Origin of the sequence: Paenibacillus sp. 276b (assembly GCF_900107875.1) — a bacterium.
GTDB lineage: Bacteria > Bacillota > Bacilli > Paenibacillales > Paenibacillaceae > Paenibacillus > Paenibacillus marchantiae.
In genome coordinates this window covers 230686-287623 of sequence record NZ_FNRR01000007.1, presented here as the reverse complement: position 1 = coordinate 287623, position 56938 = coordinate 230686, and the positions used below count along the sequence as shown (strand labels likewise).

The 56938-nt window shown below is 45.9% G+C and carries 60 protein-coding genes and 1 tRNA gene (2 of these 61 running past the window's edge); 44 read left to right on the top strand and 17 right to left on the bottom strand.

The genetic code is table 11. The features are described from left to right. Positions 1–1076, top strand: the end of a protein-coding gene (locus BLV50_RS26880; protein WP_090810800.1) for an insulinase family protein. 1846 nt of this gene lie to the left of the window's left edge; 1076 of the gene's 2922 nt are visible here — the last part of the coding sequence; the start codon falls outside the window, past its left edge; the stop codon is at positions 1074–1076. Between the two features lie 157 nt (positions 1077–1233). Here the strand turns inward: BLV50_RS26880 and BLV50_RS26875 are convergent, their stop codons facing one another. Continuing rightward, positions 1234–1941 carry a helix-turn-helix domain-containing protein gene (locus BLV50_RS26875; RefSeq protein WP_072735384.1) on the bottom strand — a complete coding sequence of 236 codons (708 nt, stop codon included), beginning with the start codon at positions 1939–1941 and terminating at the stop codon, positions 1234–1236. Positions 1942–2188: 247 nt separating this feature from the next. Here BLV50_RS26875 and BLV50_RS26870 point away from each other — a divergent pair, with 247 nt between their 5' ends. From BLV50_RS26870 to BLV50_RS33200, 5 genes are all read left to right on the top strand, one after another. Further along, a complete protein-coding gene (locus BLV50_RS26870; RefSeq protein WP_090810798.1) occupies positions 2189–3409 on the top strand; it encodes a MalY/PatB family protein in 1221 nt (406 codons plus the stop codon). Positions 3410–3683: 274 nt separating this feature from the next. Continuing rightward, positions 3684–4352: a uracil-DNA glycosylase gene (ung, locus tag BLV50_RS26865; RefSeq protein WP_063565748.1), complete on the top strand. Its 669-nt coding sequence runs from the start codon at positions 3684–3686 to the stop codon at positions 4350–4352. A gap of 14 nt (positions 4353–4366) precedes the next feature. After that, complete coding sequence (locus BLV50_RS26860; RefSeq protein ID WP_125477324.1) at positions 4367–4792, top strand: hypothetical protein; 426 nt, start codon at positions 4367–4369, stop codon at positions 4790–4792. Positions 4793–5025: 233 nt separating this feature from the next. Further along, the gene (locus BLV50_RS26855; RefSeq protein WP_072735382.1) at positions 5026–5610 is read left to right on the top strand and encodes an LOG family protein; all 585 of its coding nucleotides are present in this window, start codon (positions 5026–5028) and stop codon (positions 5608–5610) included. Between the two features lie 98 nt (positions 5611–5708). Beyond that, positions 5709–5840 carry a YjcZ family sporulation protein gene (locus BLV50_RS33200; protein ID WP_211754062.1) on the top strand — a complete coding sequence of 44 codons (132 nt, stop codon included), beginning with the start codon at positions 5709–5711 and terminating at the stop codon, positions 5838–5840. Between the two features lie 173 nt (positions 5841–6013). On the opposite strand, the gene BLV50_RS33195 is transcribed toward BLV50_RS33200, so the two are convergent. Then, positions 6014–6208: a hypothetical protein gene (locus BLV50_RS33195; protein ID WP_072735381.1), complete on the bottom strand. Its 195-nt coding sequence runs from the start codon at positions 6206–6208 to the stop codon at positions 6014–6016. Positions 6209–6566: 358 nt separating this feature from the next. Between BLV50_RS33195 and BLV50_RS26845 the strand changes: the two genes are divergently transcribed. The 4 genes from BLV50_RS26845 (at position 6567) to BLV50_RS26830 (ending at position 11387) form a co-directional block, all read left to right on the top strand. Further along, positions 6567–7304 carry a glycerophosphodiester phosphodiesterase gene (locus BLV50_RS26845; protein ID WP_063565537.1) on the top strand — a complete coding sequence of 246 codons (738 nt, stop codon included), beginning with the start codon at positions 6567–6569 and terminating at the stop codon, positions 7302–7304. 233 nt (positions 7305–7537) lie between these two features. Then, positions 7538–8593 carry a FecCD family ABC transporter permease gene (locus BLV50_RS26840; protein WP_063565538.1) on the top strand — a complete coding sequence of 352 codons (1056 nt, stop codon included), beginning with the start codon at positions 7538–7540 and terminating at the stop codon, positions 8591–8593. 2 nt (positions 8594–8595) lie between these two features. Continuing rightward, positions 8596–9627: a FecCD family ABC transporter permease gene (locus BLV50_RS26835; protein WP_024631187.1), complete on the top strand. Its 1032-nt coding sequence runs from the start codon at positions 8596–8598 to the stop codon at positions 9625–9627. A 44-nt stretch (positions 9628–9671) separates the two neighbouring features. Further along, the gene (locus BLV50_RS26830) at positions 9672–11387 is read left to right on the top strand and encodes an ABC transporter ATP-binding protein (protein WP_063565539.1); all 1716 of its coding nucleotides are present in this window, start codon (positions 9672–9674) and stop codon (positions 11385–11387) included. A 156-nt stretch (positions 11388–11543) separates the two neighbouring features. Here BLV50_RS26830 and BLV50_RS26825 read toward each other — a convergent pair whose 3' ends face one another. Both BLV50_RS26825 and BLV50_RS26820 read right to left on the bottom strand, forming a co-directional pair. After that, complete coding sequence (locus BLV50_RS26825; RefSeq protein ID WP_090810794.1) at positions 11544–13346, bottom strand: AraC family transcriptional regulator; 1803 nt, start codon at positions 13344–13346, stop codon at positions 11544–11546. Positions 13347–13562: 216 nt separating this feature from the next. Next, on the bottom strand, positions 13563–14558 hold the full coding sequence (locus BLV50_RS26820; RefSeq protein WP_072735378.1) for an ABC transporter substrate-binding protein: 996 nt from the start codon (positions 14556–14558) through the stop codon (positions 13563–13565). 166 nt (positions 14559–14724) lie between these two features. On the opposite strand from BLV50_RS26820, the gene BLV50_RS26815 reads away from it, so the two are divergent. The 4 genes from BLV50_RS26815 to BLV50_RS26800 all read left to right on the top strand — a co-directional run bounded on the left by BLV50_RS26815 (position 14725) and on the right by BLV50_RS26800 (position 17334). Next, positions 14725–15048 (top strand): hypothetical protein, encoded by a 324-nt coding sequence (locus BLV50_RS26815; protein ID WP_256338056.1) that lies wholly within the window; start codon positions 14725–14727, stop codon positions 15046–15048. A 104-nt stretch (positions 15049–15152) separates the two neighbouring features. Then, positions 15153–15731 (top strand): DUF3221 domain-containing protein, encoded by a 579-nt coding sequence (locus tag BLV50_RS26810; RefSeq protein WP_064636518.1) that lies wholly within the window; start codon positions 15153–15155, stop codon positions 15729–15731. A 35-nt stretch (positions 15732–15766) separates the two neighbouring features. Continuing rightward, a complete protein-coding gene (locus tag BLV50_RS26805) occupies positions 15767–16159 on the top strand; it encodes a DUF5071 domain-containing protein (protein WP_090810792.1) in 393 nt (130 codons plus the stop codon). A gap of 155 nt (positions 16160–16314) precedes the next feature. Further along, a complete protein-coding gene (locus tag BLV50_RS26800) occupies positions 16315–17334 on the top strand; it encodes a VanZ family protein (protein WP_256338055.1) in 1020 nt (339 codons plus the stop codon). Positions 17335–17445: 111 nt separating this feature from the next. Here the strand turns inward: BLV50_RS26800 and BLV50_RS26795 are convergent, their stop codons facing one another. Continuing rightward, positions 17446–18348, bottom strand: coding sequence for a manganese catalase family protein (locus tag BLV50_RS26795; RefSeq protein WP_090810790.1), 903 nt, complete (start codon positions 18346–18348; stop codon positions 17446–17448). A 211-nt stretch (positions 18349–18559) separates the two neighbouring features. On the opposite strand from BLV50_RS26795, the gene BLV50_RS26790 reads away from it, so the two are divergent. From BLV50_RS26790 to BLV50_RS26775, 4 genes are all read left to right on the top strand, one after another. After that, positions 18560–18874, top strand: a complete 315-nt coding sequence (locus BLV50_RS26790; protein WP_218135430.1) for a hypothetical protein — start codon at positions 18560–18562, stop codon at positions 18872–18874. Between the two features lie 54 nt (positions 18875–18928). Continuing rightward, entirely contained in the window at positions 18929–19249 is a 321-nt protein-coding gene (locus BLV50_RS26785) for a DUF3889 domain-containing protein (protein ID WP_064636525.1), read from the top strand. A gap of 169 nt (positions 19250–19418) precedes the next feature. Further along, positions 19419–19631 (top strand): hypothetical protein, encoded by a 213-nt coding sequence (locus BLV50_RS26780; protein WP_064636528.1) that lies wholly within the window; start codon positions 19419–19421, stop codon positions 19629–19631. Next, a complete protein-coding gene (locus BLV50_RS26775) occupies positions 19625–19906 on the top strand; it encodes a hypothetical protein (protein ID WP_063565552.1) in 282 nt (93 codons plus the stop codon). The genes BLV50_RS26780 and BLV50_RS26775 overlap by 7 nt, the downstream gene beginning before the upstream one ends. 60 nt (positions 19907–19966) lie before the next feature. Here the strand turns inward: BLV50_RS26775 and BLV50_RS26770 are convergent, their stop codons facing one another. The 3 genes from BLV50_RS26770 to BLV50_RS26760 form a co-directional block, all read right to left on the bottom strand. Further along, positions 19967–20203: a DUF3892 domain-containing protein gene (locus tag BLV50_RS26770; RefSeq protein WP_063565553.1), complete on the bottom strand. Its 237-nt coding sequence runs from the start codon at positions 20201–20203 to the stop codon at positions 19967–19969. 110 nt (positions 20204–20313) lie between these two features. Continuing rightward, positions 20314–20757 carry a GNAT family N-acetyltransferase gene (locus BLV50_RS26765; RefSeq protein ID WP_063565750.1) on the bottom strand — a complete coding sequence of 148 codons (444 nt, stop codon included), beginning with the start codon at positions 20755–20757 and terminating at the stop codon, positions 20314–20316. 236 nt (positions 20758–20993) lie between these two features. Beyond that, on the bottom strand, positions 20994–21248 hold the full coding sequence (locus BLV50_RS26760) for a hypothetical protein (RefSeq protein WP_063565554.1): 255 nt from the start codon (positions 21246–21248) through the stop codon (positions 20994–20996). A 144-nt stretch (positions 21249–21392) separates the two neighbouring features. On the opposite strand from BLV50_RS26760, the gene BLV50_RS26755 reads away from it, so the two are divergent. Beyond that, positions 21393–21465, top strand: a tRNA-Val gene (locus tag BLV50_RS26755). A gap of 136 nt (positions 21466–21601) precedes the next feature. Here BLV50_RS26755 and BLV50_RS26750 read toward each other — a convergent pair. Next, positions 21602–21937 carry a winged helix-turn-helix transcriptional regulator gene (locus BLV50_RS26750; RefSeq protein ID WP_063565556.1) on the bottom strand — a complete coding sequence of 112 codons (336 nt, stop codon included), beginning with the start codon at positions 21935–21937 and terminating at the stop codon, positions 21602–21604. A gap of 127 nt (positions 21938–22064) precedes the next feature. Here BLV50_RS26750 and BLV50_RS26745 point away from each other — a divergent pair, with 127 nt between their 5' ends. The 3 genes from BLV50_RS26745 (at position 22065) to BLV50_RS26735 (ending at position 24702) form a co-directional block, all read left to right on the top strand. Continuing rightward, positions 22065–23261 (top strand): NADH-dependent flavin oxidoreductase, encoded by a 1197-nt coding sequence (locus BLV50_RS26745; protein ID WP_072735373.1) that lies wholly within the window; start codon positions 22065–22067, stop codon positions 23259–23261. Between the two features lie 221 nt (positions 23262–23482). Next, a complete protein-coding gene (locus BLV50_RS26740) occupies positions 23483–23902 on the top strand; it encodes an organic hydroperoxide resistance protein (protein ID WP_064636540.1) in 420 nt (139 codons plus the stop codon). A 239-nt stretch (positions 23903–24141) separates the two neighbouring features. Then, positions 24142–24702 carry a YdhK family protein gene (locus tag BLV50_RS26735; protein ID WP_090810786.1) on the top strand — a complete coding sequence of 187 codons (561 nt, stop codon included), beginning with the start codon at positions 24142–24144 and terminating at the stop codon, positions 24700–24702. A 178-nt stretch (positions 24703–24880) separates the two neighbouring features. Here the strand turns inward: BLV50_RS26735 and BLV50_RS33605 are convergent, their stop codons facing one another. Together BLV50_RS33605 and BLV50_RS26730 are read right to left on the bottom strand one after the other, a co-directional pair. Next, entirely contained in the window at positions 24881–25117 is a 237-nt protein-coding gene (locus BLV50_RS33605; RefSeq protein WP_256338057.1) for a dehydrogenase, read from the bottom strand. Beyond that, positions 25117–25560, bottom strand: coding sequence for an SDR family NAD(P)-dependent oxidoreductase (locus BLV50_RS26730; protein ID WP_256338054.1), 444 nt, complete (start codon positions 25558–25560; stop codon positions 25117–25119). Before BLV50_RS26730 ends, BLV50_RS33605 begins: the two co-directional genes overlap by 1 nt. Positions 25561–25755: 195 nt before the next feature. Here BLV50_RS26730 and BLV50_RS26725 point away from each other — a divergent pair, with 195 nt between their 5' ends. The 7 genes from BLV50_RS26725 to BLV50_RS26695 all read left to right on the top strand — a co-directional run bounded on the left by BLV50_RS26725 (position 25756) and on the right by BLV50_RS26695 (position 29637). Beyond that, a complete protein-coding gene (locus BLV50_RS26725) occupies positions 25756–26343 on the top strand; it encodes a TetR/AcrR family transcriptional regulator (RefSeq protein ID WP_090810783.1) in 588 nt (195 codons plus the stop codon). Positions 26344–26414: 71 nt separating this feature from the next. After that, positions 26415–26591 (top strand): hypothetical protein, encoded by a 177-nt coding sequence (locus BLV50_RS26720; protein WP_175383128.1) that lies wholly within the window; start codon positions 26415–26417, stop codon positions 26589–26591. A gap of 187 nt (positions 26592–26778) precedes the next feature. Beyond that, on the top strand, positions 26779–27393 hold the full coding sequence (locus BLV50_RS26715; protein WP_090810781.1) for a TetR/AcrR family transcriptional regulator: 615 nt from the start codon (positions 26779–26781) through the stop codon (positions 27391–27393). 6 nt (positions 27394–27399) lie between these two features. After that, the gene (locus tag BLV50_RS26710; protein ID WP_090810779.1) at positions 27400–28140 is read left to right on the top strand and encodes an SDR family oxidoreductase; all 741 of its coding nucleotides are present in this window, start codon (positions 27400–27402) and stop codon (positions 28138–28140) included. Positions 28141–28241: 101 nt separating this feature from the next. Further along, the gene (locus BLV50_RS26705) at positions 28242–28439 is read left to right on the top strand and encodes a hypothetical protein (RefSeq protein ID WP_072735367.1); all 198 of its coding nucleotides are present in this window, start codon (positions 28242–28244) and stop codon (positions 28437–28439) included. Between the two features lie 228 nt (positions 28440–28667). Beyond that, on the top strand, positions 28668–29222 hold the full coding sequence (locus BLV50_RS26700) for a hypothetical protein (protein WP_063565565.1): 555 nt from the start codon (positions 28668–28670) through the stop codon (positions 29220–29222). Between the two features lie 97 nt (positions 29223–29319). Then, positions 29320–29637: a DUF1292 domain-containing protein gene (locus tag BLV50_RS26695; protein ID WP_063565566.1), complete on the top strand. Its 318-nt coding sequence runs from the start codon at positions 29320–29322 to the stop codon at positions 29635–29637. A 240-nt stretch (positions 29638–29877) separates the two neighbouring features. Here BLV50_RS26695 and BLV50_RS26690 read toward each other — a convergent pair whose 3' ends face one another. Beyond that, positions 29878–31353 (bottom strand): aminotransferase class I/II-fold pyridoxal phosphate-dependent enzyme, encoded by a 1476-nt coding sequence (locus tag BLV50_RS26690; RefSeq protein WP_063565751.1) that lies wholly within the window; start codon positions 31351–31353, stop codon positions 29878–29880. A gap of 294 nt (positions 31354–31647) precedes the next feature. On the opposite strand from BLV50_RS26690, the gene BLV50_RS26685 reads away from it, so the two are divergent. The 4 genes from BLV50_RS26685 (at position 31648) to BLV50_RS26665 (ending at position 36669) form a co-directional block, all read left to right on the top strand. After that, positions 31648–32940, top strand: a complete 1293-nt coding sequence (locus BLV50_RS26685; protein ID WP_063565567.1) for an MFS transporter — start codon at positions 31648–31650, stop codon at positions 32938–32940. 520 nt (positions 32941–33460) lie between these two features. Then, positions 33461–34060 (top strand): hypothetical protein, encoded by a 600-nt coding sequence (locus BLV50_RS26675; protein WP_063565568.1) that lies wholly within the window; start codon positions 33461–33463, stop codon positions 34058–34060. A gap of 171 nt (positions 34061–34231) precedes the next feature. Next, positions 34232–35641 carry an NADP-dependent phosphogluconate dehydrogenase gene (gene gndA / locus BLV50_RS26670; RefSeq protein WP_064636561.1) on the top strand — a complete coding sequence of 470 codons (1410 nt, stop codon included), beginning with the start codon at positions 34232–34234 and terminating at the stop codon, positions 35639–35641. Positions 35642–36159: 518 nt separating this feature from the next. Continuing rightward, positions 36160–36669 carry a shikimate kinase gene (locus BLV50_RS26665; RefSeq protein ID WP_256338053.1) on the top strand — a complete coding sequence of 170 codons (510 nt, stop codon included), beginning with the start codon at positions 36160–36162 and terminating at the stop codon, positions 36667–36669. A gap of 273 nt (positions 36670–36942) precedes the next feature. Here BLV50_RS26665 and BLV50_RS26660 read toward each other — a convergent pair whose 3' ends face one another. Then, positions 36943–37248, bottom strand: a complete 306-nt coding sequence (locus BLV50_RS26660; RefSeq protein WP_063565569.1) for a rhodanese-like domain-containing protein — start codon at positions 37246–37248, stop codon at positions 36943–36945. A gap of 164 nt (positions 37249–37412) precedes the next feature. Here BLV50_RS26660 and aroA point away from each other — a divergent pair, with 164 nt between their 5' ends. The 4 genes from aroA (at position 37413) to ptsP (ending at position 43154) form a co-directional block, all read left to right on the top strand. Continuing rightward, entirely contained in the window at positions 37413–38708 is a 1296-nt protein-coding gene (aroA, locus tag BLV50_RS26655; protein ID WP_063565570.1) for a 3-phosphoshikimate 1-carboxyvinyltransferase, read from the top strand. A 220-nt stretch (positions 38709–38928) separates the two neighbouring features. Beyond that, positions 38929–39363: a CoA-binding protein gene (locus BLV50_RS26650; RefSeq protein ID WP_053784277.1), complete on the top strand. Its 435-nt coding sequence runs from the start codon at positions 38929–38931 to the stop codon at positions 39361–39363. 153 nt (positions 39364–39516) lie between these two features. After that, positions 39517–41397 carry a glucose PTS transporter subunit IIA gene (locus tag BLV50_RS26645; RefSeq protein ID WP_063565571.1) on the top strand — a complete coding sequence of 627 codons (1881 nt, stop codon included), beginning with the start codon at positions 39517–39519 and terminating at the stop codon, positions 41395–41397. Further along, a complete protein-coding gene (gene ptsP / locus BLV50_RS26640; RefSeq protein ID WP_063565572.1) occupies positions 41394–43154 on the top strand; it encodes a phosphoenolpyruvate--protein phosphotransferase in 1761 nt (586 codons plus the stop codon). The genes BLV50_RS26645 and ptsP overlap by 4 nt, the downstream gene beginning before the upstream one ends. 114 nt (positions 43155–43268) lie before the next feature. Here the strand turns inward: ptsP and BLV50_RS26635 are convergent, their stop codons facing one another. Then, positions 43269–43796, bottom strand: coding sequence for a type 1 glutamine amidotransferase domain-containing protein (locus tag BLV50_RS26635; RefSeq protein WP_063565573.1), 528 nt, complete (start codon positions 43794–43796; stop codon positions 43269–43271). A gap of 271 nt (positions 43797–44067) precedes the next feature. Here BLV50_RS26635 and BLV50_RS26630 point away from each other — a divergent pair, with 271 nt between their 5' ends. From BLV50_RS26630 to BLV50_RS26615, 4 genes are all read left to right on the top strand, one after another. After that, on the top strand, positions 44068–44481 hold the full coding sequence (locus tag BLV50_RS26630; RefSeq protein WP_090810777.1) for a hypothetical protein: 414 nt from the start codon (positions 44068–44070) through the stop codon (positions 44479–44481). Positions 44482–44603: 122 nt separating this feature from the next. Continuing rightward, a complete protein-coding gene (gene ytxJ, locus BLV50_RS26625; protein WP_064636572.1) occupies positions 44604–44951 on the top strand; it encodes a bacillithiol system redox-active protein YtxJ in 348 nt (115 codons plus the stop codon). Between the two features lie 92 nt (positions 44952–45043). Beyond that, positions 45044–46057, top strand: a complete 1014-nt coding sequence (gene ccpA, locus BLV50_RS26620) for a catabolite control protein A (protein WP_024631149.1) — start codon at positions 45044–45046, stop codon at positions 46055–46057. Between the two features lie 223 nt (positions 46058–46280). Then, positions 46281–46976 carry a 5'-methylthioadenosine/adenosylhomocysteine nucleosidase gene (locus tag BLV50_RS26615; RefSeq protein WP_063565576.1) on the top strand — a complete coding sequence of 232 codons (696 nt, stop codon included), beginning with the start codon at positions 46281–46283 and terminating at the stop codon, positions 46974–46976. 144 nt (positions 46977–47120) lie between these two features. Here BLV50_RS26615 and BLV50_RS26610 read toward each other — a convergent pair whose 3' ends face one another. Then, positions 47121–47753 (bottom strand): GNAT family N-acetyltransferase, encoded by a 633-nt coding sequence (locus BLV50_RS26610; RefSeq protein WP_063565577.1) that lies wholly within the window; start codon positions 47751–47753, stop codon positions 47121–47123. A gap of 271 nt (positions 47754–48024) precedes the next feature. On the opposite strand from BLV50_RS26610, the gene acsA reads away from it, so the two are divergent. Further along, entirely contained in the window at positions 48025–49749 is a 1725-nt protein-coding gene (gene acsA / locus BLV50_RS26605; protein ID WP_090810775.1) for an acetate--CoA ligase, read from the top strand. A 169-nt stretch (positions 49750–49918) separates the two neighbouring features. Here the strand turns inward: acsA and BLV50_RS26600 are convergent, their stop codons facing one another. Together BLV50_RS26600 and rpsD are read right to left on the bottom strand one after the other, a co-directional pair. Beyond that, positions 49919–53041, bottom strand: a complete 3123-nt coding sequence (locus BLV50_RS26600; RefSeq protein ID WP_090810773.1) for a transglycosylase domain-containing protein — start codon at positions 53039–53041, stop codon at positions 49919–49921. A gap of 356 nt (positions 53042–53397) precedes the next feature. Then, on the bottom strand, positions 53398–53997 hold the full coding sequence (gene rpsD, locus BLV50_RS26595) for a 30S ribosomal protein S4 (protein ID WP_063565580.1): 600 nt from the start codon (positions 53995–53997) through the stop codon (positions 53398–53400). A gap of 463 nt (positions 53998–54460) precedes the next feature. Between rpsD and BLV50_RS26590 the strand changes: the two genes are divergently transcribed. Further along, a complete protein-coding gene (locus BLV50_RS26590) occupies positions 54461–56440 on the top strand; it encodes a sensor domain-containing diguanylate cyclase (RefSeq protein WP_090810771.1) in 1980 nt (659 codons plus the stop codon). A 132-nt stretch (positions 56441–56572) separates the two neighbouring features. Continuing rightward, positions 56573–56938: the 5' portion of a hypothetical protein gene (locus tag BLV50_RS26585; RefSeq protein ID WP_090810769.1), read on the top strand. It continues 501 nt past the right edge of the window; only the first 366 of its 867 coding nucleotides appear in the window; its start codon is at positions 56573–56575; the stop codon falls past the right edge of the window.

Here is a 56938-nt window from a genome sequence, read left to right as displayed (position 1 = left end):
ATGAGCACCGTGATTTCAAGGCTACGTATGAATTCAACGCCAAAGTACTCTATGACAAACTTGGATTTGCTTTTGACATGATCAAGGAAATTGTGTTTACGTCCAAATTTGATGATTCGAAGCGTTTATACGAAATTATTGCCCAGTTGAAAGGCAACTTGCAGCGCAATCTGATCAGCGGAGGGCATTCAGCGGGAATTGGCCGTTCGACCTCTAAACACTCGGCTGTCGCAGACTTCAGGGAAGCGGTTAGTGGCATCGCCTTTTACCAGTGGCTTGAGGAGCTTCAGGCGAACTTTGAGGCTAGAAAAGAAGAACTGTCGACCAGCCTTCAATCGTTGACTAGCTTTATTTTCAGACCGGAAAACTTGCTGGTGAGTTACACTGCGGATGATCAGGGATATGCAGGCTTGGAGAAACAGGTATCCGATTTGAAAGCGAAGCTGTTCACCCAAGATGTTGCCAAAGAAAAAGAGGCATTTACACCTGTACATCATAAAGAAGGATTCAGATCTCCATCTGAAGTCCAATATGTCGTTCAAACAGGTAATTTTATCGATAAAGGGTATTCGTATACCGGCTCGCTGCGTGTCTTGCAGGGGATTCTTTCTCTGGATTATTTGTGGAACAATATCAGGGCCAAAGGCGGAGCATACGGCTGCATGTCAGGCTTCAGACGTAATGGAGATAGCTATGTAGCATCGTACCGCGACCCGAATCTCGAAAAAACATACAAAGTTTATGAAGAGATGCCGCAATACCTGAAGGATTTCAAAGCAGATAAACGGGAAATGACAAGATATATCATTGGCGCCATCCAGGACCTCGATACACCAAGGACCCCTTATGGCGAAGGATCATTCTCTCTGGAATGTTATCTGTCTAATGTCACCGAAGCCGATCTTCAGAAAGAACGGGATGAAGTGCTAAGCACAACAGAAAGTGACATTATAGGTTTTGCCGAAGTGGTATCCGCTATATTGGAACAGCAGCAACGCTGTGTTATCGGTAATGAAAACAAGATTGAAGACCAGAAGCAATTATTTGACGAAACCCTTGATTTGATCAAGAATTAATCGAATAATATATCAAAGTCGAAGTGTGAAGTAATAAACATCTGATCCCAAAGGGCGCTTTTATGAGCTGTAATAGCTTATAACTGCCGCCCTTTTCTTGTTATATAGGGGTTATTTCCCAATCAATCAATCTGATCCATCAGCATCTGTTGAAAATTTAGGTGACGGCGAGCATATTATAGATCTTTAACGTACGCAGATCTTCTTTAGACATTTTTAGCTCGTTATATAACTCCTGATTCTCAGGCAAGGGTGTTCGAGAGAATAGCATTTTTAAAGCGATGGGCATAAAGGGACGGAAGGATACACCTGCCATCAAACCCCACTTTTTCTCGGATTCCTGAAAAGATGCCAAAATGTTAATATACAGATTCTCCAGCGGTGTAGCCTGATTTTTCAGAATCAGCGTGGTGAGTGTGTCGTAATGCTCGGTGTGGCCCCAATACATATTTTCGCATTCCTGATAATTCTCAAAATTCTTGACGTTCATATACATCACGGTTCGATAACGATTCGCGTCCGACTGTGCCATCATGTCAATGACACAACGAATGAGGCTGTTGTTGCGCCCGTCATAAAAATACGAATAAAACCGCGTGGAATTTTTGAAAAAGCTGGACGGTACCGTATTCATAAGAGGAGAGGCTTGCTTGGGTTCAATATACAGCAGCTGCTCCACCTGAATGTTCAATGAATCAGCAATTTGATGCAGCGTAACCACATCAAGTGTAATATCACCGCTCTCATATTTGGACAGAGTAGCTTTACTTTTGTGAATCTGATCCGCCAGCTGCTGGACCGTTAACCCTTTCCATTTGCGAAAATTACGGATTTTCTTGCCCACTTCTTTGTTGATGGTGTTCATATCGGATCTCCTTCTGTTAAGTTTCTTAAGAATATGAGAAAAGGTGAAACCCCTTGGTAAAATCAATCTATACGAAAAATATAACACTTTTTTCATGAAAATACCTATTATGACGAAACATTAAGATGGATTTGTTTCTTCTGAATAGATTCTATTGCGTTTGATGTAACTTCTAAGCCATGAAATAATGTGTCTAACAGAACCTCATCCCAGGATGGAGAACAGAGAGAAAGAGGCGCAGAAGGCTATGAAGTATGATTTCGATGAGATTATTGATCGCACAGGAACCAATGCCATGAATACGGATGGTTTCCGTCAATATATTTTTAATGCAACAGAAGATATGAAATTTCCATTTAAGGATGAAGAATTTATTCGCATGTGGATTGCAGATATGGAGTTTGCCACACCTCCCGAAATACGGGAAGCAGTTAAGGAGCGTTTGGACCGGAAAATTATGGGGTACTCCCAGGTGTTCGATCCGGCATACTACGAAGCTGTCTCCAACTGGATGAACAGATACTATGACTGGTCCTTTCCCAAGGAGCATCTGGAGACATCACATGGGATCATTCCTGCTCTATATGAATTAGTTGAATATATTTGCAAACCGAATGAGAAGGTGCTGATTGTGACGCCCTCCTATGGTTATTTTAAATCGGCTGCGGAGCATAATCATATTGAACTAGTTTGCTCAGATTTGATCAACGAGCAGGGACATTATTCAATAGACTTTACAGATTTTGAAGCCAAAGCCAGTAATGAACAAGTTACGTTATGTATTTTTTGCAATCCGCATAATCCGTCTGGACGCGTATGGACAACAGAAGAGTTACAACGTGTGGGTGAGATCTGTCTGAGCCATAACGTGTGGGTAATCTCGGATGAAATTCACTGTGACTTGCTGCGTACAGGTAAGAAGCATACGCCTCTTGCCAAGCTGTTCCCGGATACGGATCGAATCATTACCTGTATGTCTCCAAGCAAAACGTTCAATATGGCGGGCCTAATGTTCTCCAATGTGATTATTGCAAATGAAGGACTCCGAACGATCTGGCAGAAACGGCATTATGGGTTCAAAAATCCGCTGAGCATTGCAGCGACTCAAGCGGCTTACGAACATGGCGACGAATGGCTGAAACAGTTGAAAACGTATCTTGATGACAATTTTGCCTTTGTGGATCAATATGTGAAGCGTTATCTGCCACAGGCGGTATTTCATATTCCGGAAGCTACGTATCTGGCATGGATTGATATTACGGCATACGTCCCTGCAAATGTAAACCTGCCTTTATTTTTCGCTGAACAAGCGGGGGTATTACTTGAAGATGGACATATGTTTGTAGCTAATGGAGGCGGGTGTATCCGTCTAAACTTGGCATGTCCGCGTTCGGTTCTTGAAGAGGGACTCAGAAGAATAAGCACTCTATTGGTCAATAAAGATGAGGGCGTACCCGTTCAAGTCTGATTAAGTTATCTATAAACAAGGTACTGGATTGCTTTAACTCTGTTGTACAGATTCAGAGCGCATCAATTTACAACGATAGATATTCCATGCTCGGTCTGAAGTAACGTTAGTTATAGAGGCAACCCTATCCCCTGATGTACACTTCTGGTCTGCTGTCCCCGGTTATGTTAAAATGGTGGATAGTCTATGAGTCGTAGGATACGGCTCACGCAGGTGGCAGTTCGTTATGTGGACTGCACGGATATGTATTCATCAGGGAAAGGAGCCTTTACATATGTTTGGAAATGATTGGGACTCTGTACTTCAGGAAGAGACTGAAGCCGAGTATTTCAACAACATTCGTTATGCACTCGCCGCCGAGTATAAAACACAGACCATCTTTCCACCCAAGGAAGATTTGTTCTCGGCTCTTAAACTGACCCCGTATCATAAGGTCAAAGCCGTTATTATCGGTCAGGACCCTTATCACGGAGCGGGTCAGGCTCAGGGATTAAGTTTCTCAGTCAGACCGGGGGTGCGCGTTCCTCCTTCTTTGAAAAATATATATAAGGAGCTTCACGCGGATCTGGGTCTGCCGATTCCGAATCACGGATCGCTGGTTCATTGGGCAGAGCAGGGCGTGCTGCTGCTTAATGCGGTTCTGACGGTACGGGAAGGGCAGCCGAACTCCCATCAGGGACTGGGATGGCAGACGTTTACAGACGCTGTCATCCGGGCATTGAATGAACGTTCAGAACCGATGGTATTTATGCTTTGGGGCAGTCATGCCCAGAAGAAAGGGGCATTCATTAACCGGGATAAACATCTGGTGTTGGAGTCTACGCATCCAAGTCCGCTTGCAGCACATCGTGGCTTCCTGGGCAGTCGTCCTTTTTCCAAAGCCAATGAATTTTTGACCTCCAAAGGTATTGAACCGATTGATTGGACGATACCGGAAAACTAGACAAACGGGGGGCGATGGCATTGCGACATTGGGTAGGACGGAAAGTAGCCGTATATCGTGCAACCGGCATACGAGAGCCACTGAAAGGAACACTGGTCGAGTGGGATGAAGAAGCGGATTGTGTACGAATCGGACCCAAGCGGATCAAGGTATCGTTCGACAATATCGCAATGATCCGGCCTCTGCCTGAAGAGAGCCTTCCCTTGAAAAAAGCGCGATCCGAGGTGCATAAGGTTGGATATGTGATGAAAAAGGCCGTACAATTTGAAAATGCCATCTATTTCAAATCACAGGTTATGATTTGGCGTCGGGCCAAAATTGTAGCATTATCCACAACGATTATACGTCATGATGATGATCAGGTTGAGCTTGCAGACGGCCGGATTCTTCGTAAGGACAAGCATATGTTTGTGGTGCGCTCACGGCGTGGAATACGATAAGTCGGTTGATATTTAATATTCATTTCATGCAAAGATCATATGGATTTAATGTTTGGCCTTTATAGTAAACAGTAACAACCCCTTCTAAATGATGTGTACTAATTATGGGAACCCGACCGGCTGCAAACGGTCGGGTGTTTTTTTATTCACTTGAGTATGATGAGTGATGTAACATAGTATTTACATTCATGTTATACACTAATGAAATAGATCATGAGAAGGAGTGAAACCCATTGAAACGTATATGTGTTTTTGCAGGCTCCAACCCGGGAAATCACCCCGATTACACACAGCAGGCTATTAAATTGGGTAAACAGATCGCCGATAGCGGGTACGCACTCGTCTATGGGGGGTCATGTATGGGATTAATGGGTGCAGTCGCGGATGCTGCTCTGGAGCAGGGTGGAGAAGTAATTGGTGTCATGCCGACTGGCTTGTTCCGGGGAGAGGTCGTACATGGAGGTCTTACGCAGCTGATTGAAGTGGGAACGATGCATGAACGCAAGGCAACGATGGCCGAGCTGTCCGACGGATTTGTGGCTCTCCCTGGTGGTATGGGTACATTTGAAGAACTATTTGAGGTTCTTTGCTGGGCACAAATTGGCATTCATCGTAAACCCGTTGGTTTGTTAAATGTAAACGGATATTACGAGCCGTTGATGAAAATGGTTGAGCATAGCGTGCATGAAGGATTTTCCAATACATCACATCTCAGTCTATGGAGTCTGGAATCTGATCCGGCTGAACTATTGAATCGGATGTCATCCTATATTCCGGCACAGTTGACCCAGAAGTGGTCACAGCTTCAGGATAAATAACTACCCGCTCCAGCGGAAAACTTTCCGATGTGCCCAAGCAAGTTCCCTCCCCAAACATAGTCTATAGTGTACTTTCTTAAAAGAGGGGAGTGTCACTCATGAGCGAAATCAAAGGCACAGGATACGGTTACGGATACGGCGGCTTTGGTGGTGGAGCATGGACATCAACAGGCGCGATTCTGGTGTTGTTCATCCTACTCGTTATCATCTCTCGTACATTCGTTCTGTAATTCGAGCAGCCATTCCGGGACGGTGACATAATCGCCGGGGCAACGCCCGATGAAGAAATGGCCTTTCCAAAGAGACGCCGTACGGTCGGCGTCTCAGGGGAACGGTTTTTTTCTGTCTGCAAAAAAAAGAACTCCGCCTCTATAGAAAAGAGAGACAGAGTGGGCAAGGGGAGTTAGACCGTTACCTCAGTATCACCCGGCAAACTGAGTGTTCTCCATGCAATGTATAGTCCAATTGCGGCTGCAATAAGAGCAAGGATGGCAGCGATAAAAGCCAACTTATCCAGTTGACTCTGTTCATCCAGAACGGATGATTGATTACTTGTTTTGTCGGGAACAGACAGCCCTCGAACGGATGCCTTTTTCATGTATTGGCGTGGTCTGGGGGGCGTTCTAGTTTTACTGCTGGGTTTGCCGGATCTGCTTTTGGCAGAAATTCTGGGCAAGGGAGCTTTTTTGGAGGAAGATTTGGGAGATACAGTTCTGTTCTTCGTTAGGGGTTTCAATGGGCGACCTCCTTACAGCGGAGTGCAGTTGTCTATGACTGATACTATATTATGTCTGCTTTACAGATTGAGTTCACAAAATGAGTGAATCCCCAGCCCTCCAAGATGTTGCCCTATACGCGGACGGAGCATACAATTAAACGCTCTGTTAATACAGGTATGACAAACTGCGTTTATAGTGAGAATCATAGAGTTAATGTTGAACTCAGGAGGCGCTGGAATGAAAAGAATTGAAAATATCGCCCATAGGGGAGCATCTGCCGTATGCCCCGAGAATACGATGGTGGCGTTTGAACGCAGCTTGCAGCTTGGAGCGACAGGCATTGAAACGGATGTCCAGCTTTCCAGTGATGGTAGCCTGGTATTGATACATGATGAGACGTTAAGTCGTACTGCCGGAGCAGAAGGCTGGGTCAAGGATAAATCAGTTGAAGAATTACGTACTCTTGACGCAGGTGCTTGGTTCCATGCCGATTTTGCTGGAGAACGTATTCCATCTTTGGATGAATTATTTGATTTGGTTCGGGGGAAAGACATTCTACTTAACCTGGAATTGAAAAATGGTGTTATTAGTTATAAGGGAATGGAAGAAAAGTTGATACAAGCGATTCGGAATTGGGGCATGGAACAACAGGTCATTCTATCCAGCTTCAATCATGCCTCGTTAGTGAGGTGCAAACGTCTTGCCCCGGAAATTCGCACAGCAATTTTATATATGGAAAAGCTGTACCGCCCATATGATTATGCTGCCAAACTGGAAGCTTCTGCTCTGCATCCCTACAAGGTTGCTGTAACACGAGAAGAAGTTGCTGCTGCGTTGGCTCAGGGAATTGCAACACACCCGTTCACGGTGAATGATCCTGCCGAAATGCAGGAATTGATCGATATGGGTGTGAAGGGACTTATTACAGATGTGCCGGATGTGCTGGCAGCATTGACTGCTGTGCATAGTCGTTAAATCATATGTAAAACCAAGGTGCTGCATTGGAGTTCTTATACTCCATGCAGCTTTTTTTAGTACAAAAATTCATTTATGCAATAAACTTGTCCCATTTGTCCATTGCCAGAGACAGCTAGTTGACATACAATGATCTATGGGAATGAGAATCAATATCAGTTATGTATTAATAGAGAGGTGATTGTTATGTACATAGGATCTGTCTACATCACTCATAACAAGGGTGGGGACATATGAGTTCGAAAGTTTCACCGGCAAGTCAACCTACGGAATCACCGACAGCCAAAATACACACTCGTCCCTGGGCTGCCACATTGATCCTGACAGGGGGGATTCTGCTGCTCGCGCTGGGTATGGCGCTGTCCATTTCGTTTGGGGCTGCAGATATCAAGCTGGGCGTTGTATGGGAGGCAATCTTTAACTTTAATCCTGAACTGACTCCGCATCAGATTATATGGGAGATTCGGTTACCGCGTATTCTTGGCGGAGCAATGGTGGGTGCCTGCTTCGCAGTAGCCGGTGCCATTATGCAGGGGATGACCCGTAACCCGCTGGCAGATTCCGGTTTGCTCGGATTGAATGCTGGCGCAGGATTTGCGCTCGCTGTCTGCTTTGCCTTTTTCCCAGGCATGCCATATATGTATATCATTCTGTACTCCTTCGTTGGTGCAGGACTTGGGGTTCTGTTGGTCTATGGTTTCGGTGCAGCGTCCAAATCTGGACTTACACCTCTCCGGCTGGTTCTGGCGGGGGCGGCAGTGTCTGCGATGCTTTCAGCACTCAGTGAAGGGATTGCACTGTATTTCAAAATTGGACAAGACCTTGCTTTCTGGACAGCTGGCGGTGTCGCCGGGACGAAGTGGTCCCAGTTGGAAGTCATGTTCCCTTGGGTTTTAGCTGCGCTTATTGCAGGGATTATTATCTCCCGTTCCATTACGCTGCTTAGCTTGGGAGAAGATATCGCCGTTGGGTTGGGTCAACGTACTGGCCTGATCAAGCTGGTTGGTCTGATTGTTGTACTAATCCTCGCAGGTACGGCCGTATCCGTGGTGGGTGCTGTTGGTTTTGTAGGGCTCATCATTCCCCATCTCACACGTAAATTAGTTGGGGTCGATTATCGCTGGATTATTCCATGTTCCGCAGTGATGGGCAGTCTGCTGCTCGTATTCGCGGATCTGGCTGCACGTATGATTAACCCGCCATATGAGACGCCAATTGGCGCCTTGGTTGCCCTAATTGGGGTACCTTTCTTCCTCTATCTGGCGCGTAAAGAAAGGAGGACTCTGTAACGATGGAATCCTCAACTTTGGTTGGAGCAGAACGCAAAAAGAGAACAAAAAGCACCATTGTCATGATTGTGCTTGGTGCGTTGATTATTACAGCTTTTATTATCAGTATGAATACAGGGTTCACTCGGCTTTCTCCACTTGAGGTGATGCGGACCCTGTTTGGCGGTGGGACAGCTAAGCAGGAACTGATCTTGTTTGAATTCCGTTTGCCGCGTATCGTCATTTCGGTTCTGGTCGGTGCGGGACTTGCGCTATCCGGTTGTATTCTGCAGGGGGTATCCCGAAATCCTCTGGCTGATCCAGGGATTCTCGGTATCAATGCTGGTGCCGGATTGGTTGTTATGTTGTTTGTTTCCTTCTTCCCGACAACAACGGCGGCTCCGGTATTTTTGCTGCCAATCCTGGCCCTGATCGGTGCAACTTTTGCTGCATTTCTGATTTATGTGCTCTCTTACAAAAAGGGAGAAGGTCTCATGCCTACGCGCATGTTGCTTACAGGGATAGGTGTAGCGGCAGGAATCAGCTCAGCCATGATTGTACTAACACTTCGGCTTAGCCCGGAGAAGTATCAATTTGTGGCCACCTGGATGGCAGGTAGCATCTGGGGTTCCAACTGGAAATTCGTAACAGCGTTGCTGCCGTTTCTCATTGTCCTTGTGCCGCTTGTTCTGTATAAAGCCCGTGTGCTCAATGTACTGAACCTTGGCGACCAAACAGCAAGTGGTCTCGGCGCTCCGGTGGAACGCGAAAGACTGATCCTGCTGGCTGCAGCCGTGGGACTGGCCGGATCATGCGTATCCGTCAGTGGCGGCATTGGTTTTGTGGGTCTGATTGGTCCACATTTGGCACGTCGTCTCGTGGGACCAAAACATCAGTTCCTTTTGCCTGCATCCGCACTGGTCGGATCATTGCTTGTGCTTGTTGCAGATACGCTGGGACGCGTAATCTTGCAGCCTTCAGAGATTCCGGCAGGTATTCTGGTTGCCATCATTGGTGCCCCGTACTTCCTGTATCTCTTGAGCAAAACGAAATAGAAAGCAATCATGTTGTATGGTTGCTATAAGGAGGACTTCAGTCCATGCTTCGCCGTTTCTTTGCCTATTACAGGCCTTACAAAAAGCTGTTCATTCTGGACTTTAGCTGCGCGATTTTCGTAGCTCTGCTAGAACTGGCCTTCCCGCTGGCAGTCAATAGAGTCGTGGATGACCTTTTGCCAGGGGGACGCTGGGACTGGATATTATGGGCATGTCTTGCGCTGCTCGCGATCTATCTATTAAACTCGTTCCTCAACTTTGTTGTTACATACTGGGGACATAAGCTTGGTATTAATATCGAGACCGATATGCGTAAGGCACTTTTCAATCATGTACAGAAGTTATCATTCCGTTTCTTTGACAATACCAAAACCGGACACCTGGTCTCTCGTATGACCAATGACCTGATGGATATCGGCGAGATTGCCCATCATGGTCCGGAGGATGTATTTATCGCAGTAATGACGTTGATCGGTGCATTCAGCATCATGATGAGCATTAACGGAAATCTGGCCGTGTTAACATTTATTATCGTGCCGCTCATTATTTATCTTTCCTTGTATTTTGGCAGCAAGATGTCCAAGGCATTTAGCCGAATGTTCGGGGATATAGCGGATTTCAACGCACGTGTAGAAAACAATGTAAGTGGTATTCGCGTGGTTCAGGCTTTTGCGAATGAAGAGCATGAAAAAGCACAATTCGCTGTAAACAACAGCCGTTTCCGTCAGACCAAACTGATCGCGTACAGAATCATGGCCTGGAACTCTTCCATCAGTTACATGCTGATGAAGCTGGTATCCCTCTTTGTACTGGTATGCGGCACATGGTTTGTCATTCAAGGCAGTATGAGCTATGGTCAATTTATTGCATTTATTATGCTGTCCAATGTGTTTCTTACACCCATTCAGAAGATCAACTCCGTTATTGAGACGTATCCAAAAGGGATTGCGGGTTTCAAACGTTATACGGAATTGCTCGATATGGAGCCGGACGTTGAAGATCGACCGGGTGCCACTACGGTATCTCATCTGCGTGGAGATATCCGATATGAGCAGGTGACCTTTGGCTATTCGGATCAGGAGCCTGTTCTTAAAGGGATTGATCTGAATATTCACGCTGGTGAAACAGTGGCCCTTGTTGGACCATCGGGTGCAGGGAAAACAACGCTGTGCAGTCTGCTGCCTCGTTTCTATGATGTGCTGGAAGGTCGCATCACGATCGATGGTCAGGAGATTCAAGACATGACGCTGGATTCATTGCGCAGTCAGATCGGAATTGTTCAGCAGGACGTGTTCCTGTTCGATGGAACCGTTCGTGAGAATATTGCGTATGGCAAGCTGGATGCAACAGAAGAAGAAATCTGGATGGCAGCTCGTCGTGCACAGATGGAAACACTGATCACTTCCATGCCGGAAGGAATGGACACGTTAATTGGTGAACGCGGTGTGAAGCTGTCCGGCGGACAGAAACAGCGTTTGTCCATTGCACGTATGTTCCTGAAGAATCCTCCGATTCTAATTTTGGACGAAGCTACATCTGCATTGGATACTGAGACAGAAGCAGCGATCCAGCAATCCCTTGCGGAATTGTCCGAAGGACGGACTACCCTGGTTATTGCCCACAGATTGGCTACGATCAAAAATGCGGATCGCATTATTGTTGTTGCCGAGCAAGGAATTACTGAGCAGGGCAGACACGAAGAATTGCTTGAAGCAGGTGGAGTATACAGTCGTCTGCATTATGCACAGTTCGGTGCCTGAACGTAACAGAGAGTTTGTGAACGTATTATAAGAGAGCTGTATAAGGAGTAAAAAAATAACGCCTTCGTCTACTCATGATCCTGAGTAAGCGAAGGCGTCTTTTCTACTTTTTAATATCACGTTGTGCCAGATGGCAAGAGAAGTGAATCACGCAAACTAAGTCAGCGGATGGTTTAAAATACGTGGCATGACTTTGAGCAAACGATCTCTTGTGATCGGGTCATCGAAGTTCCATTTGGCATTAGTGGTATACGTGTGTGCACGAACAGAGGCGGGTAGCTCGTCCCAGCTGGTCTGATTGAGAAGTTGTCGCAGATGGGCGTCATGACGACGGTTGCTGGAGGTTAATACGAACAGGCGGTCACCTGCATAGTCGGCCACTTCATGCTTCTGAATTTTGAGAAAACGAACATCGTTCTTCATCAGGGAAGCCACGGTATCGGGAGGGCTGAACCCAAGGGGATGATAGAGTGTCAGTGGGAACCCCTGAACCCCCATCACATACCACTCTCCATCCAGCTCAAGCAGCACGCTTGCTGTTTCTCCCGTGCCTGTACTTCCGCCCAGGCGTCTCCACATATGTTCGTGTTTTTCTTCATAGTGGGCAATCCACTGTTCCGCTTTCTGTTCTTCACCCACATGTTTGGCAATACTGCGCAGTTGCTCGGCGGTATTGCTTGCCGGATTGATGGTCAGTGTGGGCGCCACCTGCTCAAGCAATTCTCTCATCGCGTCCGAACGGTGCTCATAGACAATAAGGTCAGGTGCCAGACCTGCGATAGCGGAAGTATTGTTGATTACACCCACATCTTCAATGTGCTGCAGTTGGTTCCTGTATACGACTTGATGACGGATAATGGTGAGTTCTGCGCCAACGGGCCGAATTCCCAGTGTCAGCATGTGTCCGACCATACTGCCCATCGTGACAATTTTGGGAGAGTGTGTTGTCGGTTTAGACTGCACAGGGTTAACAGCAACGGGTAGAATTGATGGAAAGGATGAAACAAGTGCATTAGTTGCATTAGGTGCATTCTCTGAGTCGGATGGTGCCAGTGAGGGGGAAGCGGACGATATGTTTTCCGAGTCAGAGTCAGGTGAAGTTCGGGATACGTTCCAAGTGGATAAGAAATTCCTGTCGCTTCGATGCTGACGAACATATTGTTTGGGTGAAAACCCCGTCATCTGGCTGAATCGCCGATTGAAATAGTACTCATCGCTGAACCCTACGCTGCGAGCGATCTCACGTAAAGGATCATCTGTGCGCATCAGCAGGGTCTTGGCCTGTTCGATTCGTAACCGGGTAATATAGTCCAGCGGCTTATACCCCGTTATGCTCTGGAATCGTGAACTATATTGTGAGCGTCCCATACTGGCCTGAGTTGCAAGCTGTTCAACTGTAATTGATTCTGTGTAATGCCGCCCAATGTATTGAATGGTGGCGCGCACCGATTCGTCTGGATGAGTACTTTTGCGAACAGTTTGAGCATTTTCCAGCAGAAGCACGATCATTTCCTGTAAAATAATCTGTTGTCTGAACTGTTGCATCTCATCTGATGCGTTTTCCCCAAATCCAACATGTTGTTCAAGCAAATGAACATATTGAGAGAACGGACGAATAGGTATAGGCTGTCCGTAAGGAAAAAGACGGTCCAAGGCAGATGCCGGTTCCTTGCTACCTCTGGCAAACACGTCAAAAGAGATATAGATTCCGTCTAACTGTCCATCACCGGTTAATTGAATCTGACTCTGGGGATGCAGGAGCATGGTGGTTCCTTTTTTGACGGGTACAGGGATGTCCTGTACATATAAAGTTCCTTTTCCCGAAGTAAACGAGAGCAGGGAATGCTTTTCAAGAACGGAGGAGATGCTCGGTGTCAGCAGTTTGCTGAGCAAATGGGATCGCGAGTTGGCATAGGATAGGGACAGAAGATCCGGAGTATTCTGGGTAGGTCGTCTCAACACGGAATCCTCTTTTCATAGCATATTTATTGAGAATAGTTATCAATTATAGTTGATTGTATATAAAGGAGCACTTTTTTTCAATGGCAAATAACCGGAGGCTCCTGTGTGTCAGGAACTGCACCGGTCATGAGTGGAGGGCAGTAGCCCTACAGATAATGCTTCTCTAGCAAAATGGTTTATCCTGAAGATCCTAACGCTTCGTGAATTGATGTGTTATTTTCCTAGTATGGAAGGCAGTTCGTCCATCAGTCGTTCTTTGGTAATCGGATCATCAAAGTTCCACTTGGTATTAAGATAGTAGACTTTATTGTTTTTAACAGCCGGGATGGACTTCCAGATGTCGGTCGTCATGATGGAGTCACTGTTATTTCGCTCTTCCTCTGATAGATCCGTGAGGACAAACAAGTATTCACCTGCATATTCCGGCAGCAGCTCGCTGGAGATGTTGGCAAAACGTTCATTTTTATCAATCAAGGATTCTTTAACTTTGGGAGCAGGGGTGAATTGCAATGTATCATACACAGTTTCGGCAAGTGCGCTGTTGCCCATCACGTACATATCTTTGCCAAGCTGGAGAAAGACGGATGCGGTTACACCTGTGGGCAAATCAAGCTGATTTCGTACTTGCTCGGATTGCTCTGCATAGGTTTTAATCCATTCCTCGGCTGCTTGCTCTTTCCCTAGAATGTCACCGAAGACTTTCACACGTTCATTGGTTGATAGACGGTCATAGGTTACTGTCGGAGCAATCTTCGATAACAAAGTATATTGGTTCTCTTCATAATAACTGCCGCCAGCATCCAGCAGGATCAGATCAGGACTTAATGAAGTGATTTTCTCCAGATCGCCTTGCAAGTCGCCTACATCTTCAATCCCATCCAGCAATTCGGGATAAGCGATCTGATCACCAATGATGCCTAGGGCTGCACCTACTGGTTTAACATCCAGGGCAAGCAAATCTCCCAGATCACTGCCTGTGAAAATAATACGTTTCGCGTTGACCGGAATCTCTACCGTGTGGCCCAGGGAGTCGGTGTAACTCTTGGTTTCACTTTGTTCGGACTGCGCTCGAGTTGAGGTGGTCGATTCACCTGATTCTGCTTCAGCGGTCGTAGTGGGTGGTTCTGCTTTGCTGCCACAGGCAGATAGCAGTGCACCAATCAGGGTAATCATGAGTATAAGGGTACCGAGCTTACGTGTTGCGTTCATCGTTATGGTTCCTCCCGCATAGGTTACTTATTGGATAATGATAATCATTATCAATTTTGTTCGATTGTGATCAGTTTATCGAAAGCGGGTTGGCAGTACAATGGACAAACAGGCGGAAATCCTTTGTACAAAAATAAAACGATTCTAAGTGGAGGAGGCGAACGTTATGAACATTATGCTGGAAATTCTCATGACTTGGCTGATATTGATTTTGATTCTAACCATCTTGGTGCAAGGTATTAGAAAGAATTCGAAGGAAGGAGCCAAGTCCGTCTTCAGACGTTGGGGAGGATTATTGATCGGATTATTTGTTGTGGGGACTGTACCTTTGGGCTTTGCGATGTATACAGAGTGGGGTGTAGAGCGGCTGGATGCCAACATTGGATTGGGACTGGCTTTGTTTTTTACCTGGGCATACTGTGCTCTCTTGTTATGTGTGGAATTAATTGTATGGGGGAGGTACTGGTATAAGCAATACGGGAAGAAGTGATTTTGTTGCCCGCATGATTATGATAAACGTATGTTTGCATGCAACAATCAGCATATATTGAACGTTGAAGGTAGAAATAGGTGTTAATAAAGGGGGATTTACATATGTCCCATCTTCGTCGAGTTCTGATATCGCTCTCAATCCTGATCGTATGCCTTACTGGATGTTCAGGACATATCGATTGTAATTCTGTGCAAACTCAAGCGAATCCCCCAAGTGATAATGGATTCACTGGTTATGTGGTTGACCGCGAAGGCAATTCCATTCTAGTGGTTGATCCTGCATATGAAGACTTCGGTGCGAACGAAGGAGAAAGTCGGTATTATCCGGCAAAATGGTTCTCCAATGCGCCTGATCCACAGATCGGCTCCTATGTTGAGATCTGGACGGATGGCAGCCCGGAAAATCAGCCCTATCCCGGTCAGGCCAGAGCGGAAACGATTGCTGTATCCTGTCCGGCCACTCCAGACGGTGCTCACCTAAGTGAGGCAGATGCGATTCGGGGTGGACTGTACTCATCAGACGGAGAGCAAGTACGTATTCCTGTAATTGAGAATGTTGATTTCGATAAGGATATAGGAATATGGACCATTCGTATGCGAGATGCAATATCAACGACGGATATTCAGGATCCAATAGAAGTAAAAGTAGAAGACATTGAGCCAGTAGGGGAGCAGGAGTAAGGATGTAGGATTTCAATGTTGGATGAAAAGAGGAGATAGGTCTGAATGTTAGAGAATGGGTTCCCCGCGACAAGTCTGATTTTGAAGCGGTGCGTAAGTTAAGTGAACTAAGTAATGAAGAGTTGAGAGATATTATTCCTGAGCTTATGGAGTGGTTGCAAGATGGGAATTGGCCCATTGCCAGATCCGTAGAAGATTTACTTTTAAGATTTGGAGAAGAACTTATTCCTCACATTCAAAATGTATTTAAAACAAAAGATCCACAGTGGGAATATTTTATGCTCAGTGGTTTAATCAGTAGATTGCCTTCACGATATCTAATAGTATTGAAGGTTGATTTGGAAAGAATTTTGAAAAATCCTACAAAAAGTGAGATGCTTGAGGAATTGGATGAGATTATAGTACCCCTATTGAATAAAATACAATAACAAGCAATTTAATTTTGTGATTCAGAAAAGTTCATACGAAGCAGCAGTGCAAACAACCTTGAACGGCACAACCTTTCAGGGTTACCAAGAAATCAAGGAGCAACGTGAGTCCTGCAGATTGTAGTGTAGGAATGATTTGATGATGTAGAAGTTTATTGAAAAAAGAAGGTGTGATTTTGATTTTGTATCAAGGAAAGTCAAGAAAATTCATCATTGTATTGTTATCGTTGTATACTTGTTTAACATTGTATTTCTTATTCCTGGGCTTCGATAGAAGCTCGGCCAGTCCTGATCAGGGCTGGCGATACAGCTTCACCCCTGAAGGAATTCCTTTACATTTTCCAATGGGGAGAGATTTTAAGATATGGTTTTTTGAAATGGGGAACTTTGTAGCATTCATCCCCTTCGGGATGGTCATTCCGCTCCTCTTTCGCTGTGGGTTTATTCGCTTTATCAGCATATTCATTCTCTGCATTACGATGTTAGAGACATTGCAAATGATTTCCCGTTTAGGTGCGTTTGATATAGACGATATCCTGATTAATACTTTAGGGGCTGCCGTTGGATATGGAGCACAGCGGATAGTAAAGCATCATCGGAATACATTAAAAGGACTTATTCGAATCTTCCTGACAGCGATTATTTTTTCAATAGGTACGATCACTGTTGTTGGCGGCCTCAATCATTATTTAGATAACGTTGACGGAAAAAGTGTTGCACTGAATGAACTTGTTTCGAGCGATGGGGCTGTAGTATGGGATGAAGAACTCTCCAGTTTTACAGTAGGCCAAACAAATGTCGAGCCTCAAATCAATCTGTACAGTAGAGAAAAACAAAAAACGAATGAGTTTTCATATCTCTTAAATAAAAAATACAAAAATATGAAAGGTTATTTCGCTATACCGGACGATGTTGTCCGAAGAACAAGCCATGAGCTTATTACAATAAGCTTTATCGCCGATGGCACAGAAATTTATTCCTTGGTTGTATCAGCAAACAGCGGGGAGAACCATCCTGACTCTTTTCAAACTCCGTTAAAGGGAGTTAATGAACTGACTATAAAAGTAATAACCGATGGTTCAAATCCGGTGACCAATATAGTGATGTGGGACATTGCATTGACAGAGCCAAACACAGGGCAAAAGTTCATCAACAGCATTAAATCCATGTTTTAATATATCAATAATAGCCCTCGATCCTGCCACTGAAGCAGCAAGATCCGAGGGCTTAATCCATTTTCATGCCATATCAACAACAACTAATACATCCACTACAACAAAGCTTTCTTAATCCGCAATATTTCCCGCCATCTTCAGACGACGTGCAATTTCCTGGAAGTCTTCCTGCGAAATACCTGGTGCGAATTCTTCTTCCACCGCAGGAGCTTCAGGAATCGGATACCCTTCAGGTACGCCTTGAATGACTTCCAGCGGTTGTCCATCTTCGGGGTGTGTTCCTTTCCAGATCTGACTGATTGCAGTAAAGTCTTTATCACTATAGGTATACAGCTTAGTGTGTAGGCCCTTTTCTTCGTATTTCCAAGCCTCGTTAAAGGATTTGTTGCTCAAGGATGGAATCGGCACCAATTTGGTTACATTCACTCCGGTTGCGATTTCAAGCGCTTTAGCATAAGCGACCACATGCACGCCACCGCGTACCAGCAAATAGCCAACAACTGCCCGGGCTGCGGGGTGATCGGTCATTTCATAAACTTTCATTTTATGTGTACGTGCTCCGCATTCAAGAAAAAAGTTATGCAGCAGATCTTCGACCAGATTTCCACTGTTAAAAACATGGGCGCCTGTCCATGGATTGCCCATGGAGTCGAAAGGCATTGCTCCCTGTGCGCCAGCCAGGAAATGATAGGACAGACGCGCATCCTTCACGGAACCAAGTGGTATATCGTCAGGCTCTTTGTACTCAGTGGAACCTCTGAGGCATTTGTTAATGCCATGGGACACAAGCTCTACATGACCCAATTCTTCGGCGGTGATACTCATCACCAGATCGTAGAAGGGTTTCAATTTTTCTTTAGAGCGAAAATTAAAGGATTGATAGAGGTAATTGTTCAACGTTGACATCTCTCCGAATTTACCACCCAGCAATTCTTGTATCGCTGCCGCTGCATTCGGGTCCGGTCTCTCGACATTGGGGATTTCAATTGCGATTTCATCCATACGTTTGAACATTCGGTGTAACCTCCTCGAAATGATTGCTCAGAATAATGAAGTGATGTTGTCATGGCCTATTACACGTTTATCGAATACGCTAAACCCATAATTTTGCAATTGAGGCTTAAGGCGTATGTAGTTAAGTCTACATTTGTTATTTCCAATCCCGTATTATTTATGTACAATCAGGACAAATGAAGTTAAGTATGGTTGTCATTATCTGATTTAAATGAAGGAGAAACTGAGAGTGCGCAAAAGTTGGATTATGGTAGGATGGGGTGTCCTGCTGCTTGTCGTTTTTGGATGTAGCGATGTTACGGCAGCATACGCAGATTATCCAAGTGAGCTGGATCAACAAACACGAGATGCGCTTATAGAAAAGTACGGTTTGGAAAAGCCGGAAGATCCACCACCGCGTAATCTTTTATTGGAGGGTGACTGGGGGATAAGCTTCAAATCACCAATCGAACGGTATAAGATGGCGATCAGTACGATTCAATCGCTCCAGCAACCGATTACGTTTATCCTTCGTCTACTGGTGTAAAATAAACTTCTACAGGGCAGGCTAACGTAAACATTGTCCCGAGGAGTGAATGATATGAGAATGCTCATCGTAGCCCTGATGACGGTGATACTAAGTTTAAGTGGACTAGCAACAAGTTCAGCAACTGCAATTCCGGATTATGCGAAGTGGGGAATCATTGCAGTGAAAGAAACACAAACCAAGTACAACGTGGATATTTTGGATTACAAACACATCGGTCGCACCTCACTAACAGCAGACCAATCCCGTGAACAGTTCAAGTTATGGGTACGTAACAAAGACGGTAAACAATTTGCTGTATTTGTGAATGTTGATTTTAATCCGTCTACCCAGCAGCTGAAAAAAGTACAATTCACGGAATCGGATCGACGTTGAACTGAACATGCACTGCATAGCAAGGCAGGATAGGAACCAGACTTCCCTATGAGAGGGAGTGAGTCTGGTTTTTTTATTTCAAAAAAATCCTTTTTTTAGTTGTTGAATAAAGAACTTATGTTCGCATATAATAATAAAACAAACACATGTTCTTATTGGAGGGATGATTATGCTAGGGAAATATATTGGTCAGATGGTGGAGCTCGTCTACATGGATCGTGCAGGGCATATTACACAGCGGCAGATTCGAATCAACAGTGTACGGGAAGGTAAGATTAGAGCATCCGCAGGGAAAGAAGGGGCACCCCGAACATTTCTTGAACAAGGTATTCTTGCATGGCGTCCCGTACTCCATAAGGAAGGGAAGGAAGAAATATGCTGAATGATTTTGAACGCAAAATTTTGCGTATTATTGTTAATTATGCGGGGCAGCGTCGTCGAGTACCACGAATGGATGAGCTGGAGAATAAGACGGGCAGAACCAAGGCGTTCATTCATGAGTCACTGCTGGAGCTTGAGCGCAGGCAGCATATTGTGTGGGAGAACAAGTCTACGCTGGAAGGCATACTAATTCTGCAAGCATGGGAGCAGGAATCACAGCCCATTCGCAAAAGCCAGCCTGCTGGCGATGCCGTGAAATATTTTACCGAATATTAAAACGTAAAAAACGCCAACCCGGAATGCCGGATTGGCGCCATGTTAATCAGCATACATCTATTAGAAGATAGGAAGTTGATCAAGGTTATTGGTTGGGTCGCCGTCTGCGTCACCGCGAATGTACATTTCGCCGTCTTTGCCTTTAAAGACATTCACACCTGCAATTGATCCTGCTTTTACTTCTGCCAGTGCTTGTTGGTAATCCAGCACACGTCCGGATGAAGTTTGAAACGCCGTCAGATCGCCGTCACCATTTTTTTGTACTGCTGTGAAGCTTTCGCGTGTCGTTTGATCCATGATGTCACACTCTCCTTATCTGACCAAATAGGAATCTGGTTACCTCTTTAGCCTGTCCGGATCAAAAAAAAGTATGCACAACATAGCTTCATATCGCACGCTGAGGTTATTTACAGGCTCTTTTGCATACGAACGTGCAGAATATCTGCATCATAAAAAGGCTCTTCCGAGATCACTTCATATCCGAGCTTCTCATAGAACTTCTGCGCCTGGCATTGTGCGTCCAAAACAGAGTAGGCCAATCCCAATTCGCGTGCTCGTTCTTCCATGGCTAACAGAAGCACACGTCCGTAACCGAACGAACGATGAGATTTGAGTACAGCGATACGCTGCATTTTGGCGGTATCCTTGGTGTAATAGATCAGACGCCCTGTGGCTACAGCCTGTCCATCTTTACTCAACAATACGTGATGCACATCAGGACTGATGATATCATATTGATCGATCTCAATGTCAGCAGGCACCTGCTGCTCGATGACAAAAACATGATTGCGAATATCCAATGCTTCCTGGAGTTGTTCTTCAGTCGTTACATAACTAATCTCAGCTGCCAATTCCATACCTTCTTTCTGCTCTACGCTATCAGACTGAATTATACAAAAAAATGCTTTTCCTGTATAGTTAAGACTGGAACATACTGGGAGAGGAGGGGCGCACCGTGGGTATGGCAGGAGTGATGGCAATCACCCTTTTGATGGCGGCAGGAATGATTGCTTTGTTGTATTATGTGACTAAGAAGGCGTACTCCAAAAAGTGGGACGAAGACGAGTGAAATGCAATTTGATGTTCCTCAGGGTAAGACTTCAACATTGCCTTGTGGGGAGTAAACGTCATGCACAACAGACTTGGAATACACATCCAGCCAAACGGGCAGATCATCATTCACCTCATGGGGCTCTTTTAACTGTTGGAATTGTACTGTATGTTCATCTCGTTCCAAACTACAACCGACAGAAACGTATATTAATGCAACAAGCGCAATCAAACAGGCTAAGTTTTTGGCTATGATAAATAAACGCAGCTTACGTTCTTTCATGTTCCTCATATGGAAGTCACCTCGTCATCAAAATGGTAATCATTCCTTTATTGTGCACCAATTCGAATAAAATATTACCAATATAACAATTGACAATGAACACGGTTACTTGGTATGATACTGTTACTTGATTGGAAAACAATCAGATATCATGATCTGTTAGCTCAGCTGGGAGAGCACTATCTTGACAGGGTAGGGGTCAGTGGTTCGAGCCCACTACAGATCATAACAAAAAGTCCTTGCGCAGCAAGGGCTTTTTTCTTTTGTCTAGTTTTAGAACAAGTCATGATGAAGTCTTGGGGGGACAATTGGGGGATGAAAATTAAAAGAAAAAGCTATATCCTTCGCTGCGCTACGTTTGACTAATTCTTCTGCAAATCAGCAAGATTCTGTCTACCCCAATCGCAGAGAATCTCCAGCACAGGCATCAGCGTTAATCCTTCACGAGACAAAGAGTATTCTACTTTTGGTGGTAATTGTGGGTACTCTGTACGGATAATTAATTGGTCGGCTTCTAGTTCCTTCAGTTGAGAGCTTAGCATTTTATGCGTAATTCCATCCAAAGCTCTTTTCAGTTCTCCATATCGCAATGTTTCTTTTTTCCATAACCAAAATAAGATATGCATTTTCCATTTTCCACCGATCAACGACATGGCATGTGAAAATGGTTTAACGTTTACTTCCTCAGCAATTTCCATATTCCACTCTCCTTTTAGTTAGTATCTACCTTTTAAGTGCATACTATACTCTTTTTTCACCCTACTATACAATAACTCATGAAACAGAGACAAGGGTGGACACGCCTAATAAAAGGAGAGAATATATATGGAAAATAGTAATCGTAATTTCTTGCAGCCTTATACATTTGCGAATGGTTTTACGTTGAAAAATAGAGTGGTCATGGCGCCAATGACAACAATGTCCAGTTTCTTCGATGGTTCCATCACCAATGATGAAGTCGATTATTATGCCGAACGGGCTGGAGGCCCTGGAATGATCATTACAGGTGTTGCGTACGTAACCGATGGGGGAAAAGGCTTCGAAGGTGAGCTCTCCATCGCAAGTGATTCTACAATCAAAGGACTGTCCAAAATTGCAAGAGCCATTCAGAAAGACGGAACGAAAGCCATTGTGCAAATCTTTCATGCAGGGCGCAAAACGAACTCCAAAACGCTAAGAGGTGTACAACCCACCAGTGCGAGTGCAATCGCTGCCGCTCATCCAATCGGCTCGGAGACGCCGCGTGAATTGACTCCTGAGGAAATCGAAAACATTATTAAGGACTTCGGCAGAGCAACCTTACGAGCCATTCAAGCTGGTTTTGACGGGGTAGAGCTTCACGGGGCCAACACATATCTGTTGCAGCAATTTTTCTCCGTCAATTCCAATCAACGGTCCGATCAGTGGGGTGGCAGTTTTGAAAATCGTATGCGATTTCCGCTGGCAGTCATTCAGGAGGTTGCATCGGTGATCGATGCTCATGCGGATAAACCCTTTATCCTCGGTTACCGGATTTCACCGGAAGAAATTCATATGCCGGGCATTCAGCTCGAAGACTCCTTGGCGTTTGCCCAGGCGCTGACAGACACTCGGGTTGATTACATTCATCTGTCGATGGGAAGTTACAAACGAACATCTTTAAACCACCCACATGATAAAGAGCCAATCTTGACTAAATTCGTCCGAGTTTTGGATCACAAAAAACCTCTGATTGGCATCGGATCGATTGAGCGGCCGGAAGACGCGGAAGAGGTCATCAACGCCGGGGCAACTTTGGCTGCACTCGGACGGGAATTGATTCGTGAGCCAAAATGGGTACAGAAGGTGAAAGCAGGTGACCTTGGCAGCATTCGTTACCAAATATCCCCGTCGGATATGGATGAGTTGCGCATTCCATTGGCGATGCAGACTTATCTGGAAGGTTCGTTTCGGGAGGTCATGCACTTTACTACCGACAGTCAGGAAGGGACTGACTACCAGAATTCACTTGCACCGATGGAGGGCTTTGAGAAGAAAATGTAAAAGCTAAACTATATTAGGTAGATTCAACTTTTGGATCAGTGATAGATATTTATCAATTACGGAGCAACCATTTCCTGCTATTACAAGAGGGAATGGTTGTTTTTAATTTTATAATAATGATTTACAAACACAATTAAATTGTGTACAATCTAATTGTTAGCAAAACAAAAGAGACATCATCTTTACAAAATAAAATCTAAATTACAGAGGAGCCAATACTCATGAAAACATTATATGAAACCACAGTTATCAATACAGGTGGACGTCAAGGGATTGTGCAATCGCCAGATAACGTATTTATGCTCGATGTAGCTGCCCCACCTGAACTGGGAGGTAAAGTGACGACAGCTACGAATCCAGAGCAATTGTTTGCAGCAGGCTACAGTGCTTGCTTTAATTCAGCGCTGGAGTTTCAGTTGAAGAAACACAAAGTTGAAATTGAGAGAAGCACAGTATCGGCTACGGTTATGCTTGTGACAGACCCTACGGATAATGGTGTGAAACTGGAAGTGGAACTTGAAGTTAAAATTGAGGGTCTGGATGAGGAGACAGCACAGAAATTTGTCAAACTTGCGCATGACTACTGCCCATATTCCAAAGGAATCAAAGGGAACGTCAATGTTACCGTGGGACTAGCCTAATTGTTGAGCCGAGTCGATCGAACGGTTTCGTTTTGGACTTCATTGTTAAAGTCTGAAGCATGTATTTAAAATAATTTCTAAAAACTGAAGGCCTCCGAGAAATCGGAGGTTTTTTTTGATATGCTCTTTAATTCTGCAGCGATAACCAATAATAGATAAAGAAATCAATTACGATTGAAATATACCCATATGGGGTATATTATAGGTGTAGAAATCGAAAGTTCAAAGGAGTGCAACTCATGAAAAAGTATGCAATGATATTGCTGACTACGGTGATCACGGGCAGTCTGATGTTAAGTGGATGTGGCAAGAATGTTGAGCAGGATAATAGCAGTAGTGACAGTCATGCAGCGAGCACAGGAGAGATGCACCACTCGGATTCGGGAGAATTACCGGAAGGACTTCAGGAAAAGAAAAATCCTACATATCCAGTGGGCAGCCATGTCGTGTTGAGTACGGACCATATGGCCGGAATGAAGCGTGCAGAAGCAACAATTGTGGGAGCCTATGAGACAACAGCGTATACAGTCTCGTATACACCAACTACAGGGGGAGACACTGTGAAAAATCATAAATGGGTCATTCAAGAGGAAATTCAGGACCATACGGATCAACCGTATGCAGCAGGAGCAGAGGTTGTGCTGAACGCTGACCACATGCCAGGAATGAAAGGTGCTAAGGCAACGATTGACTCCGCTGAGCAAACGACGGTATATATGGTTGATTATACCCCGACCACAGGCGGAGATCCGGTGAAGAATCATAAATGGGTCACGGAAGAAGAATTGTCTGCTAAATGAGAGAGCTTGAAGTAAGTGCCTGAAGTAAGTGCCTGAAGTAATAGTTGTTAAGCCTCACATCCATGCGTATAACTTGTGTTAGTCATTATGTGATTACCAAAACCACCCTCCTCACTTTTTAAGTGAAAAGGGTGGTTTTATATATAACAACGCAAAACTATCTTTTGAAAATCTCCAGTTACCAGACAATCGTTTCTGGAGTAACACCAACCGGGAATGTTTGCTCAGCTTTATCTTTCTCCACATACATATCATACCAAGCGTCAGCAATGTATTTAGGGTCTGTTGGTGTATCCGGCTTGATGAATACACCCAAGGAGAGGTGACCCACATAAATGCCTTTCGGAGCGAGGTCCGTATGCAGATTGTTGGCATAGTTTCGTAATCCGCCCAAAGCAATCCCCACGTTACCCATCATCGGAATTGGATATATAGCGGAAAGCCCAGTGGTGAACAGAATCGCTCCAGTCTGACGTTCCAGCATAGCTGTAATACCTGTTGCACACTATGAATTGCACCAAGTACCAGACCCTGGAACTGATCCAATGCATTATCCGCAGTAACATTCATGGCAGGTGTAGGAGGGAACTGTCCAACAGTAGGACTGAATTCGAGCACATCAATAAAACCGTACTTCTCTTTGATTTGGTCAAAAGCTTGTGTTAATTGTTCCGGGTTATATAGATCGGCTGCGAAGCCGGATGCTTCAATACCTTCTGATTTTAACTGGGCTGCCAGGTTATCGAGTTTGTCTTGGTGTCGTGATACCAGAGCTACTTGAAATCCGTTTTGTCCAAATTTCTGTCCTATAGCCATCCCGAGTCCGGGGCCTGCGCCAACAATGACGATGGTTTTCATATCATGTTTCTCCTTTTCATTCTTAGATTGTAAATAGTAGACTAGACAACTAAAGTAATGTAAACAACGCTTGTTGTTAAGCATGCTATACTAATCCAATCAGGCTTACAATCAGCAAAAAGCAGAATCGTTGCGTAGACAACAGTTCCTATATTTTTGTTGCGAACATTATGCAAAAGGCGAGGAGACGTTCGAATGACGATCAAAAATAACCAGGATCCTCGTGTCATCCGGACACGTCAGCTCCTGCAGGATGCGTTCCTATCCCTATTGCAGCATCAGGACTTTGATTCTCTGACCGTGGGGGATATTACCGAAAAAGCTACGGTGAATCGAGCCACATTTTATGCACACTTCACCGATAAATTTGCCATTCTGGATTCGACCGTTACGTATTCATTCATGGAGAAATTGAATGATCGAATGGATCAGGGTGATACATTTAATGAAGAAGTTTTGAGAAAAATATTAACAGCCCTGGGTGAATTTCATGCTGAAGTCAGTACTCGCTGCGAACGAAGTTACAGGTCACTGGGAACCGTACTGGAACTTCAAATTAGAGAAAAAATCCAGATTATTATTTTGCAACTGTTGAATCGTCAGAAAACCTCCACACCGGGGCAGATCTCTCGTAAAGAGACAGCAGCAGTTCTGTTAAGCTGGGGGATGTATGGCACGGCTTATCAATGGAACCTGCAGGGTCGGAACGTGCCTATGGAACAATGGATTAATGACACGCTTCCTCTACTGTTGTATGGAAATAGCATCTTTTTTGAGAATTAATAAATTTCTGCTCATTTATGGGTTATAATGGAACCATAAGATTAAAGCTGCTGGAAAGGGGAATGTATATGATGGACTTTAGCAAGCCGCCCCATGCCTCAGAGTCACATACACACAAACAGCGCCATGAAGAAAATGAACAACAGCTTTTAGCCGGAGGGAAAAGCATTTGGTGGGAAATCAGCAACTGGTTAATTCTCGGTGGGATACTTGCGGTAATCTTCGTACTGTTTAAATTCGTTTTCTAGAAAATGAATAACATTAAACATTGGATAAGGGCCATATTAAATGGGCTCTTTTTTTCTTTACGCTCTTACATATAAATCTTCAAGAGAATAACAAATGACAAAAATAAATATTTGTCATTTGTTATTCTCTGTGTTAATCTAATTTCAACGGAGGTGACTTGAGGATGGTGTAACCATCTTAATCATTATGGAAAAGGACAAAACTTCTGAATTTTTAACTAAGGAACAAATTATTGGAGCAACGCAGGAAACTCTCCGGCGCTTCGGTGTTGCCAAAACATCTGTTACGGATGTCGCTAAATTGCTTGGAGTTAGTCACGGTACGATTTACAGGCACTATAAAAGCAAGAAAGAATTACTTGAAGGCGTGACCGCACAATGGCTCGAAGATGAGATTATTGCGCCTTTGACGGCAATAACTAAGGATCAGAGTTATAACGGAGAGGGAACACGTCATCTGAAAGTATATATAGAAGCATTAATTGCTCGTAAACGTCATTATGCCGAATCCGATGCAGAGTTGTTTGAGATGTACGCACGGGTAACTCAGGAATCCGCAGATATTATCAATAAACATGTGCAACATCTTGTACGTCATTTGAGTGAGATCATCCAACAGGAGAACCAGTTCCAATTTAACAACCCAGACGTGGTTGCAACGGCGATCCTTCAAGCTACAGCCCGTTTTCATCATCCGGCACATGCCTATGAATGGCAGAACCCTACAATTGATGCGGAATTTGCACAGGTATGGTTGTTGATAGAAAAGGGATTATTACATTTTGAACAAGAGAGGGAGTAATCGTAAATGAAAAAGCTAACAGGTAAAGTAGCCATTGTAACTGGCTCATCCCGGGGGATCGGACGTGCTATAGCAGAGCAACTCGCTGAATTGGGCGCGGATGTCGTCATTAACTACGCGAGCAGCCCCGACAAAGCAGAGCAGGTGGCAGATATTGCTCGCCAAAAAGGAGTCCGTGCCATTACCGTTCAGGCTGACCTTGCCCGAAAGGAAGATGTGGAACGTTTATTTTCCGAAACGATTAGCCAGCTTGGAAAAGTTGATATTCTGATCAACAATGCAGGCATCATGAAGACAACGCCTTTGGTAGATGTGACGGAGGAAGAATTCGATCAGCAGTTTGCCATCAATGTGAAAGGTACATTTTTTGCTTGTCAGCAAGCATTGAAACACATGGAGGAGCAGGGCCGAATTGTTAACTTCTCTACTTCTGTAACCGGACAGATGTTTCCGGGATACAGCGTGTACGCAGGTACCAAAGGAGCAGTTGAACAGATTACTCGTCAGCTTGCAAAAGAATTTGGCTCCAGACAAATCACTATTAATGCTGTTGCACCAGGCCCGGTGAATACCGAGTTGTTTTCTGTAGGGAAGACGGAGCAACAGCTCGAAGGGCTACGTAAAATGAATGCATTTGGTCGTCTAGGTGAACCGGAGGACATTGCAAATGTGATCTCTTTCCTTGTCAGTGAAGAGTCGCAATGGGTTACAGGACAGACGCTGCGTGCAAACGGCGGTTTCATTTAAACGATATCATGCACGAAGTTTATTGCTTTTGACACACAACCGGGCGAATCCCCATATGATGCATTACATCAGCAAGCAATTGGGGAAATGGGGAATCCGGGATGGCAAAAGCAAAGGGAAAAAAGGCTCCCGCGTTAAAGAGTGACAAACTTCGTGTATCCATGAAATTGGTTACTTCGGATGTATGTGAGCGTTGCAAGACCCCCTGTACACGAGGAATGGATTATGCAGCACGGATGCGAACCGATGGAGCTGTAGGCAAGGGCGTACCTTGTATATTGACTCGTCATACTTCGTAGTCCGCTTCATAATAAGTTTGACCTACAAGAAGTTCGTATAATTACGTATTGCCAACAACTATACTATAGGGGCGTCCTTTAACAGGGAACGCCTCTTTTTGATCGTTCCAAGGGGTGGAAAATATTCTGGATAAAAAATGAAAAATGATGAAAAACAGCGCAACTTTGTGGATGAACCTGCAGTATAAATGTACAACAGCTAGCAGCAGGGGAGGGAATATTGACGGAATGAAATGGAAAAGAATTTTGCTGTGTGTCACGGTATTCTCCTTGCTCGGCGGGTCTTTATTGTTTGCAGATTCAGTGAACGAGAAGATTCGGGTTCTCATTAACGGCAAGGAAGCAGCTGACGGTGGTTATCTGATTGACGGAACGACCTATGTACCTGTAAGAGAAGCGGGCGGAATCGCCAGATGGGATACCACAAACAAGAGAGTAACGGTTATCAAGCCGAATGTACATATTTTTCTCTTCAAGGGAGATACCGTGTTTGGCAACGTGAACGTGGGTAAGTTGAAATTTAATGTGTTCTCACAAGTCGACAGTTTGACAACAGATATAGCTGCGGTGAAGGTGACGATTACCAATCCAAGTGGTGAGGTTAAGGATATTCAGTCTCAGGAGCTTAAGACACAGAAGGATAACTTCTGGTTCCGAACGTACGATTTTACGTATGATTTCAGCCGAGCTGGCAAGTATCAAGTCGGTTTTTATATTAAAGAAAATGCAAACAGTAATTATGTACTGGCAGCCGAGAAAATCATTACCGCGCTGAACGATTGAAGCAAAAATAACCTTGTCGGTTAAATTGACCTGGACCATTGAACATGTTACGATATGCAAGGTTACACAATTTCTATTTATAAAGCGAGGTATATCAATGAGCGATCACACACATGAACACGGCGATGCCTGCGGATGCGGTCAAGACCACGACCACGACCACGAGCATGAAGAAGTTCTTCTGACACTGACAGACGAGAACGGAAATGACGTGGAGATGGTTTTGGTGGAGACGTTTGACGTGGAGAAGCATGTTTATGCGCTCCTGCTGGAACGTAACAATCCTGAAGCTGACGGCATCATTCTGCGTATGGAAGAAGAAGACGAGGAAATGGTGCTCTACAATATTGAAGACGAAGAAGAGTGGACCCGTGTTGAAGCGGCGTACAACGAACTCGTTGCAAGCCAAGAATAGTCATCCTTTTGGAATAAAGCAAGAAGGCTCCTTAATTATAGGGGGCCTTTTGTTTGCTTTTTATTAGGTGTATATGCTGTTTTTTCTTGCGATAGGGACAGTGGAATAGGTGGAAAAATGCAAATAAGACAGCGATCATAAGCCCAAGGCAGGACAAGTCTGTGTGGAGAAAAAATAAAAAAGACCAAGCATCCCGCTTGGTCCTTAGAGATCGATCAACCTCATGCAGAGGTGGCTGTTCTAGAATATTGCATCTGCTTCTACGATGACTTTCACGTTGGTTACGCTACGGTCTTCAGGTCCTTTTACAGGCAGTCCAACTTCAACATGATCAATGATGTAATCGATGTTTTCCTGAGTGATAACCTCACCTGGCAGCAGAATCGGGATTCCTGGTGGATATACGTAGATGAATTCCGAAATAATCCGACCTGCGGATTCCTTGAAAGGAATGACTTCGGTATCACCATAGAACGCATCACGTGGAGTCAGCATCAGCTGTGGTACATCTGGAACCTTGACCACCAGCTCATGGGCTGGATTCACCTGATAATACGTACGGGATAGATCCTGCAGGGCGTTCAGCAAGATTTCTACGGAGTCATCCGTATCTCCCGGTGTGATGAGGCACAGAATATTATACATATCACTGAGCTCCACCTCGATTTTGTAATGCTCACGTAGCCAGTTCTCTGTTTCGTAGCCTGTAATTCCAAGGTGGCGAACATGAATGGTTACTTTGGTTGGGTCGTAATTAAAGGTAGCCTCTGTGCCCAGCAGCTCTCTGCCGAAGCAATATAGTCCGTCCATATCATTAATGGAGCGTCTTGCAAACTCAGCCAGATCAATGGCTTTCTGTGCCATCTGATGGCCATTCAGAGCCAGATTACGTCTCGACGTGTCGAGCGAAGCCAGCAGGATGTAAGAAGTCGACGTTGAAGTCAACATACTCAGAATGGTTTGTACACGTTGTGGATTCACATATCCATTCTTCGTGTTCAGATTGAGTACAGAACTCTGGGTCATCGAACCACCGAGCTTGTGTACACTCGTTGCAGCCATATCAGCCCCGGCGGCCATGGCTGAGAGCGGCAGATCTTCATGGAAATGAATGAGTACGCCATGCGCTTCATCCACAAGTACTGGGACTTGATAGCTATGCGCCAGTTCAACAATTTCTTTTAGATCGGTACATACGCCGAAGTACGTTGGGTTAATGACGAGCAAAGCCTTGGCATCAGGATGACGCTCAAGAGCACGTCGGATCGCGCCTGTAGTGACACCGTGATCAATCCCTAGATTGGCATCCTGCGCAGGAGAGACGAATACGGGTTTCGCTCCTGAGAAAATGATGGCAGACATGACCGATTTATGCACATTACGGGGCACAATAATCTTGTCACCCGGTTCACATACCGACAGAATCATGGTCATGATGGCACTGCTTGTGCCTTGTACACTAAAATAGGTATAATCGGCTCCGAAGGCATCGGCTGCCAGAATCTGCGCTTCCTCAATGACACCGGTTGGCTGATGCAAATCATCTAGCGGTGCGATGTTAATCAAATCTATGGAGAGGGCATTATCGCCGATAAATTCACGAAATTCGGTATCCGTTCCCAATCCTTTTTTATGTCCCGGAATATGAAATTGCACCGGATTGAGTGCCGCGTGATTTTTTAAAGCGGTAAACAGCGGCGTACGGCGGTGATCCATCAGTGCTGTCACAACCTTTCCTAATTATAATTTGTAAGAAAAACGTCTTTCGACGTAAATTCTATGAAGACAGACCGCTTGTAGCGGATGTTTTTCTTGCGATCACGGATTTAGTTCAGCTTCGCTGATAACTTATCATTTTGTAATCTCAAACAAATTTGAGTATAGCAAATTAAGAACCGAATGCAAGCAATATTGCTTGACAATTTTTCGAATTGCTGAGATTTGGACACATCCCCGAGGGTTACAGTAAGGATAGGAGATGGGCAAGCAAGCATCGAAAGGGGAAAAAGAATGCAAACTAATACAAAACCAGCCAAAATTCTGCGATCACCTTTCTTTATCGCCATGTGGCTAACGCTTTTTCTAGTTGAAATTATTAAAGGTGCCCTGCTGGTCGCTATTTTGCCCGTGTATATGGACAATATTCTGGGTTTGTCCGCTGGCGTGATTGGTGTGGCCTTTGCCCTTCAATATTTGGGAGATAATCTGTTCCGGGCTCCCTCTGGATGGGCAGCAGAACGGATCGGGTTCCGCGCGACAATGGTGACGGCGCTAATTTGTACATTAGTTGCTGTAATCATGATTATATTCTTCAAAAGTGCATTTGGCCTTGCCATGGCTTGTCTCATTCTTGGAGTTGGTACGTCACCCCTTTGGCCTTGCGCTATGACAGGCGTGACTGCGATGTCGGGGCCACAGAACAAGAACGGTACAGCCATGGGTGCGCTGGAGATGGCGGCACTTGGGGGGACTGGTCTAGGGCCGATCGGAATGAACTGGCTATTGGAGCGGACGCATCACGATTATCGCACCATTTTCTTGGTGTTGATGGGTGTTGCAATTCTGGTCATTCTGGTCGCTTTGATTTTACCCGGACGTGTCATTGTTGAGGGAGAGCATGCGGAAAGTGAGACGAAGCGGTCAGATATGAAATATCCGGCTAAACCGAATATTTTCACGCCGTTCATCCGACTCAAAAACAGTGTCCAGGGTACATTGCAACGGGTACGCAGCACCCTTAATGTTAATCCGCTCGTATATCCTGCACTATTCATGCAGTCTTTTGTTATTGGTCTGCTCAGTCCCGTGATTACGCTATACACTCGCACAGACCTGCACATCTCGCCCAACCTATACAGCTTGTTGCTGATAGCGGGTGGAGGCATTACGGTCATTGCATTGCTGCCTGTAGGGAAAATGGTAGACCGGTTTGGAACGGCACCGTTCCTGAACATCGGTTTTTTAATGGCAGCAGTGAGTCTGTTTGCTTTTTCTTCTATTACGTCTATTCCAGTTGTGTTCGGTATCGTCATGTTGGTTGGCGTCAGCTATGCGATGATTCTCCCGGCTTGGAATGCGTTTGTAGCCACATTGATTCCCAAAGGAGAACGCGGAGCGATCTGGGGTTTCTTCCTGACCCTTCAGGGATCAGGCATGGTCGTAGGGCCGATTGTATCCGGACTGCTGTGGGATCACGTTAGTCATCCGGCTCCATTTATCGGAAGTGCTGTCGTTATGGCTGGACTTGCCGTTGTGCACTATGTGTTATCCCGTAAACCGTATCGTACAGCTCCTGCCAAATGATGCGATTGAAGTCTGATAAGGTGGATCCAATAAGAAAAGGGAGTTCCAACAACCATTCAGGTTGTGGAACTCCCTTTTTATGTAGCATGGTGCAACCATTGCATCCATTCAGCTAACGACGGGAAGATTATTCTGCCCGCCGGAGTGATCAACTCTGGGAACTAATCGTTCAACGTACTTAAGACAAAGACATCTTATAGAGCGGCAGCAGTGTTTTGAACGTTGAACGAACCGTTTCCAGGGACTTTTCCCCATCCGCAGCAACGGCATCATCCCGATCAATTCGCAGTCCGCATATAACCTCTGCATACCTTTATTTCGCGTCCATTATATCATGAAAAACGGGGGCTTGCCCCTGTGCATCTGCGGAAAGCTGCGATCCTTCGGATCAATCGGTGAAAAATAGTCAAATAACCAAGTACCCTTACATAAAATGAAGTATAAAATAGGGTAAGCCGATTGAGTAGAAGCGATTGAAGAAGATGGCCGGAGCATCTCCGGTACAGATGGAGGGAGTGCCGTGAATAAGAGTTATGAAGTTGAATATTGCAATCTGGAGCTGCGGTTCAACCGTCGGCATATCCAAAATTTGATCAAAGACCTTATTCGTGAGGGGTATTCACTATATTGGAGCGAGGACGAATCCTTTTTTATTCTGTCAGTCCGCACCGGACGCAAGCTGGTAAAGCTCCGTTTTCAACAGACGCGCAGTGGGAATTACAAGATGACCGGAGATTATATTATCAAGGACGCAAAGCTTGCGGAATGGTTGGAGAAGCTGATCGGGGATACACGCGGGCATGCCGTTGTGAAACGGTTTAAGGATCAGCAGATGACCGTGGAGAATATTTTGTTTGGTGAAGTCATTCGTCTCGTTGAAGTATCCGGGTTCAAACAGCGTGTTATTTTTCAAAAGGAACCTGCGCCGACGGCGGAAGAGATGGAAGAAATGTTCCTCTCGCGCGAAGGCGAGGAGCGACTCATGCTGCTGCGCATGGAAGTGGATGATGAACTGGAGCGTCTGTATGCCGCCATTCAGATGGATAATATCGAAAAAGCAAATGTCTGTCGTAAAGTCTTAAAGCAGTTGTCAGGGCACATGTTGATGCTGGAAGGCTGAAATATAACGCTGTATTTATGAAAATACGATGAACACCTCAGGTAATTGGGGTGTTTTCTCGCTGTGCGACCATGGTCCGGGGTTCACTTCTATGCGTAAAACCGTTAAAATGGGGGTATTGTTGAGAATTCATTTCAATAAAATTAATTGGAGCAAAGGATGGAGGACCAGATGGCGAAACAACAGATCGGTGTCATTGGACTTGCAGTAATGGGCAAAAATTTGGCCCTTAACATTGAAAGCAGAGGTTTCACGGTATCGGTATTTAACCGTTCTCCGGAGAAAACCAACGATCTTCTGAAAGAAGCCGAAGGTAAAAACCTGACAGGCACATTCTCTATTGAAGAGTTTGTGGCATCCCTGGAATCCCCGCGCAAAATCCTGATCATGGTACAAGCTGGTTATGCAACCGACGCTACCATTGAACAACTGCTTCCTCATTTGGATGAGGGCGACATCATCATTGATGGCGGTAACGCATACTTCCCTGACACCCAACGTCGCAGCAAAGAGTTGGAAGACAAAGGCATTCGCTTCATCGGTACAGGTGTATCCGGTGGGGAAGAAGGCGCGTTGAAAGGCCCTGCAATTATGCCAGGTGGACAAGAGAGTGCGTACAAGCTGGTTGAACCGATCCTGACAGCCATTTCGGCCAAAGTCGGTGACGATCCTTGTTGTACATATATCGGACCAGATGGTGCTGGACACTATGTGAAAATGGTGCATAACGGTATCGAATACGGAGATATGCAGTTGATTGGTGAAGCTTACCACCTACTCAAATCCGTGTTGAATGTGTCCGTTGAGGAGCTTCACGCCATCTTTACAGAATGGAATCAGGGAGAGCTGGATAGTTACCTGATCGAAATCACAGCAGATATCTTCTCCAAATACGATCCGGAAACGGGCAAACCAATGGTTGATGTCATTCTGGATGCAGCTGGACAAAAAGGAACAGGAAAATGGACAAGCCAAAGCGCGCTGGATCTCGGCGTACCATTGTCCATGATTACAGAATCTGTATTCTCCCGCTTCCTGTCTGCGATGAAAGACGAGCGTGTGGCAGCGAGCAAAATCCTGAACGGACCTGCGGTTGAAGCATTCTCCGGTGACAAAAAAGCGTTCATCGAGAATGTTCGCAAAGCGCTGTTTGCAAGTAAAATCGTATCCTACGCACAAGGTTTTGCCCAAATGCGTGCAGCTTCCGATGAGTACGGTTGGGATCTGAAATACGGCAACATCGCCATGATCTTCCGTGGTGGTTGCATCATCCGTTCGCAGTTCCTGCAAAACATTAAAGAAGCGTATGACAAAGATGCAGCACTGAAAAACCTGCTTCTGGATCCATACTTCCAAAACATTGTAGAATCCTACCAAGGTGCATGGCGTGAAGTTGTAGCTGCTGCGGTAACTCAAGGCGTTCCGGTTCCTGGGTTCTCCAGTGCGTTGTCCTACTACGATAGCTACCGTACAGAGCGTTTGCCTGCGAACCTGCTGCAAGCACAACGTGACTACTTCGGTGCTCATACGTTCAAACGTCTGGACAAAGAAGGCAGCTTCCACCACAACTGGATGGAATAGTAGCGTATATCGCAAGTCCGTGAGATTTGGCTAAAGTCCTAAATCAGGGGCCTTGGCTGGAAGAAGGGCTTGGACAGAAGCTTAGATAGGGGACTTGGAGAGTCGGTTCATACCGATGAACTCCAGGTCTCTTTTTTTACCGTATGTGTAAGCTGGTCCTACATCTTACGAACCTGAGATGCTCTAACTCGTGGATATGAACCTTTTCTATTCTCTAACGAATGCAGAAGGTCCTATTAAGAACATTTGGAGCGGAATTGCGCTGTTTTTATGCTGTTTTTGTGAAATAAGTTTCCTGAGATTCGTTAGAATTTTAAAATCGCTTATAATTCGGAAATAAGCTTATCTGAGTTCGTTAAAATCGTTTGGAGTACATGGACATGCTTCGATATGGTCTGGAAGTGCTTGCGGATGCTTGGAGGGAAGTGGGCCACACTATGGCCTTCCCCCGTCCGCAGGGCTGTGTTATGATAGGACAAAAGTGCTCACGAATTGCTTGAATTAAAGGAGTGTACACCTTGAGCAAGTCTAACAATATTATTCTCATCGGCATGATGGGAACTGGCAAATCAACCGTTGCTGACATGCTCGCACGCGAGCTGGGTTACCGATTGATTGATGTAGACGCCGCGGTGGAGAAAGAGGAAGGCTGTACGATTCCTGATTTGTTCACAGGCAAGGGAGAGACGTATTTCCGCGATGCCGAGAGTCGCATGTTGTGCTCGGTGTTAGAGAAAAAGGCGCAGGTGATTGCAACCGGAGGCGGTGTGGTTCTGCGTTCGGACAACTGTGATGTCATGTCGAAGAACGGCTGGGTGGTTGCCCTGACTGCTGATCCGGCAGTGATAGTAGAACGTGTCAGCGGCTGTGAGAACCGTCCGCTCTTGGCAGGCAATGCGGAGGAACGCATTCAGACCATTATGCAGGAACGGAAGGACGCATACCGGTTTGCGCATTACACGGTGGATACAACCGAGTTATCCGCTTCTGAAGTGACTCGTTTAATTTTAGCGCATTACCGCGTCTAAGCTTGTAATTATTTCGTTTTCTCTTCAGTAAGTGTATGGATAGACTGTACACATGAGTGCAGGGTCGATGCATGGAGAGAGGGATACATTTCGCATGTGGAAGAAGATATGCCGAAGGGTTTAAAGTGGTGAATGGAGCCATGTGATCGTGGAACGATGTGAAAAACGGGCCGATTGGCCCGTTTGACTTCCTGTAAGGATCAGGATGCACATTGGTTACCGAGAACTGCTTATTGCAGATATCCTAACTATTAACCTCGATCCTGATGTTGTTTAGTCTTCCTCTTGCCATTGCAGCATGCCGCCAACCATATTGGTGCAGCCATCATATCCGAGCTGCTGTAAGTACTCACAGGCACGCTCACTACGGTATCCACTGCGGCAGATCAGAACAATCTCACCGGACTTTTGAATTTCGGACAGTCTGTCGGGAATCTGTCCAAGCGGGATGTGTTTCGCTCCCTCAATCATGCCTTGTGCGACTTCATCGTCCTCACGGACGTCTATCATCTGCAGCTTCTCTCCCGCCTGCAAACGGCGGCGTAGCTCAGAAGTTTCAATTTCAGCAATTTGTGTCATATTCAGGTCCTCTTTTCTGTATGGACTTAACGCCTATAATGATACCCAAGCGATGTATGGAATGTCAATTTGGCATCTCAGCATCACCGCATGTACCCTGAACCAAATACGTAACAGGATCATCTAACGAAGCACATTATAATCAATGAAGGAGAATTTCATCCATGGACGTTATCGTTAAACCGACCCCATCCCTGAATGGGGAAATTGGAGCTTTGTCTTCCAAAAACTACACCACACGCTACTTGCTAGCTGCTGCGCTGGCAGAAGGCACAAGTACGATCCATTACCCGGCTCATAGTGAAGATAGTGACGCTATGCGCAGATGTATTCGCGACCTTGGAGCGGTGCTTGAAGAAGATGATAGCAAAATCGTTATCCAGGGCTTCGGCAGCCATCCACGTGATGTGCGTGAATTAAATGTAGGCAATGCGGGTGCAGTGCTTCGTTTCCTGATGGGGGTAACGGCACTTTGTCCTGATGTGACGTTTGTAAATACGTACCCGGATTCTCTGGGCAAACGCCCACATGATGACCTGATCGATGCGCTGGGTCAGCTTGGTGTTGAGGTACAGCACGAACAAGGGCGCTTGCCAATCACGATCAAAGGGGGTCAGGCTAAGGGTGGACATATCCGTGTATCCGGTTCCGTCAGCTCCCAGTATTTGAGCGCGTTGCTGTTTGTAACTCCTCTTCTGGAAGAAGACAGCACAATTGAAGTATTAAACGACTTGAAATCCAAAGTGGTTATTGGCCAGACGCTGGAAGTATTGGAACAGGCGGGCATCGTCATTCATGCGAGTGATGATTACATGTCCTTCCGCGTACCTGGCGGTCAAGCCTATAAACCACAAACATATACGGTTCAAGGAGACTATCCGGGTTCAGCAGCTGTCCTCGCGGCCGCGGCTGTCACCCAATCGGATGTTAAAATTTTGCGATTGATGGAACAGAGCAAACAAGGTGAGCGTGCTATTGTAGACGTTCTGCGCATGATGGAAGTGCCGTTGACGCATGAAAACGATGTGGTACACGTGCAAGGTAACGGTACATTGAAAGCCGTGGAATTCGATGGAGATGCCGCGACAGACGCGGTTTTGGCCATGGTAGCGGCGGCAGTGTTTGCGGAAGGCACCTCACGGTTCTATAATGTAGAGAACTTACGTTACAAGGAATGTGACCGAATTACAGATTATTTGAACGAACTGCGGAAGGCAGGAGCCAACGTAGAAGAACGTCAGGCCGAGATTATCGTACATGGTCGTCCGGAAGGCGTCGAAGGCGGCGTTGAGATTAACGCTCACTACGATCATCGCGTAATTATGGCACTGACCGTTGTCGGTCTGCGTTCCAAAGAACCGCTTCGTATTCGGGATGCACACCATGTAGCCAAGTCTTATCCGCAATATTTCGATCATTTGCAGGCGCTTGGCGCCTCGGTTCAATGGGTAAAAGAGTAAAATAACACGTTTAAGAGGTTGTTCAAAAAACCGCTTTTGATTACGAAGGATGCCTGGAGGCATCATCAGCATCGAATATGGAATTCAGCCGAAATGTCCGTTGCTCACGTAGTTTTCCCTACGCTCCGCTACTCCATTTCTAGCTTCATCCCATCTTCTCGGTACTGAAAACCGGTCTTTTTGAACACGCACTTTAAGCAGAAAAGGATGGTGCTTGAACATGGAATTTAACAATCCTACTCGTGAAGAAATTGGACAACTTTTGCGCAAGGCAGGCAACATCGCAGTCGTCGGCTTATCGGACAAATCAGATCGCACTTCCTATATGGTAGCGGAAGCCATGCAAAGCAGAGGTTATCGTATCATCCCGGTAAATCCACAGGTACAAGGTGAGATTCTCGGTGAGACGGTATATGCGACCCTCGCAGATATCCCTGAGCCGGTAGATATCGTGAACGTATTCCGCCGCGATGAATATTGTGCAGATGTCGCTCGTGAAGCTGCGGCGATCAAAGCGAATGTATTGTGGCTTCAGCTTGGTATCCACAGCGATGAAGCCGTTCAGATTGCAGCTGAGAACGGCATGACAGCGGTAACGAATCGTTGTATCAAGGTAGAGGATTCCATCGTTCTGCGCGGTGCTGGACGCGGTTAAATCTCGATTCCTAAAAAATCCCGTTAACCTCGAGTTGACGGGATTTTTCTGTTACATACTTGGAATATAGAATAAATTACCAACAGGTTACTGTTTTGCTTTGACAAAACGTTGCGTAAAGCTTACCATCTAGGATAGAAAGGAGAGGTCGCCATGAATTGGCTCGGATCCTTGCAGCAGCTCGGACGAGCGGTAATGCTGCCTACAATGGTCCTGCCCGCCGCCGCAATTTTGCTGAGTGTTGGCAGTTTGCCCTGGGACGCCTGGGGATTGAAAGTTGTTGGTGAAGTGTCTACCGTGGCCGGACACGGTATTTTTTATTTTTTGCCGTATTTGTTCGCTGTCGGTGTAGCACTGGGACTCTCCAACCAGGCCGGACAAGCGGGACTCGCTGCTCTGGCTGGTATTGTGATATATGATCAGGTGACTCGCAATTTCGGGGATGGCACCGTTCAACCTGCTTCCTTAATCGGAATTATTCTCGGCGCACTTGCCGGGGTGACGCATAATCGCTTCAAAAGTATTAAACTGCCCGAAATCTTACAGTTTTTCGGTGGTTCAAGGTTTGTTTTACTCATAGTTGGACTTTGCTCGGCACTGTTCTCCTTCTTTATGTTATGGATCGCACCCATTTTGCAACATGCATTGAACGCCATCGCCACCTGGGAATACAGTCTCGGCGGTTTTGGGCTGTTTATATATGGGGTCTTGTACAGGGTGCTGGTGGCCTTCGGACTGCATCATCTGCTTAACAATGTATTCTGGTTCCAACTGGGGACGTATGAAACAGCAGACGGCAATATAGTGCAAGGGGATTTGCCGCGATTTTTTGCGGGTGATCCAACAGCAGGGTATTTTATGGCCGGGTTATTCCCGATCATGATGTTTGCGATTCCAGCGATTGCCTTTGCCATTATTCAGGAGGCAAGGGAAGATCTGAAGCCGAAAATCAAAAAAACATTTCTCACTTCCGCACTCGTTTGTTTTCTGACAGGGGTATCGGAGCAGATTGAGTTTGCCTTTTTGTTTGCGGCACCTTATCTGTTCATCGTGCATGCAGTCATGTCAGGACTTGCGATGTGGATCAGTTACTGGCTTGATATACGCCATGGTTTCTCCTATTCGGCTGGCATTATCGACTACATACTCAATTTCCATCTATCGGAGAATGCTTGGAAGCTCATTCCGATTGGCATACTATACGGGCTAGTCTATTATTTCCTGTTTAGGTGGGCGATTCGCACGTTCAAGATTCCAACTCCAGGACGCGAAGAGGGGTCCATGCTGGAAGATTGGGTAGGTAACATTCCTTATCAAGCTCCTCTTATTTTGGAAGCATTGGGCGGGAAAGAAAACATTGTGCAGGTAGAGGCTTGTATTACACGACTTCGTCTCACCGTGCATAATGATCGATTAATCGATACAGGTGCAATGAAGAGTATGGGGTCCGCAGGGCTTATCAAGCTGGGTGGCGGTAACGTACAAGTGGTATTTGGCACCTATTCGGAATTAATCCGGGAAGAGATTGCGAAGCTGCTCGAACGTGATCTGCAACAAGTTCTGTTCTGTGCTCCTGTGCAAGGCAAAATGCTGCCGATTGAAGAGGTACCGGATCAGATATTTGCAGCCAAGCTTGTGGGTGATGGTGTAGCCTTTGTCCCGGAAAAGGGAGAGCTGGTCTCACCCGTGTACGGAACGATTATGCACATGTATCCAACGATGCATGCCTTAGGCATCTCCACTCGGGAAGGGCTTGAGGTCCTGTTGCATATCGGTATCGACACATCCCAACTGAAAGGCCACTTTGAAGCCTTTGTTCAGGAAGGGGATACGGTGGAGCCCGGTCAGTTGTTAATCAAGTTTGACTTGGCTGTGTTGCGAGCCGAGGCGGCATCGCTGACGACACCGATGGTCATCACGAATCCCGATCGTGTCAAATCATGGAGCTTTGCTCCATTTAAGCAAGTTAAGAAAGGTCAGGCATCCGTTATGTCCGTGGTGCTCTATGACAGGAACGTTGGAGGGGTAGAATGAAGATACAAGGCATCAACGGCGCTGCAGGCATAGCCATCGGCAAAGCATTTGTCCTGCCCAGTTGGGAATGGGATCTGCCGGATCAGAAGATGGATTCGGTGGATCTCGCCCAAGAGTTCGAACGGCTGTACGAGGGCATACGGACATCGAAGGATGAGATTGAATATATCAAGAACGAGTTCAAGGAAGTCGTCGGTCCTGAAGAGTCCAGCATCTTTGATGCGCATCTGGCCATTCTGGAAGATCCGGTGTTCATGAACGAAATTCGTGGCATTATTGAAAGGCAGTACAAAGCAGCAGAAGTAGCCGTCAAAGAGGCCATTGATCATTTTGTCACCATGTTTGATCTGCTCGAAGACGAGTATATGAAGGAGCGAGCCATCGACATCAAGGACGTGGGTAATCGTTTATTAAAGCATCTGCTGGGCGCACCGGAAATTACGCTCCCATCGGATACCCAGCCTTATATACTCGTGGCCAAAGAGTTGTCTCCCTCTCAATTAGCGCATTTGAATCCAAGCCACGTGCTGGGTATTGTGACACTTATTGGAGGCAAAACGTCACATTCGGCAATTATGGCTCGTGCCCTTGGTATTCCTCTCGTTTCCGGTCTGGAAGCGAGTCTTGGCATGCCTGTAGAGACCGGAGATATGTTGGTTGTCGATGGAGATAATGGCCTCGTATTTACGGAGCCGGATCGCAAGACGATTGAACGTTACACGATGATTCGCAGCAAACAATTGAAGAAAAAAGAGCAGTTGCAGGTACTTGCAACAGTGGATGCCGTAACCAAAGACGGTTCCGTTCTGCATCTGGCTTCTAACATCAGTTCCGTCAAGGAACTGGATATGGCACTGAAACATGGGGCGAAGGGCGTGGGGTTGTTCCGGACAGAGTTCCTATACATGGACCGTGCTACGTTCCCGGGTGAGCAGGAACAGTATGAGGTTTATCGTCTTGTCGCTGAGAAAACTGCAGGACAGTCTGTCGTTATTCGTACGCTCGACATTGGTGGTGACAAGCAGCTAGACTACTTTGAACTGCCAGAAGAAGATAATCCATTTCTCGGATATCGTGCGATTCGGATCAGTCTGGACCGCAAAGATCTGTTCAAAACACAGCTCACAGCCATTCTGCGGGCCAGTGCTGCGGGCAATGTCAAAATTATGTACCCGATGATTTCTTCGGTAGAAGAACTTCAGGAGGCCAATGAAATCCTGCGTGAAGCGATGTCTGATCTGGACGAGCGCGAATTGCCGTACGATCCACATATACAGGTGGGCATCATGATTGAGGTTCCGGCAGCGGTGATGATAGCCGATTTGCTTGCCGAAGAAGCTGATTTCTTCAGTATCGGTACGAATGATCTCGTGCAATATGTACTGGCTGTAGACCGAATGAATGAGCAGATTGCACATATGTATCATCCGTATCACCCGGCTGTATTACGCATGCTTCGCGCAACAGTCGATGCGGCTCATACGGCAGGCATTGATGTTAGTGTATGCGGGGAGATGGCAGGAGACGAACGTTCGATTCCCCTATGGCTGGAGCTCGGGATCAGCAATCTGAGCATGTCTCCACAATCCTTGCTGCGTGTGAAGCACAGAGTATTGAATACGACGGCTGCTGCTGCCAAAGAGGCTGCCCATGATTGCTTCAGCCTGCGGACAAGTGCAGACATCGAAGAGCGTCTACAGGTCTTCAATGATTCGATGGGCAGTCCGGATGAACAGAGTGGATCGAATGCATCCTGAATGGGTTATTTTCTAATAAATACCTTTAAGTGAAAATATTAACTTTTGTACAATTTTGGAAAATAGTCTTATTTTAACGATAAATCCCCACGCCATATGGCGCGGGGCTTTGTTTTATTTTTCAGCAAGTGCATCGCAAAATGCTTTGCCATACGGCGGAAGATCAGGTGGACGGCGAGCTGAAATGATGTGTCCATCCACAACAACGGCTTCATCTTTCCAGATGGCTCCGGCATTTTCCATGTCATCCCGGATACCCGGTGTAGAAGTTACCGTAACCCCGTCCAGTATTTTGGCGGATATCAGTACCCAACCTGCGTGACAGATCTGTCCAATCGGCTTACGATCCGCATGCATTTCCTTAACGAGCTCAAGTACTTTGGGATAGCGACGAAGCTTGTCCGGTGCCCAGCCCCCGGGTACAAGGATACCATCATAGTTTGAACTATCCAATTCATCAAAACTGTATTCCGCCTGCGCGGGAACACCATATTTACCAATGTAGGTTTTGCCTTTTTTCTCTCCGGCGAGATGCACCTCAGCGCCTTCTTCACGAACACGATGTACCGGATACCACAGTTCCAGATCTTCGAATTCTTCATCGACCAGGGCGATGACTTTTTTGCCTGTTAATCTCATCATCATCTCTCCTTTTGCGGTAATTAGCACATAGCGTCTTTATTGTAACAGATTCTCATGTTGACTTCATCGTCATGCAATCTCGCCATTGGGGAAGCGATTACATCTCAATGAACGCCTACATTCGACAACCTTCATCTGGAGACAGTGGTAATTTGTGCAACCTCTGGTTTATAGCAGGATTTGAGCGGAAATAGGTCGAATGGTATCTGTATAAGAGTATAGAACGAATGAGGTGATGACTGTGCGTAAGACGTGCAGATGCGGACATGTAATGGAACTGGAATTAAGAACGGTGGTATATGCCAAAAAGGTGGAGATTCGTAACGTACCTGTATTTGCTTGTACAGACTGTGTTTCCTATGAAGTGCTTCAGCCGGTCAAGCCGGATTTGAAAGAGTGCATCAGTACACTCGGTGAACAGCCAGCGAAACAGGATGTATCGTTTGGAGAGCGAAATGAACTTGCGGATCTTTTCCATGAACAACTGCTGGCTTGGCCAGACGCTTCGGATCGTGAGATGGAGCATCGGATGCAACGTGCTGTGGAGGAGAGAATTAACCTGCTGCTGGATATTATGGGTTACGCCCAAAAGTCTAATGATGAAGAATGGATCGAGACAACACAGCGCAGATTAGGTCAATTATCCGGTTTTGTATGGCAGGCGCACTTCTCGAATGCTGTCTAATTTTGACGTGCAAAATGCTTGTTTTCATGAAAATTGGCTTTTTCGCCCGCTTTTTGTTAAGATATCGTAGAGTGAAAACGCTCAACATAGCGGTAATCCTGGTAAAGGGGGATGTATATCAAATGGCTGACATGACTAAAATGACAAGTATTGAACAGCTAAACTCCGCAGTGGAGGCTACCGAGGATCAACCCTTGCTTCTGTTTAAGCATAGTACACGCTGCCCGATCAGCGCGAACGCCTATCAGGAGATGAACGATTATTTGCAAAATAGTCCTAGTGAACAAGTGAAATACGGTATCATTTATGTAGTGGAAGATCGCCCTGTGTCCAATGAAGCAGCGGACAAGCTGGGTGTTAAGCACGAATCTCCGCAGGCGATTCTAGTCAAAAAGGGAATTCCTGTATGGCATACTTCCCACTCGAATATTACTTCAACCACAATCACGAAAGCACTGCGTGAGTCCTAAAGCCTATTTTAATTGATTAATGCATAAATTTGTCGTAATATAAATCTTAATGAAAATGGTATGAAAATTTACTGGTAATGGAGAGAAGTACTGTGACGGTAACCATTTATGATGTGGCACGTGAGGCCGGTGTCTCTATGGCAACGGTATCACGGGTTGTTAATAATAACCCTAATGTTAAGCCACAGACACGCAAAAAAGTATATGAAGCCATCGATCGGTTGGGATATCGTCCGAATGCGGTAGCCAGAGGCTTGGCGAGCAAGAAGACAACCACGGTCGGGGTCGTTATTCCGGACATTTCGAACTCAACCTTTGCAGAGATTGCCCGCGGGATTGAAGATATTGCGAATATGTATCACTACAACATTATTTTGTGTAACGCGGACAAGAAGAAAGAAAAAGAAATTCGTGTAATTAACACGTTGCTCGAGAAACAAGTGGACGGTCTGCTCTTCATGGGTGGAACTGTGACGGACGAGCATATTCAGGCGTTCCAATCAGCGGCTGTGCCGATTGTTCTCTGTGCAACAAGTGACGAGAAGGGCACGTACCCTTCTGTAGATATTGACCATGAAGCAGCGGCATTTGATGCTGTAAATACGTTAATCCGTCATGGACACAAGGAAATCGCAATGATCAGTGGTACACTGCAAGATCCTGCCAACGGTTATGCTCGTTTCCAAGGGTACAAGAAAGCGCTTGAAGCAGCAGGTATGGAATATCAGGAGGATCTCGTACGTATTGGTAACTATCGTTATGAGTCCGGTGTAGAAGCGATGAAGTATTTCCTCGGATTGAAGAAAAAACCATCGGCAATCTTCGCTGCAACAGATGAGATGGCAATTGGTGCTATTCACAGCATTCAGGATGAAGGTCTGAAAGTACCGGATGACTTCTCCATCATCAGTGTGGATAACATTCGTATGGCTTCCATGGTCCGTCCTCAGTTGACTACTGTAGCTCAACCGATGTATGACCTGGGCGCTGTAGCGATGCGTTTGCTGACCAAGCTGATGAAAAAAGAAAATGTGGAGAACCCACGGGTTATTTTGCCGCATGAAACGATTCTTCGTCTGTCTGTAAGCCATGCAGACGTAGTTTAAATACAGGCTTTGATGGTTCATCGTCATTTCTGATTGAAATGGAAATGATTTAAGAAAGGGAGAAGGCATTCTCTCTACATAGTGGAATGACGGAAGCTCCGGAAACGGAGCTTTTGTGCTGAATGGGACTCTGAACGTAGACGGAGAAACATACTTGGAGGGGAACGACTCCAGGTTTACATGCAGAATGCAGAATGCAGAATGCTATATAGGAGGTCATAACATGCGTGAAACGATCGGTATCATTGGTGCAATGGATGAGGAAGTAGAACTTCTCTTGGCTGGTATGAAGCAACTAGAGACTGTAAAACAAACCGGTATTACCTATGTTGCAGGCGAATGGCTGGGTAAGCAGATTGTAGTCTGCAAATCAGGCGTAGGGAAAGTAAATGCAGCTGTGACAACACAGATTTTAATTGATCGTTTTCAGGTTAACCGTATTATTTTCACGGGTGTTGCGGGTGCAGTTAATCCGGAGTTGAACATTGGAGATATGGTCATCTCGTCCGAATGTGTACAGCATGATATGGATGTGACCCCACTTGGATTTGAGCGCGGGGTTATTCCTTACCAGGAGACGTCCGCTTTCCCAGCGGAAGCATCACTTATCGCATTAGCTGAAGAAGCCTGCAAAGCGCAGGGAGCGAACTATCTGATCGGCAAAGTGCTGTCAGGAGATCAATTCATTGCAAGCAAGGATACGGTGAAAATGCTGTATACCGAAATGAATGGGGCATGTGCAGAGATGGAGGGAGCTGCCGTAGCGCAAGTGAGCTTCATGAACCGTGTTCCGTTCGTTATACTTCGCGCAATGTCTGACAAAGCAGATGGATCAGCACATGTGAACTTTGCCGAGTTTACTGTGGAGTCTTCCCAGCGCTCTCACCGTATTGTTGAACATATGCTGGAACATATGTAACCCCATAAGCTATACGCATGTTGAGCATGATAAGGGCTTAAAAAGCAACAAAAAACCGCTTATTCGTAGCAGATCATCCATGATGAACCTGTTCGCGAAGAGGCGGTTTTTCTATGTATACGTATTATCCATGTGCATTCGTGATTAGTACATAAACCGATGGCGGAATCGCACCCGGTCGAATTGTTCTTCCGATTCCAGGGGTACTTGGCTGCCAATGCGGACCATGAGGCAGTTTGCCGGATGTGAACAAATCTCGGGATCATCGGTGGCGTACCATGTCATGTCTACGGTTTGCATCAATTTTTCCATCATCTTGCGGTAATCCCATACGGAAAGGGCGCTGCCCTTCAAATCCCAATGCCAGTAATATTCCGTTGTGAATATGATATATTTCTCCATCTGTCCATTTTCAAACGCGGTGAGCAGCATTTCGCGCCCAATCCCGAGAGTGCGATAGGAATCCGCAACCTCAATGGCTCCCAGCTCAATTAGATCGGTCATATTGCCTTCCGACCAACGCTCGCAATCATCTGCATAATGGAAAGTCACATAACCGACAATGGTCTCATTTTCCCGCGCTATTATGATTCGACCTTCGGGCAATGCGGCAATTTCGGCCAATGCCTCCTGTTGTTCCGAAGGGCGCCGGAAAGCATCCAGATCGGAATGAAATTCAAGCTGCGTAATCGTCTCGGCCTGAACTGGTCCCTCAATGATGATTCGGTGGCCGGACTTGAAGATGGAACGCATATGATGCTCCTTAATATGCTCCATAGTTCATGCTCCTCTCTCCCCCTACTTATAGCAAAAAACCAAAAATTTGAAAAGCCATAGACGATGATTGAAAAGATTTGCTATAATTGCGTAGACAAAAAATGTTCACAAATCAACTGCAGTTTGGGTTCATCGGTTTGGCCTGGCAAGTACATGATGAGAAGTTCTCTCTACTAATGTAAGCGCTAACTGGAAGTTCAGTCAACACAAAGGCAATCAGAAGTGACCCATATTGGGAATCGAAATGTCGAGTTGAAGGAGGCTGGCAAGCATGAGTCAAGCACATGGTGAGATGCTGCAAACGGTTGTGTCTGAATCTAATCTGGGCGATTACACGGAGGCCCGAAGCCGGTTTGATTGGGAATCGGTCGAAAGGCACTTTACGTGGCACGCCAGCGGGAAAGTCAACATGGCGCATGAAGCGATTGATCGTCATGTGCTGGAAGGAAGAGGCGGGAGAACGGCGCTATTATACAGTGATGCTACGCGTGAAGAGGCATACACGTTTGCTGACTTGAGTGAGCAATCGAATCGCTTCGGTAACGTTCTCCGCAAATATGGTATTGCTAAGAGTGATCGGGTATTTATTTTTATGCCTCGCAGTCCTGAGCTCTATTTCAGCCTGTTGGGCATATTGAAGGTTGGGGCTGTTGCAGGTCCTCTATTTGAGGCCTTTATGGAAACTGCGGTGAAGGACCGACTGGAGGATAGCGGAGCTGTAGCCCTGGTGACAACCCCTCAATTGCTGGGGCGAATCAAACGTTCCGAATTGCCTGAACTGAAGCATATTTTTGTTGTGGGTGGCGGTCCGCAGACGGAAGAAGGACTCATCGACTTTGATGCAGAGATGTCCGCAGCTTCGGATGATATGGAAGTGGAGTGGCTGACTCGCGAAGACGGTCTGCTGATTCACTATACTTCCGGATCTACAGGCAAACCGAAAGGTGTATATCATGTGCAGAATGCGATGATTCAGCATTATTACACCGGCAAGGTTGTACTCGATTTGCGCGAGGATGACGTATACTGGTGCACAGCCGATCCGGGTTGGGTAACAGGTACCTCCTATGGAATTTTTGCACCATGGTTGAATGGTGTGACCAACGTTATTCGTGGGGGACGTTTCAGTCCGAAAGACTGGTACAGCACCATTGAGAAAAACAAAGTCAGCGTATGGTACAGTGCACCGACGGCTTTCCGCATGTTGATGGGAGCGGGCGAAGAGACCATTGCCCAGCATGATTTGAGCAGTCTCCGTCACGTCATGTCTGTGGGTGAGCCACTTAATCCCGAAGTTGTCCGTTGGGGCTGGAAAGCCTATGGACAGCGAATTCATGATACCTGGTGGATGACGGAGACGGGTGGACAATTAATCTGTAACTACCCAGGCATGCCAATCAAACCAGGTTCCATGGGTCGTCCATTACCGGGAATTGAAGCAGCCATTATTGACGATCGTGGAGAGGAACTGCCGCCATACAGTATGGGGAACCTGGCTATTCGTACTTCCTGGCCGTCCATGATGGCGAAGATCTGGAATAACCCGGCCAAATATGAGGAGTACTTCCGACTTTCTGGCTGGTATGTATCCGGTGATTCCGCTTATATGGACGAAGATGGCTACTTTTGGTTCCAGGGCCGGATTGATGATGTCATTAACTCTTCAGGAGAACGCATTGGCCCCTTTGAGGTGGAGAGCAAGCTCGTAGAGCACCCTGCGGTAGCAGAGGCAGGCGTTATCGGCAAACCGGATGTAACTCGCGGAGAGATCATTAAGGCCTTTGTGGCACTTCGTGAGGGGTATGAGCCGACACCGGAGCTGAAGGAAGAGATCTATCGATTTGTAAAAGAGGGCTTGTCGGCTCACGCCGCTCCGCGTGAGATTGAGTTCAAGGATAAACTGCCCAAGACCCGCTCCGGCAAGATTATGCGCCGCGTGTTGAAAGCTTGGGAGTTGGATCTGCCCACAGGCGATCTATCGACCATTGAAGACTAAAGCATAAACCAGCGGATACAACGTGTCTGCCTTTCCCATGATTCCAATACAAAGCCTGATCCGTGTCTCATTGCGGATCAGGCTTTTACTTTTGGATATCAATGAATAACAAAACCCCATCCTCATGATGCGAGAATGGGGTTGAGAGGGGAGTTATGATAACTCTGTATTACGGTTGGAAATGTACAGCTCCGGACGGCTCGGATTCGCCTATGCTGTTGCTGGCGGATACCTTGAACCATCCACTGGTGGATGCAGGTACTCCGTAGTCCATGGAGGTCCCTGAAGTTGTGCCAATTTTGGTGTAAGGGGCTGACCCTGTCTCACTAAAATATACAGCATAACTTTGAACACCATCTGATTCCGGATTGGAGGCCCACTGAATGCGCAGTCCTTGGGAGAGCGCCGACACGCTCACTTGGCCCGGTGTAACCGGAGCCGTAGTTGCGGCGTTCTCATTCTGAGAGTCTTCCGGTGTAACGACTGTTCCCGGAACATTAATCGGTTCATTTATTTCTTCATCTGCAGGAGGCTCCACCGTTCCCGCACTGCTAACTGCTGCGCTAGGAGCAGACTCACGACCAGCTACATCCACTGCTGTCACGTAGAACGCAAAGTTTCCACCTTGTGCATATGCAGTAAATGATCTGGACTCACCTGTCAGGACAACCTGCCCCTGATTCTGGAATCCGGCGCCATTTACTGAGCGATACAGGCGATAGCCAACCACATCACTTTCCGGTGTTGCGTTAAATGTAATCACGGCGTTCCCGTTGGCAACGGAAATTCTCACATTGCCTGGTGCATCTGGTGCTTTGCCGTTATCCGTTCTTGGATCGATCTGTGTCGGCATGTCTGCATCGGCATCTTCCGGCAGGTAATATGCAAGTGATTCGTGACGACTCATGCGTGAGAATGCACTTTGCAGTTCCTTGATGAGATCAGAGATCGGTTTCTTGCGCTTGACGACGGTTTTCTCTTTCGTCATATCTCCAGGTGTTTCATCACGCGGAATGTAGTTGACACCATTGTAAGTGATATATTTGGCTTTTGCGACACCATCATCGCTGTCCTTCGGCACAAATTTGCTATTGAAAATATCAGTGACAAATCTGTCAGTCAGAGATGTTGGCAATTTGCCGCTATAAGCCGATACAGTTCGTGTCTCGATCCCGGATGGTTTCTTGAATGAATCGGTTACGAACATCTCTTTGTCTGTAGCGATGACTTGATTCATGATTTGCGTCCACAGCTGCTGTGCACGTTTCTTCTGTGATTTGGTCTCGAGCGTGTTTATCGGCTGTTTGTATCCAACCCATACACCCAATGTGACATCCGGCGTATAGCCTTCAAACCAGACATCCGCATAGTTTTGGGTTGAACCCGTTTTGCCTACGATAGGCACACTCTTGGAGTACTTGTAATTTTCACGAACTTTATCGGCTGTACCTTCTGTAATAACGGTACGTAGCATATCTGTCATCAGGTATGCCGTCTGTTCTGAGAAAGCTTGAACAGGCTCTGCATCGTGTTTATATACGATATTCCCTTTTGAGTCTACAATTTTGCTAATCATATAGGAATCATTGTACACACCATTGTTAGCAATGGCTCCATAGGCATTGGTAAGCTCTTCAACGGTAACACCGTACTGAAGTCCTCCAAGAACACCGGTCTGAGCTTGGTAATCTGCCGGCTGGATGGTGGTAATCCCCAGCTTCTTGGCAAAAGCCCATGATTTGTCGATACCAACTTCTTCGTTGAATAGCTTAAGCGCAGGCACATTTAGCGAGTAGTTGAGTGCTCTACGGGCAGTCACAAGTCCCTGGTAGCGATTGTTGGCATTTTTCGGAATATGGAATCCGGTCTGGCCGTCTTTCAGAATTATCGGTGAATCGTCAATAATGGAAGCCGGTTGAACAAGCCCTTCATCCAGTGCAGGCAGATAAGCGGCAATAGGTTTCATAGTTGAACCTGGCTGACGCACCATCTGAGTTGCATAGTTCATCTGCTCATCCTGGAAATTACGGCCTTCAATCATGCCGAGAATGGCTCCTGTTTTGTGATTGATCAACATGGCAGCAGTCTGTTCTTTTCCCTTCACGGGATCGTCAGCAGCGAAATTACTGTCATCTTCGGCAATGGTACGCATTGTTTTGTAGATACTTTTGTTGATCGTCGTGTAGATACGATATCCGCCTGTACGCAATTGCTGCTGAGCTTCTTCCAGCAGAGCACTGCTTTCTTTTTGCGGTGTATCGGTATCCGTATCCTTGGCTGTATCTGCATTGGCATCCGTGCCTTCAGCCTTATCCGAATTCAGTTGCTTCATTAAAATCTGTGCAGCTTGTCGCTCTGTTTCCATCATAAGGTATGGATAAGTATTGTAAGCTTTGATGGTTTTGGGTGCGAGTGAACTCTTGATGTCAAAAGCAAGAGCTTCGTCATACTCGGACTGATTAATTTTGCCCAGTTCCAGCATACGGCGCAAGACCAGATGCTGACGATTGATTGCACGCTCAAAATTGTCCTCAACAAAGTCGCCTTTTCCATTAAAGGCAGAGTAAGAGGAGGGGAGCTGAGGCAATCCGGCAAGATAAGCAGCCTGAGCTGTGTTTATTTTGCTCAAATCATTAATATTGAACAGTCCTTTGGCAGCTGCCTTGACTCCATAAACATTATATCCACTGGAGCCGTTACCAAAAGGAACCTTGTTCAGATACGCTGTCATAATTTCGTCTTTGGTCAGGAAACGTTCGAGTCGGAGCGAAAGTAATATTTCTTTCACTTTCCGGTCTTCGGTTCGATCCAGATTGAGGAATACACGCCGGGCCAATTGTTGAGTCAGTGTGCTACCGCCTGTTTGAACAGATTCTTTCAGCACTTTCTGTTTCACGGCACGGAGCGTTCCGCTCATGTCTACACCTTTATGTTCGTAAAAATGATTGTCTTCAATCGAAATGACTGCATCAATAACGTTCTGTGGGATCTGGTCAAAGGTGACCGGACGCCTGTCTTCTTCTGTTCGTAATTGACCGATCGGGCTGCCGTCGGCAAAGTAAGCAAAGCCTGTGATGGAGTTTTCGCTGACTTTTTGTTCAATCAGCGCCCGTGAACGGACGGGTTCGTCTTTCACAATGGAACTGACGTATCCCATTAGAGCACCGCTTACAAATAGTACCCCCATGAATCCAAGGACAACCATCCATTTGACGAAACTACCCAGTCTGCGGGCAAAACTGCGCTTGCGGGCAGGCTGTTCCTCGGGCTTTTTCTTATTAACATCAACCATTCAGTGTCTTCCTCCTTTTAACAGCACTTATTATAGCATAAAAAGGCTGGTTTGCATGCCTGAGAAATACAAGCAATGGTCGAAAATTGCCATTCTTTCTTGGATTATGATATATATCATGCGGAATTGAATTACATATCATGAGAAGTCATGGAGAATTTCAATAAAACGTGGAAGTATTGAGCGTCCGAGTGTGGATGAAAATAGATGACTATGTATAGGAAAGAGGCCATATCCTTGTATTAGGTGCAGGTACGACCTCTTTTTTTACTTTTTGTTTCTCTCGAAATAAAAAAACAGCTGCCGAGAAAATCTCGGACAGCTGTTTGGTGTGAAGCTTAATGAAATTCCAACGATTAACGGTTGTAGAACTCGACGATTTGTTTTTCGTCGATGTCTTGGGACAATTCCGAACGCTCAGGCAAACGGATAAATTTACCTTCCAGAGCAGTATCGTTGAATTCTACGTATGCCGGAAGATGCGAACGGTTTTCCAAAGCTTCCTTAACGGAAGAAAGACCGCGGCTTCTTTCACGCAGGCTGATAACGTCGCCAGTGCTTACTTGGTAAGAAGCGATGTCAACTTTTTTGCCGTTTACAGTTACGTGACCGTGGGATACCAACTGACGCGAACCAGCGCGGGAGTTAGCGAATCCAAGGCGGTATACGAGGTTATCAAGGCGGCTCTCAAGCAAGAACATGAAGTTTTCACCTGCGATACCTTGCATTTTTTGCGCTTTAGCAAAGAGAGTGCGGAATTGCTTCTCGCCCAAACCGTACATGTGACGCAATTTTTGTTTTTCTTGCAATTGCATACCGTAGTTGCTGATTTTTCTCCGTTGGTTAGCTCCGTGCTGACCTGGAGGGAAAGGACGTTTCAATTCTTTGCCTGTTCCGCTCAGGGAAATGCCGAGGCGACGGCTCAATTTAAATTTAGGACCAGTGTAACGTGCCATGTTTAAAGTAGCTCCTTTTTAGTTAAAGTTCATATAGGGCTCTGTTTGCGCTCCAATTTGTTGATGCGGGCTAAGCCACGCATAGAACGATCAGGAAAGTTCAGCCGCTGTCCTGAAAGCAACAAAAAGAATGAGGGTGACACAACCGGTAATGCCCAAATTTAAAGACCCATTAGTAGTCTTCATCAACAATTTATTTTACAGTTTACTAGAACCAAAGTCAAGCCTGTGATAAAAGCAAAAAAACGTCTAAATTTGTCGATAGGTCCTTAGGCCCAAAATAATGGGACAATTTTCTGAAATATGGATGCAAAAATGCTTTAAAGAGAGTAAAATAGATTGTATCTTAACTTTAAATGATCTTGTACATTAAGGTTATCGCATAGAATTTGCAGGTTTGCGATAACGTCTGCAGATTAATGCATCCAAGTGGATGCAAAAACGGTGCAAAGGAGCGCCTGACATGTTAGAACATCTAAGAAGTAAACCAGCCAGCTTGAATTCGCGAAGTTCGGGCGATTCCGCATCTTCTGCCGCTCCTCACGAAGCGCATGTATTCTGGATGCAAAAAATGGACATCACACCTTTTGATTTTTCATATTTGGGAAGCCTGCTGCAACAAGCATACACCGACTGGCATATCCAACGGCGGCCGCACTCCGACAGATCATCGATAATATACAACGTATGGAATACAGAAGGGATCTGTATGGGGCAAGGAAATGAAGGGGCTCCATTGCTCGATGTACATTCGACTGTGATGCAATGCCTTGAAACGGGACAGGCCCAGTCGTTACGTGGAACCACTGAAAATGGAGAGTACCATCTAATGGCTGAACCTCTTTTCTCCAGAACAAATAAGGATATGTTTGCTGTCTTCACTGCTGTAACCTACGAGCAAAATCGAGATGACACGTCTGAAGCCGTTGTTCGATCGGAGGCATTGCATTATCGTACCTGCTTTTACCGAAGATTTGAATACATATTTATGACGGATCTATTACATGCTCATGAACAAACGGCTCGTGAAGAGCACCGAAGGTCAATTCTGTTCCAAATCGTTCAACGGATGCATGACAAAATGGATGTGGATGCCATATTGGATGAAGTCTTTGACAGCATTGACTACTTATATCCAACGACCCGTATGACATTGTATATGTCTCAGGATCAGAGCAGCCTCAACCCACGTATCAAACCGTTGCTTGTTCATGAACGTGGAGAAGACATCTGTGTACAATCGTTTATGGAAGGCAAGCTCATTGTTGTTCGATCGGATGAAGGTGAACATCGCATACTGGAGGTTGGTCTTCCTCTAAAAGGTAAACAAGGGATCTATGGTGTATTTCATATTGAGATGAATGAGGAGTTAATGGAAGATTCCGATCTCCAACTCATTACGATGATGGCGGATACAGCAGGAACTGCCTTTGAAAATGCCAAACTGCACGAGCAATCGAATATGTTGATCCAGGAACTTCGTCTAATCAACGATCTGACACAACGTTTGAACAAAAGCCTGCAGCTCATGGAGATCTATCAATTCTCTGAACAGGAGTTGAAGGACATTTTTCAGGCTGAATCATGTTGTATTCTTCAACTGAATGACAGTACGGATCACTTCGAAGTAATGTCATCCAATGTGAGTGAGTTAGGTCGCAAATCGTTTCCAATGGATTATGGAATCGCTGGTTTGCTGTATCAAACCGAAGAACCGCTCATCCTATCCAATTATGCGAAATACGATAGAGTGTCATCGGTCTTCATGGATCTTACCGGCTCAATGTCATTGATTGCTTCACCCGTTCGGGTGAATGGTGAAGTGAAGGGTGCCATTTTGCTGGGACATCCCAAAAAGCAGTATTTTTCGTACGACAATTACCGTCTGCTGCAGATGTTGTCCATTCATATTGGACTTGCTCTCTCCAATGCAACGCTTCACGCCGAGGTACGACGTTTGGCTAACCTGGATATGCTGACAGGACTGTATGTGAGGCATTACCTGGATAGTGTGATCCATGAACGTCAGGCTCATGAATTCTGTGGTTCACTGGTTGTTGTGGATATTGACCAGTTTAAGCAGGTGAATGACACGTTTGGGCACCAAACAGGTGATCAGGTATTGAAACAGGTAAGCGACATTGTAACAAGTTCCGTCCGGCCTGAGGACATCTGCGCCAGATGGGGCGGGGAAGAGCTGGCCATCTATATGCCTCAGATTGGTGCTCGTCAGGCACTGGAATATGCGGAAATCATTCGCACCAGGGTTGCTGAAGAAACAAGGCCTTCCGTGACCGTATCCAGCGGTATTGCCGAATGGAACTGGATGGATGAGAAGGTTAGTGTGGAATCGTTATTTTACCGGGCTGATATGGCATTGTACGATGCGAAGCATGGTGGTCGAAATCGGATCGTCATGGAAGAACAGGAAGTTACACGTTAAGAGAGGACTATTCCGATTGCGGAGTCGTCCTCTCTTTATTTTTTTGAAGAGGCGATGCCAAAGGAAGGAAGTATAAGCAAATAAGGGAGGGGCAGGCTATGGAGAAAGTTTGATGGAAAGGTGGAATAGAACATGTTGAACCGTCGGTATATACGTGGGCTATTGTTGATTCTGAGCATTGTTGTGTTGTGTGCTCCTGGTTGTGGATTGTTAGAGCGAGATCGAACTCCTGAGGAGTTATTTTCACTGGCTTTATCCGGAATAGCAGGTAAAGAAAAGCTGAGTTTTGATGGGGAAGCAGGATTACGACGCGAAAGCAACGGGCTGTTCGAAAATCAGTTTAAATTTGAGGGCAAGCTGGAGGATCATGACCGCTTGACCTTGCAAACGAGGCTGCCTGGAGCCGTGACTGCTGCCGGAGCGGGAGTAAAAGGGGTAAATGCCGCCGCTGTTAACAATAATGGGCAACCGAGTGGATTCAGTGCATCTTTTGAACGC

Coding starts and splice junctions, on each gene's coding strand:
- BLV50_RS26875 (WP_072735384.1), bottom strand. CDS start 1,941: ATGAACACCATCAACAAAGAAGTGGGCAAGAAAATCCGTAATTTTCGC.
- BLV50_RS26870 (WP_090810798.1), top strand. CDS start 2,189: ATGAAGTATGATTTCGATGAGATTATTGATCGCACAGGAACCAATGCC.
- ung (WP_063565748.1), top strand. CDS start 3,684: ATGTTTGGAAATGATTGGGACTCTGTACTTCAGGAAGAGACTGAAGCC.
- BLV50_RS26860 (WP_125477324.1), top strand. CDS start 4,367: ATGGCATTGCGACATTGGGTAGGACGGAAAGTAGCCGTATATCGTGCA.
- BLV50_RS33200 (WP_211754062.1), top strand. CDS start 5,709: ATGAGCGAAATCAAAGGCACAGGATACGGTTACGGATACGGCGGCTTT.
- BLV50_RS33195 (WP_072735381.1), bottom strand. CDS start 6,208: ATGAAAAAGGCATCCGTTCGAGGGCTGTCTGTTCCCGACAAAACAAGT.
- BLV50_RS26845 (WP_063565537.1), top strand. CDS start 6,567: ATGAAAAGAATTGAAAATATCGCCCATAGGGGAGCATCTGCCGTATGC.
- BLV50_RS26840 (WP_063565538.1), top strand. CDS start 7,538: ATGAGTTCGAAAGTTTCACCGGCAAGTCAACCTACGGAATCACCGACA.
- BLV50_RS26835 (WP_024631187.1), top strand. CDS start 8,596: ATGGAATCCTCAACTTTGGTTGGAGCAGAACGCAAAAAGAGAACAAAA.
- BLV50_RS26830 (WP_063565539.1), top strand. CDS start 9,672: ATGCTTCGCCGTTTCTTTGCCTATTACAGGCCTTACAAAAAGCTGTTC.
- BLV50_RS26820 (WP_072735378.1), bottom strand. CDS start 14,558: ATGAACGCAACACGTAAGCTCGGTACCCTTATACTCATGATTACCCTG.
- BLV50_RS26815 (WP_256338056.1), top strand. CDS start 14,725: ATGAACATTATGCTGGAAATTCTCATGACTTGGCTGATATTGATTTTG.
- BLV50_RS26810 (WP_064636518.1), top strand. CDS start 15,153: ATGTCCCATCTTCGTCGAGTTCTGATATCGCTCTCAATCCTGATCGTA.
- BLV50_RS26795 (WP_090810790.1), bottom strand. CDS start 18,348: ATGTTCAAACGTATGGATGAAATCGCAATTGAAATCCCCAATGTCGAG.
- BLV50_RS26790 (WP_218135430.1), top strand. CDS start 18,560: ATGAAGGAGAAACTGAGAGTGCGCAAAAGTTGGATTATGGTAGGATGG.
- BLV50_RS26785 (WP_064636525.1), top strand. CDS start 18,929: ATGAGAATGCTCATCGTAGCCCTGATGACGGTGATACTAAGTTTAAGT.
- BLV50_RS26780 (WP_064636528.1), top strand. CDS start 19,419: ATGCTAGGGAAATATATTGGTCAGATGGTGGAGCTCGTCTACATGGAT.
- BLV50_RS26775 (WP_063565552.1), top strand. CDS start 19,625: ATGCTGAATGATTTTGAACGCAAAATTTTGCGTATTATTGTTAATTAT.
- BLV50_RS26770 (WP_063565553.1), bottom strand. CDS start 20,203: ATGGATCAAACGACACGCGAAAGCTTCACAGCAGTACAAAAAAATGGT.
- BLV50_RS26760 (WP_063565554.1), bottom strand. CDS start 21,248: ATGAGGAACATGAAAGAACGTAAGCTGCGTTTATTTATCATAGCCAAA.
- BLV50_RS26750 (WP_063565556.1), bottom strand. CDS start 21,937: ATGGAAATTGCTGAGGAAGTAAACGTTAAACCATTTTCACATGCCATG.
- BLV50_RS26745 (WP_072735373.1), top strand. CDS start 22,065: ATGGAAAATAGTAATCGTAATTTCTTGCAGCCTTATACATTTGCGAAT.
- BLV50_RS26740 (WP_064636540.1), top strand. CDS start 23,483: ATGAAAACATTATATGAAACCACAGTTATCAATACAGGTGGACGTCAA.
- BLV50_RS26735 (WP_090810786.1), top strand. CDS start 24,142: ATGAAAAAGTATGCAATGATATTGCTGACTACGGTGATCACGGGCAGT.
- BLV50_RS33605 (WP_256338057.1), bottom strand. CDS start 25,117: ATGGGTAACGTGGGGATTGCTTTGGGCGGATTACGAAACTATGCCAAC.
- BLV50_RS26730 (WP_256338054.1), bottom strand. CDS start 25,560: ATGAAAACCATCGTCATTGTTGGCGCAGGCCCCGGACTCGGGATGGCT.
- BLV50_RS26725 (WP_090810783.1), top strand. CDS start 25,756: ATGACGATCAAAAATAACCAGGATCCTCGTGTCATCCGGACACGTCAG.
- BLV50_RS26720 (WP_175383128.1), top strand. CDS start 26,415: ATGGACTTTAGCAAGCCGCCCCATGCCTCAGAGTCACATACACACAAA.
- BLV50_RS26715 (WP_090810781.1), top strand. CDS start 26,779: ATGGAAAAGGACAAAACTTCTGAATTTTTAACTAAGGAACAAATTATT.
- BLV50_RS26710 (WP_090810779.1), top strand. CDS start 27,400: ATGAAAAAGCTAACAGGTAAAGTAGCCATTGTAACTGGCTCATCCCGG.
- BLV50_RS26705 (WP_072735367.1), top strand. CDS start 28,242: ATGGCAAAAGCAAAGGGAAAAAAGGCTCCCGCGTTAAAGAGTGACAAA.
- BLV50_RS26700 (WP_063565565.1), top strand. CDS start 28,668: ATGAAATGGAAAAGAATTTTGCTGTGTGTCACGGTATTCTCCTTGCTC.
- BLV50_RS26695 (WP_063565566.1), top strand. CDS start 29,320: ATGAGCGATCACACACATGAACACGGCGATGCCTGCGGATGCGGTCAA.
- BLV50_RS26690 (WP_063565751.1), bottom strand. CDS start 31,353: ATGGATCACCGCCGTACGCCGCTGTTTACCGCTTTAAAAAATCACGCG.
- BLV50_RS26685 (WP_063565567.1), top strand. CDS start 31,648: ATGCAAACTAATACAAAACCAGCCAAAATTCTGCGATCACCTTTCTTT.
- gndA (WP_064636561.1), top strand. CDS start 34,232: ATGGCGAAACAACAGATCGGTGTCATTGGACTTGCAGTAATGGGCAAA.
- BLV50_RS26660 (WP_063565569.1), bottom strand. CDS start 37,248: ATGACACAAATTGCTGAAATTGAAACTTCTGAGCTACGCCGCCGTTTG.
- aroA (WP_063565570.1), top strand. CDS start 37,413: ATGGACGTTATCGTTAAACCGACCCCATCCCTGAATGGGGAAATTGGA.
- BLV50_RS26650 (WP_053784277.1), top strand. CDS start 38,929: ATGGAATTTAACAATCCTACTCGTGAAGAAATTGGACAACTTTTGCGC.
- BLV50_RS26645 (WP_063565571.1), top strand. CDS start 39,517: ATGAATTGGCTCGGATCCTTGCAGCAGCTCGGACGAGCGGTAATGCTG.
- ptsP (WP_063565572.1), top strand. CDS start 41,394: ATGAAGATACAAGGCATCAACGGCGCTGCAGGCATAGCCATCGGCAAA.
- BLV50_RS26635 (WP_063565573.1), bottom strand. CDS start 43,796: ATGATGAGATTAACAGGCAAAAAAGTCATCGCCCTGGTCGATGAAGAA.
- BLV50_RS26630 (WP_090810777.1), top strand. CDS start 44,068: ATGGAACTGGAATTAAGAACGGTGGTATATGCCAAAAAGGTGGAGATT.
- ytxJ (WP_064636572.1), top strand. CDS start 44,604: ATGGCTGACATGACTAAAATGACAAGTATTGAACAGCTAAACTCCGCA.
- BLV50_RS26615 (WP_063565576.1), top strand. CDS start 46,281: ATGCGTGAAACGATCGGTATCATTGGTGCAATGGATGAGGAAGTAGAA.
- BLV50_RS26610 (WP_063565577.1), bottom strand. CDS start 47,753: ATGGAGCATATTAAGGAGCATCATATGCGTTCCATCTTCAAGTCCGGC.
- acsA (WP_090810775.1), top strand. CDS start 48,025: ATGAGTCAAGCACATGGTGAGATGCTGCAAACGGTTGTGTCTGAATCT.
- BLV50_RS26600 (WP_090810773.1), bottom strand. CDS start 53,041: ATGGTTGATGTTAATAAGAAAAAGCCCGAGGAACAGCCTGCCCGCAAG.
- rpsD (WP_063565580.1), bottom strand. CDS start 53,997: ATGGCACGTTACACTGGTCCTAAATTTAAATTGAGCCGTCGCCTCGGC.
- BLV50_RS26590 (WP_090810771.1), top strand. CDS start 54,461: ATGTTAGAACATCTAAGAAGTAAACCAGCCAGCTTGAATTCGCGAAGT.